The 56,530-nt window shown below is 65.9% G+C and carries 52 protein-coding genes (2 of these 52 only partly in view); 32 read left to right on the forward strand and 20 right to left on the reverse strand.

Features of this window, described 5'->3' with window-relative positions:
- The 3 genes from ACGTN6_RS04085 to ACGTN6_RS04095 form a co-directional block, all read left to right on the forward strand.
- Window positions 1-1,031, forward strand: partial view of a Gfo/Idh/MocA family protein gene (locus ACGTN6_RS04085; RefSeq protein WP_394589987.1) — the 3' portion only. Its footprint begins 94 nt before the window's first position; 1,031 of the gene's 1,125 nt are visible here — the last part of the coding sequence; the start codon falls outside the window, past its left edge; it ends in the stop codon at window positions 1,029-1,031.
- Between the two features lie 192 nt (window positions 1,032-1,223).
- On the forward strand, window positions 1,224-2,981 hold the full coding sequence (locus ACGTN6_RS04090) for a formate--tetrahydrofolate ligase (protein WP_394589988.1): 1,758 nt from the start codon (window positions 1,224-1,226) through the stop codon (window positions 2,979-2,981).
- A gap of 186 nt (window positions 2,982-3,167) precedes the next feature.
- Entirely contained in the window at window positions 3,168-4,886 is a 1,719-nt protein-coding gene (locus ACGTN6_RS04095; RefSeq protein WP_394589989.1) for an EAL domain-containing protein, read from the forward strand.
- Between the two features lie 25 nt (window positions 4,887-4,911).
- Here the strand turns inward: ACGTN6_RS04095 and ACGTN6_RS04100 are convergent, their stop codons facing one another.
- The 3 genes from ACGTN6_RS04100 to flgA form a co-directional block, all read right to left on the reverse strand.
- The gene (locus ACGTN6_RS04100) at window positions 4,912-5,361 is read right to left on the reverse strand and encodes a flagella synthesis protein FlgN (protein ID WP_394589990.1); all 450 of its coding nucleotides are present in this window, start codon (window positions 5,359-5,361) and stop codon (window positions 4,912-4,914) included.
- Complete coding sequence (gene flgM, locus ACGTN6_RS04105) at window positions 5,358-5,651, reverse strand: flagellar biosynthesis anti-sigma factor FlgM (RefSeq protein ID WP_394589991.1); 294 nt, start codon at window positions 5,649-5,651, stop codon at window positions 5,358-5,360. Before flgM ends, ACGTN6_RS04100 begins: the two co-directional genes overlap by 4 nt.
- Window positions 5,652-5,746: 95 nt before the next feature.
- Window positions 5,747-6,421, reverse strand: coding sequence for a flagellar basal body P-ring formation chaperone FlgA (gene flgA, locus ACGTN6_RS04110; protein ID WP_394589993.1), 675 nt, complete (start codon window positions 6,419-6,421; stop codon window positions 5,747-5,749).
- Window positions 6,422-6,583: 162 nt separating this feature from the next.
- Here flgA and flgB point away from each other — a divergent pair, with 162 nt between their 5' ends.
- The 11 genes from flgB to flgL all read left to right on the forward strand — a co-directional run bounded on the left by flgB (window position 6,584) and on the right by flgL (window position 16,596).
- Window positions 6,584-6,997: a flagellar basal body rod protein FlgB gene (gene flgB / locus ACGTN6_RS04115; protein ID WP_394589994.1), complete on the forward strand. Its 414-nt coding sequence runs from the start codon at window positions 6,584-6,586 to the stop codon at window positions 6,995-6,997.
- Window positions 6,998-7,012: 15 nt separating this feature from the next.
- The gene (gene flgC / locus ACGTN6_RS04120) at window positions 7,013-7,420 is read left to right on the forward strand and encodes a flagellar basal body rod protein FlgC (protein WP_183386751.1); all 408 of its coding nucleotides are present in this window, start codon (window positions 7,013-7,015) and stop codon (window positions 7,418-7,420) included.
- Window positions 7,421-7,424: 4 nt separating this feature from the next.
- Complete coding sequence (locus tag ACGTN6_RS04125; protein WP_394589995.1) at window positions 7,425-8,129, forward strand: flagellar hook assembly protein FlgD; 705 nt, start codon at window positions 7,425-7,427, stop codon at window positions 8,127-8,129.
- Between the two features lie 71 nt (window positions 8,130-8,200).
- The gene (flgE, locus tag ACGTN6_RS04130; RefSeq protein ID WP_394589996.1) at window positions 8,201-9,502 is read left to right on the forward strand and encodes a flagellar hook protein FlgE; all 1,302 of its coding nucleotides are present in this window, start codon (window positions 8,201-8,203) and stop codon (window positions 9,500-9,502) included.
- Window positions 9,503-9,518: 16 nt separating this feature from the next.
- A complete protein-coding gene (locus tag ACGTN6_RS04135) occupies window positions 9,519-10,274 on the forward strand; it encodes a flagellar basal body rod protein FlgF (RefSeq protein ID WP_394589997.1) in 756 nt (251 codons plus the stop codon).
- A 26-nt stretch (window positions 10,275-10,300) separates the two neighbouring features.
- Window positions 10,301-11,083 (forward strand): flagellar basal-body rod protein FlgG, encoded by a 783-nt coding sequence (flgG, locus tag ACGTN6_RS04140; protein ID WP_183386755.1) that lies wholly within the window; start codon window positions 10,301-10,303, stop codon window positions 11,081-11,083.
- Window positions 11,084-11,111: 28 nt separating this feature from the next.
- Window positions 11,112-11,795, forward strand: a complete 684-nt coding sequence (locus tag ACGTN6_RS04145; RefSeq protein ID WP_394589998.1) for a flagellar basal body L-ring protein FlgH — start codon at window positions 11,112-11,114, stop codon at window positions 11,793-11,795.
- Window positions 11,796-11,919: 124 nt separating this feature from the next.
- On the forward strand, window positions 11,920-12,942 hold the full coding sequence (locus ACGTN6_RS04150; protein WP_394590116.1) for a flagellar basal body P-ring protein FlgI: 1,023 nt from the start codon (window positions 11,920-11,922) through the stop codon (window positions 12,940-12,942).
- Window positions 12,942-13,961 carry a flagellar assembly peptidoglycan hydrolase FlgJ gene (gene flgJ / locus ACGTN6_RS04155; RefSeq protein WP_394589999.1) on the forward strand — a complete coding sequence of 340 codons (1,020 nt, stop codon included), beginning with the start codon at window positions 12,942-12,944 and terminating at the stop codon, window positions 13,959-13,961. The genes ACGTN6_RS04150 and flgJ overlap by 1 nt, the downstream gene beginning before the upstream one ends.
- 82 nt (window positions 13,962-14,043) lie before the next feature.
- On the forward strand, window positions 14,044-15,687 hold the full coding sequence (flgK, locus tag ACGTN6_RS04160; RefSeq protein ID WP_394590000.1) for a flagellar hook-associated protein FlgK: 1,644 nt from the start codon (window positions 14,044-14,046) through the stop codon (window positions 15,685-15,687).
- Window positions 15,688-15,705: 18 nt separating this feature from the next.
- Complete coding sequence (gene flgL / locus ACGTN6_RS04165) at window positions 15,706-16,596, forward strand: flagellar hook-associated protein FlgL (RefSeq protein ID WP_394590001.1); 891 nt, start codon at window positions 15,706-15,708, stop codon at window positions 16,594-16,596.
- 184 nt (window positions 16,597-16,780) lie between these two features.
- On the opposite strand, the gene fliR is transcribed toward flgL, so the two are convergent.
- The 13 genes from fliR to fliF form a co-directional block, all read right to left on the reverse strand.
- Window positions 16,781-17,575, reverse strand: a complete 795-nt coding sequence (gene fliR / locus ACGTN6_RS04170) for a flagellar biosynthetic protein FliR (protein ID WP_394590002.1) — start codon at window positions 17,573-17,575, stop codon at window positions 16,781-16,783.
- Between the two features lie 6 nt (window positions 17,576-17,581).
- Entirely contained in the window at window positions 17,582-17,851 is a 270-nt protein-coding gene (gene fliQ / locus ACGTN6_RS04175) for a flagellar biosynthesis protein FliQ (protein WP_183386761.1), read from the reverse strand.
- A gap of 16 nt (window positions 17,852-17,867) precedes the next feature.
- A complete protein-coding gene (gene fliP, locus ACGTN6_RS04180) occupies window positions 17,868-18,620 on the reverse strand; it encodes a flagellar type III secretion system pore protein FliP (RefSeq protein WP_394590003.1) in 753 nt (250 codons plus the stop codon).
- Window positions 18,617-19,051 carry a flagellar biosynthetic protein FliO gene (gene fliO / locus ACGTN6_RS04185; protein WP_394590004.1) on the reverse strand — a complete coding sequence of 145 codons (435 nt, stop codon included), beginning with the start codon at window positions 19,049-19,051 and terminating at the stop codon, window positions 18,617-18,619. The genes fliP and fliO overlap by 4 nt, the downstream gene beginning before the upstream one ends.
- Entirely contained in the window at window positions 19,048-19,560 is a 513-nt protein-coding gene (fliN, locus tag ACGTN6_RS04190) for a flagellar motor switch protein FliN (RefSeq protein ID WP_394590005.1), read from the reverse strand. The genes fliO and fliN overlap by 4 nt, the downstream gene beginning before the upstream one ends.
- The gene (fliM, locus tag ACGTN6_RS04195) at window positions 19,553-20,596 is read right to left on the reverse strand and encodes a flagellar motor switch protein FliM (protein WP_394590006.1); all 1,044 of its coding nucleotides are present in this window, start codon (window positions 20,594-20,596) and stop codon (window positions 19,553-19,555) included. The genes fliN and fliM overlap by 8 nt, the downstream gene beginning before the upstream one ends.
- Before the next feature lie 19 nt (window positions 20,597-20,615).
- Window positions 20,616-21,098, reverse strand: coding sequence for a flagellar basal body-associated protein FliL (fliL, locus tag ACGTN6_RS04200; RefSeq protein ID WP_394590007.1), 483 nt, complete (start codon window positions 21,096-21,098; stop codon window positions 20,616-20,618).
- 240 nt (window positions 21,099-21,338) lie between these two features.
- Complete coding sequence (locus ACGTN6_RS04205; RefSeq protein ID WP_394590008.1) at window positions 21,339-22,733, reverse strand: flagellar hook-length control protein FliK; 1,395 nt, start codon at window positions 22,731-22,733, stop codon at window positions 21,339-21,341.
- 19 nt (window positions 22,734-22,752) lie between these two features.
- A complete protein-coding gene (gene fliJ, locus ACGTN6_RS04210) occupies window positions 22,753-23,208 on the reverse strand; it encodes a flagellar export protein FliJ (protein ID WP_394590009.1) in 456 nt (151 codons plus the stop codon).
- Window positions 23,205-24,599 carry a flagellar protein export ATPase FliI gene (fliI, locus tag ACGTN6_RS04215; RefSeq protein WP_394590011.1) on the reverse strand — a complete coding sequence of 465 codons (1,395 nt, stop codon included), beginning with the start codon at window positions 24,597-24,599 and terminating at the stop codon, window positions 23,205-23,207. Before fliI ends, fliJ begins: the two co-directional genes overlap by 4 nt.
- Window position 24,600: 1 nt before the next feature.
- A complete protein-coding gene (locus tag ACGTN6_RS04220; RefSeq protein ID WP_394590012.1) occupies window positions 24,601-25,371 on the reverse strand; it encodes a flagellar assembly protein FliH in 771 nt (256 codons plus the stop codon).
- Window positions 25,364-26,365, reverse strand: a complete 1,002-nt coding sequence (fliG, locus tag ACGTN6_RS04225) for a flagellar motor switch protein FliG (RefSeq protein WP_394590014.1) — start codon at window positions 26,363-26,365, stop codon at window positions 25,364-25,366. The genes ACGTN6_RS04220 and fliG overlap by 8 nt, the downstream gene beginning before the upstream one ends.
- Window positions 26,355-28,112 carry a flagellar basal-body MS-ring/collar protein FliF gene (gene fliF, locus ACGTN6_RS04230; protein ID WP_394590015.1) on the reverse strand — a complete coding sequence of 586 codons (1,758 nt, stop codon included), beginning with the start codon at window positions 28,110-28,112 and terminating at the stop codon, window positions 26,355-26,357. Before fliF ends, fliG begins: the two co-directional genes overlap by 11 nt.
- 248 nt (window positions 28,113-28,360) lie before the next feature.
- Here fliF and fliE point away from each other — a divergent pair, with 248 nt between their 5' ends.
- A complete protein-coding gene (gene fliE / locus ACGTN6_RS04235; RefSeq protein WP_394590016.1) occupies window positions 28,361-28,690 on the forward strand; it encodes a flagellar hook-basal body complex protein FliE in 330 nt (109 codons plus the stop codon).
- Between the two features lie 85 nt (window positions 28,691-28,775).
- Here the strand turns inward: fliE and ACGTN6_RS04240 are convergent, their stop codons facing one another.
- Complete coding sequence (locus tag ACGTN6_RS04240) at window positions 28,776-29,135, reverse strand: flagellar protein FlaG (RefSeq protein WP_394590017.1); 360 nt, start codon at window positions 29,133-29,135, stop codon at window positions 28,776-28,778.
- Between the two features lie 231 nt (window positions 29,136-29,366).
- Here ACGTN6_RS04240 and ACGTN6_RS04245 point away from each other — a divergent pair, with 231 nt between their 5' ends.
- The 4 genes from ACGTN6_RS04245 (at window position 29,367) to ACGTN6_RS04260 (ending at window position 35,386) form a co-directional block, all read left to right on the forward strand.
- A complete protein-coding gene (locus ACGTN6_RS04245; protein WP_394590018.1) occupies window positions 29,367-30,815 on the forward strand; it encodes a methyl-accepting chemotaxis protein in 1,449 nt (482 codons plus the stop codon).
- A complete protein-coding gene (locus ACGTN6_RS04250) occupies window positions 30,794-31,009 on the forward strand; it encodes a hypothetical protein (protein ID WP_394590020.1) in 216 nt (71 codons plus the stop codon). Before ACGTN6_RS04245 ends, ACGTN6_RS04250 begins: the two co-directional genes overlap by 22 nt.
- 10 nt (window positions 31,010-31,019) lie before the next feature.
- On the forward strand, window positions 31,020-32,789 hold the full coding sequence (locus tag ACGTN6_RS04255) for an EAL domain-containing protein (protein WP_394590021.1): 1,770 nt from the start codon (window positions 31,020-31,022) through the stop codon (window positions 32,787-32,789).
- Between the two features lie 125 nt (window positions 32,790-32,914).
- Window positions 32,915-35,386, forward strand: coding sequence for an EAL domain-containing protein (locus ACGTN6_RS04260; RefSeq protein WP_394590022.1), 2,472 nt, complete (start codon window positions 32,915-32,917; stop codon window positions 35,384-35,386).
- Here the strand turns inward: ACGTN6_RS04260 and ftsZ are convergent.
- Window positions 35,383-36,519 (reverse strand): cell division protein FtsZ, encoded by a 1,137-nt coding sequence (gene ftsZ, locus ACGTN6_RS04265; protein ID WP_394590023.1) that lies wholly within the window; start codon window positions 36,517-36,519, stop codon window positions 35,383-35,385. The genes ACGTN6_RS04260 and ftsZ overlap by 4 nt on opposite strands.
- A 215-nt stretch (window positions 36,520-36,734) precedes the next feature.
- Between ftsZ and ACGTN6_RS04270 the strand changes: the two genes are divergently transcribed.
- The gene (locus tag ACGTN6_RS04270; protein WP_394590025.1) at window positions 36,735-38,609 is read left to right on the forward strand and encodes a methyl-accepting chemotaxis protein; all 1,875 of its coding nucleotides are present in this window, start codon (window positions 36,735-36,737) and stop codon (window positions 38,607-38,609) included.
- Window positions 38,610-38,836: 227 nt separating this feature from the next.
- On the opposite strand, the gene ACGTN6_RS04275 is transcribed toward ACGTN6_RS04270, so the two are convergent.
- The gene (locus ACGTN6_RS04275; RefSeq protein WP_394590026.1) at window positions 38,837-39,478 is read right to left on the reverse strand and encodes a hypothetical protein; all 642 of its coding nucleotides are present in this window, start codon (window positions 39,476-39,478) and stop codon (window positions 38,837-38,839) included.
- A gap of 605 nt (window positions 39,479-40,083) precedes the next feature.
- Between ACGTN6_RS04275 and fliD the strand changes: the two genes are divergently transcribed.
- From fliD to ACGTN6_RS04300, 5 genes are all read left to right on the forward strand, one after another.
- Window positions 40,084-41,433 (forward strand): flagellar filament capping protein FliD, encoded by a 1,350-nt coding sequence (fliD, locus tag ACGTN6_RS04280; RefSeq protein ID WP_394590028.1) that lies wholly within the window; start codon window positions 40,084-40,086, stop codon window positions 41,431-41,433.
- A gap of 279 nt (window positions 41,434-41,712) precedes the next feature.
- On the forward strand, window positions 41,713-42,531 hold the full coding sequence (locus ACGTN6_RS04285) for a flagellin N-terminal helical domain-containing protein (RefSeq protein ID WP_394590029.1): 819 nt from the start codon (window positions 41,713-41,715) through the stop codon (window positions 42,529-42,531).
- A gap of 202 nt (window positions 42,532-42,733) precedes the next feature.
- Entirely contained in the window at window positions 42,734-47,116 is a 4,383-nt protein-coding gene (locus ACGTN6_RS04290; RefSeq protein ID WP_394590031.1) for an FkbM family methyltransferase, read from the forward strand.
- Window positions 47,113-47,994 (forward strand): sulfotransferase, encoded by an 882-nt coding sequence (locus tag ACGTN6_RS04295; RefSeq protein ID WP_394590032.1) that lies wholly within the window; start codon window positions 47,113-47,115, stop codon window positions 47,992-47,994. Before ACGTN6_RS04290 ends, ACGTN6_RS04295 begins: the two co-directional genes overlap by 4 nt.
- Window positions 47,995-48,120: 126 nt before the next feature.
- The gene (locus tag ACGTN6_RS04300; RefSeq protein ID WP_394590033.1) at window positions 48,121-48,360 is read left to right on the forward strand and encodes a DUF2835 domain-containing protein; all 240 of its coding nucleotides are present in this window, start codon (window positions 48,121-48,123) and stop codon (window positions 48,358-48,360) included.
- A 19-nt stretch (window positions 48,361-48,379) separates the two neighbouring features.
- Here ACGTN6_RS04300 and ACGTN6_RS04305 read toward each other — a convergent pair whose 3' ends face one another.
- Entirely contained in the window at window positions 48,380-51,058 is a 2,679-nt protein-coding gene (locus ACGTN6_RS04305) for a bifunctional diguanylate cyclase/phosphodiesterase (protein WP_394590034.1), read from the reverse strand.
- Between the two features lie 207 nt (window positions 51,059-51,265).
- Here ACGTN6_RS04305 and ACGTN6_RS04310 point away from each other — a divergent pair, with 207 nt between their 5' ends.
- From ACGTN6_RS04310 to flhC, 7 genes are all read left to right on the forward strand, one after another.
- On the forward strand, window positions 51,266-52,972 hold the full coding sequence (locus ACGTN6_RS04310; protein WP_394590035.1) for a PilZ domain-containing protein: 1,707 nt from the start codon (window positions 51,266-51,268) through the stop codon (window positions 52,970-52,972).
- A gap of 236 nt (window positions 52,973-53,208) precedes the next feature.
- Window positions 53,209-53,613 (forward strand): flagellar export chaperone FliS, encoded by a 405-nt coding sequence (gene fliS, locus ACGTN6_RS04315; protein ID WP_394590036.1) that lies wholly within the window; start codon window positions 53,209-53,211, stop codon window positions 53,611-53,613.
- A 1-nt stretch (window position 53,614) separates the two neighbouring features.
- The gene (gene fliT, locus ACGTN6_RS04320; protein WP_394590037.1) at window positions 53,615-54,007 is read left to right on the forward strand and encodes a flagellar protein FliT; all 393 of its coding nucleotides are present in this window, start codon (window positions 53,615-53,617) and stop codon (window positions 54,005-54,007) included.
- Window positions 54,004-55,287: a flagellar hook-length control protein FliK gene (gene fliK, locus ACGTN6_RS04325; RefSeq protein WP_394590038.1), complete on the forward strand. Its 1,284-nt coding sequence runs from the start codon at window positions 54,004-54,006 to the stop codon at window positions 55,285-55,287. The genes fliT and fliK overlap by 4 nt, the downstream gene beginning before the upstream one ends.
- Window positions 55,284-55,565: an EscU/YscU/HrcU family type III secretion system export apparatus switch protein gene (locus ACGTN6_RS04330; RefSeq protein ID WP_394590039.1), complete on the forward strand. Its 282-nt coding sequence runs from the start codon at window positions 55,284-55,286 to the stop codon at window positions 55,563-55,565. The genes fliK and ACGTN6_RS04330 overlap by 4 nt, the downstream gene beginning before the upstream one ends.
- Window positions 55,566-55,875: 310 nt before the next feature.
- A complete protein-coding gene (gene flhD / locus ACGTN6_RS04335; RefSeq protein ID WP_394590040.1) occupies window positions 55,876-56,208 on the forward strand; it encodes a flagellar transcriptional regulator FlhD in 333 nt (110 codons plus the stop codon).
- Window positions 56,198-56,530, forward strand: the 5' portion of a protein-coding gene (flhC, locus tag ACGTN6_RS04340; protein ID WP_394590041.1) for a flagellar transcriptional regulator FlhC. 237 nt of this gene lie beyond the right edge of the window; only the first 333 of its 570 coding nucleotides appear in the window; its start codon is at window positions 56,198-56,200; its stop codon lies beyond the right edge, outside the window. The genes flhD and flhC overlap by 11 nt, the downstream gene beginning before the upstream one ends.

Here is a 56,530-nt window from a genome sequence, read left to right on the forward strand (position 1 = left end):
CAGCCCTCCCGGTCTGCGATCTGCTGGCCGAGGTCGATGACGAACAGGCCGTTCGAAAGGCGCGGGAACTGGGCTTCGCCCGCGCTACCGGTGATTGGAGGACCTTAGTCAAGGATCCGGATGTGGATGTGGTCGATATCTGCGCGCCCAATTTCCTGCACAAGGAGATGGCCTTGGCCGCCATCGCGGCGGGCAAGCATGTCTACACCGAAAAACCGCTGGCTCTTTCGGCCGACGATGCCCGGGAGATGGTAGAGGCCGCCGAGCAGGCCGGCGTCAGGACCCTCGTGGGCTTCAACTATATCCGCAATTCGGCCACCCAACTGGCCCGAGAGATTATCGACAGCGGTGAAATCGGCGAGCTGATTCACTTTCGAGGCCGCCACAACGAGGACTACCTAGCCGACCCGGCCAAGCCCCTCGATTGGCACACGCGCCGTGGCACCGCCGGGGCGGGGGCCCTGGGCGATGTGGGTTCGCATATCCTCAATATGGCGGAATATCTCACCGGGCAACGCATCCAGGAGGTCTTCGGTCAGTTGCAGACGGTGATTCCAAAGCGCCCATTGGCGGACGGCAGCGGCGGTCTTGGTGACGTGGAAAACGACGATCAGGCTCAGGCGCTACTGCGCTTCGACGGCGGCTTGATTGGCAATATCGAGACCTCGCGGGTGGCCACCGGGCGCAAGATGGGCCTGGCTTACACCGTCACCGGTACCAAGGGAAGCATCGTCTTCGACCAGGAGCGCATGAGTGAGCTTCAGCTCTACCAGCGCGAGGGGCCCGAGGGCCGCCAGGGGTTTCGCACGCTGTTGATGGGCCCCGAGCATCCGGATTATGCGGCCTTCAGTCCTGCTCCCGGTCATGGTCTTGGTTACAACGATCAGAAGATCATCGAGGTGCGCGACCTGATCGAGGGCATCGTTTCCGGCAAGCCCCTCTATCCGGATTTCCGTGAAGCCTGGCGAGTCAATCGAATGATCGACGCCATTGAAGCCTCTCATGCACAGGGAGGCTGGGTTCCCGTCTAGCGCCTTGCTGCCTGCTGCCCTCTCGCATGACACGGGCATGGTCATGGTGGTGCATGTCAGCGGATGTCCGTTTCGACTATGCCAGCGTCGTAACCGGAATGCCGTACTCCCCCGAGGCGTTCCACGCTTTCCAGGAAGGCGTGGACTCAGGACGAAGGCGCCGCCGGCGGCGGTGCCTCGCGGGAGGGCGAGATGACCGACTACATGCCGTGGCGCGACGACGAACCCCTGGCGCAGGAATCCGTGTCGCTGGAGGCGGCGCCCCCTCCCGATTGGCCGGCTCCCGGTTCGCCGGATATCGTCATCGCGCGGGCGGTCGCGCCCCGGCCCATCGCCGAAGTGGCGGCACGGCTCGGCATCGAGGCCTCGCAGCTGCTGCCTTTCGGCCACGACAAGGCCAAGCTTCCCCACGCCTTCACCGATGGCCTGGCCGAGCGCTCTCGGGGCAAGCTGGTGCTGGTGACGGCCATCACCCCGACGCCCGCCGGCGAGGGCAAGACCACCACCACCGTAGGGCTCGGCGACGGGCTGACCCGGCTCGGTCATCGTGCCGCCATCTGCCTGCGCGAGCCCTCGCTGGGGCCCTGTTTCGGTATGAAGGGCGGCGCCGCCGGCGGCGGCCGCTCGCAGGTGATTCCCATGGAGGACATCAACCTGCACTTCACCGGCGACTTCCATGCCATCACCAGCGCCCACAACCTGCTGGCCGCGTTGATCGACAATCATCTCCACTGGGGCAACGAGCTGAATCTCGACCCCGAGCGCATCACCTGGAAGCGGGCGATGGACATGAACGACCGGGCCCTGCGCCACCTGACCGTCGGCCAGGGTGGGCAGGGCGTGCCGCGCAGCGACGGCTTCGACATTACCGCGGCGTCCGAGATCATGGCGATCCTGTGCCTGGCCCGGGATCTTGCCGACCTGCAGCGGCGCCTCGGCGAGATCGTGGTGGCGCGCACCCGTGACGGGGCGCCGGTCCTCGCGCGAGACCTCAAGGCCGATGGCGCCATGGCGGCGCTGCTCAAGCAGGCCCTGGCCCCCAACCTGGTGCAGACCCTCGAACATACCCCGGCCTTTGTCCACGGCGGGCCCTTCGCCAACATCGCCCATGGCTGCAACTCGGTGATGGCCACCCGCTCGGCGCTGGCCCTGGCCGACGTGGTCGTCACCGAGGCCGGCTTCGGCGCCGATCTGGGCGCCGAGAAGTTCTTCAACATCAAGTGTCGCCAGGCCGGCCTGGCGCCCAGCGCCGTGGTGGTCGTCGCCACCCTGCGCGCCCTCAAGATGCACGGCGGCGTGGCCCGCGAGGCCCTGGGCGCGCCCGACCCCGAGGCGGTGCGACGAGGCGCCGCCAACCTCGCTCGCCACGTCGAGAACCTGCGCGGCTTCGGCGTACCGCTGATGGTAGCGGTCAACCAGTTCGATCAGGATTCGGCCGAGGAACACGCCGTGCTGCGCGAGGCCTGCGACGCCCTGGGCGTGGAGATGGCGGTGAGCAGCCACTGGCGGGACGGCTCGGCCGGCAGCGAGGCGCTGGCCGAGCGAGTGGCGGCCTTGCTCGACGCGCCGGCGCCCGAGCCGACCCTGACCTATGCCGACGATGCCGGGTTGGTGGACAAGGTGCGAGCGATCGCCACTCGCCTCTATGGCGCCTCGGACATCAGCCTGGAAGATCGGGCTCGCCGCCAGCTGGAGGAGTACGAGGCGCTGGGGTACGGCCACCTGCCGGTATGCATCGCCAAGACGCAATACAGCTTTGCCGCTGATCCCGAGATGAACGGCCTGGCCACCGGTCATGTGCTGCCGATTCGCGAGGCTGAGCTGGCCGCCGGGGCTGGCTTCGTGGTGGTGCTGTGCGGGGCCATCATGCGCATGCCTGGCATGCCGCGCCGTCCGGCCAGCGCCGGCATGCGGCTGGACGAGGCTGGAGAGATCGAAGGGCTTTCCTGACGTTAACTGCCGCTCAATTTAATTAGATCGCCTGATACACTGTGCCTGAGAGAACCGATCCGCTGCTTTGCCGTGCCGCACGATGCCGTGGGCAGAAAGGGGGAGCTGCTGTGCGGTTTGCACTCAAGAATGTCCTGATCCGGCCGACATCCGGAGTTCAGGCACAGACGCTTCGAGGCGGCAGCGATGACGGGCAGCGGCAGGGAACCACCAGGCAACCAGGGCGAACGGCCGCCGACGTCGGCGGTGCGTTATTTGCCGGCGGTACTGTCGCGGCTCGCCGTTGAGCATGCCCCAGTGGGGTTGGTGCTGGTGGATGACCAAGGGCTGATCCGCTGGGCTAGTGCAGGGTTTCGGCGTTTGCTCGACCGGCACGATGAGGCCCTGGAAGGGCACTCGATCGAGGATCTGTTCGATTGTCCTGACTTTCTGGCTCCCCGGCGTGATGTCCTGGCGTCACTGGATAGGGGATGGCAGCAGGTGCGTCTCGCGAGTCGGGAGCCAGGCCAGGATCTGGGGCGTTTGGTGTTGGTGTCCGTCTCAGCGGTCGAGCCCGAAGCAGGGAACGCCCTGCGCCTGTTGAGCGTTATCGACCCCCGGGAGGCCCCTGAGAAGGTCGCGGCGGCATCGGAAGCGCCCCCCTATCTGGCCAGCGTCTGGCGATTCGAGGATCGCCTGCGCCATGCCCTGGAACGTGCCGACCGGTTGCAGGGGCAGGTCGGCCTGCTGATGCTGCGCCTGGAACGTCCGGTGGCCTCGGCCGCGGCGGATGACGACGAGCTGGGTGGACGCGTCGGGCGGCGCCTGGCCTACACGCTGCGACGCGAAGACAGCCTCGCCAAGCTGGCGCCCGGCTGCTGGGGAGTATTGATCGAGCCGCCGCTGTCGCCCGAGGGACTGCAGACCGCGGCGCTGCGCTGCCTCGAAGCGATGGAAGCGCCGGTGTTGGTCGACGAACGGGCGCTCCTGCCTAGCCTGTCCATCGGCATTGCGATCCATCCCGAGGACGGCGAAACGCCGGAACAGCTGCTGGCCAGCGCCGAATCGGCCTTGAGGCGTGCCGGCCCGTCGCGCTATGCCTTCTTCGACGACGGCCTGCGGCGGCGCCTTGCCGCGTCGCTGGATTTCCGCCAGCAGCTTCAGGCCGCGCTGCTGGAGCCCGAGTCGCATTTCCAGCTGCTGTTCCAGCCCCAGCTCGAGCTGCGCAGTGGCCGCTGCGTGGGCCTGGAGGCCCTGGTGCGTTGGCGCCATCCGCGCGACGGCCTGCTGACGCCCGAGCACTTCCTGCCGACGGTGGCCGAGCTTGGTCAGCAGGTACGCCTGGACCGTTGGGTCATCACCGAGGCGATCGCTCAGCGGGCCGCCTGGCGGGCTGCCGGTTCGCGACTGGCCGAGCTCGGTGTGGCGGTCAATGCGCATGTCGATCTGCTCGACCAGGCGGTGTTCGACCGGCGTCCGCTGGATGTCTTCCTTCGACAGCAGGGCCTCGAGCCGGGATGGCTGTGCCTCGAACTGGCCCAGCAGGGTCTGATCGATCGCGCCGGGCCCCAGGCTCACCTGCTGCGCCGGCTGCAGCGGCTTGGCGTCGGGTTGGCGATCAACGATATCGGCACGGGGCCCCTGGACTTGCTCAACCTGACGAGCCTGCCGGTGTCCCGGGTCAAGCTGAGTCCGGTGCTGCTGGATTCCCTCGATGCTCTCGAAGTGGGGAACGCCCTCGAGGCGCTGCTGCGCTGCCTCGAGGTGCTGTGCCTGGAGAGCGTGCTGGTCGGCGTCGAGACGGCGCCTCAGCTGGAGGCGGCCCGGCGGCTGGGGGTGACCCTGGTTCAGGGGCGCCTGTTGGGAGCGCCGCAATCGGCAGAAGCGCTGGAAGCCTGGTGGGCGGCTCGCGCCGCCTCGGGTTGATCAGGCTCGGGGCTTGCTTGGCTGGTCAGGCGCGGGCGTCGAGGCGCCGTGGCTGGAGGCCGGTACGGCCGTCGGCGGCGTAGACGTCAGGATCGGCGAGGCGGTGAATGTAGTCGAGCATCTGCTGGTTGTGGCGCATGCGTAGCTCGAGCAGGCGCCCGTTGCGCTCGTTGAGGCGCGCGATGTGCCGAGCCTTGTCCAGCATGGCATGCCAACCCTCGTGACAGCCCGCATCCTCGGCCGCCCGGCGCGCGCCTTCGACGCCTTCGGGATAGCCCAACTGGCGCTGGACCCGGGCGCGCAGCGTCTCGGTGTCTTCCAGCGCCTGCTGGAGGCCGGCCTTGTCGGCGGCCAGTTCGTTGAGTCGCCGGCCATCGATGTCGCCAGCGACCAGCAGTGCCTGCTCATCCTCTAGCAGGCCGCTCAGGTCGTTCAGGCGACTGATCTGATCGTCGAGCAGGCGTTGCAGGCTCACTCGGTGTCGCCTCCATCGGCCAACAGGTCCTGGACGCTGGCGATCAGGCCGTCGGCAATGCGTTCCGGATTGATCTCCAGACGTCCCTCGCGAATGGCCTCGCGCAGCTCGGCGACCCGCGCGGTATCGATATCGTGGCTGGCGTCGGTGCCGGCCTGACGAAGGTGCGTCATGGTCGCCGATTCCGGCGCGTCCTGGCCCGCCGCCGGCGGTGCGTCCTGGGACTTGCGGGCCGGGTCGCGTGGCTCGACCTGTCCGGGGCGCAGGGGGTGATGATTGTCGACTTTCACGGTGAATAGCCTCGTGAGCGGTGCGTTACCCGAGCTATCGGCGGATGGAGGCATAACTTTAATCCCCCGGCGGGGCCGACTTCCAGCCTGACGTCCTAGCCGTCCACGGCGAGCCGGCGCGGGCCAATGACCCTCGCCTCGAGGATGCGGCGATCGTCCAACCGTACCCGGATGCGTTCGCCGCGCCCGCCCGGCGAAAGGGCCTCGGCCTGGCGCGTAACGCGAAAGCCCTGCCCCCCGGCTACCAGGGTGACCCGGTCGCCGCGGTGCACCAGCCTCGGGGCCTGCAGCTGATAGGCCTGGATCACCCGCCCCGCGGCCAGCGGTCGCCGCGCCACCTGGCCGATGATGTGTTCCGCTTCGCGCAGTGCCTGTCGGGGCAGGCGATTGAGCTCGCCGCGGCGTTCCACCAGGTCATGGCGAGTGAGCCGCTCGCCGGCGGCGATCTGCCGAGCGGTTTCCAGGTAGCGGCCGATCACCGCCACCTCGGCCTGCAGGTAGCGCGTCCGGCGTCCTTCCTCTCCGCAATGTACCCCTACCGAGAGTCGACCGAGCGGAGGCCGCGATGCGTCTGGCAGGAAGGGCTCCGGCTGCCGGCAGGTCGGAAACTGGGCGGCGGGGGGATAAAGCGTCACCTGCACCTCGTCGCCCAGCGGTGCGGCCTCGGTTTCCAGGAAGGCACGCACCCGCTCTAGCATGGCCGTATCGGCGGCCTGGCCCTGGGGCGCGACCAGTATCAGCAGCAAGGCAAGCAGCAGCGATCGGGACATGGGCTCGCTCGGCGGTTTGGGGTCCTCGCTGCAGTCTAGCGCCCGCATCCGATGGGAAGGCGGTGAAATGGCCGACCTATCGTCGGCTGTTCGGCCCTTTGGGATGACACCACCCTGGCTATTCTCCAACGTCGACGAATTTCCTTTTCCGGAGCGCACCGGATGATCGACCAGCTCGAAGCCGCCTTCAACTTCCACCAGCAGGCCCTGAGCCTGCGGCACGAACGCCAGAAGGTCCTGGCCAGCAACATCGCCAACGCCGATACCCCCGGCTACAAGGCCCGTGACATGGACTTTTCCGGTGAGCTCGCCAAGGCGGTCCGCCACGGCCAGGTCGCATCGGGAGGGCTGCACCTGTCCCGCACCGACGCCGGTCATCTGGCCGGCAAGGCCCCGGCGTCGCCGGACCGAGAACTGCTCTATCGGGTGCCGGAGCAGCCGAGCCTCGATGGCAATACCGTCGACATGGATCGCGAACGCGTCGCCTTCGCGGACAATTCGGTGCGCTACCAGGCGTCGCTGAATTTCCTCACCAGTCGTATCCAGGGCCTCAAGAAGGCCATGCAACCCGAATAAGCCAGGAGCGGATCCATGTCGATGTTTTCCGTGTTCGATATCTCCGGCTCGGCGATGAGCGCCCAGTCGCAACGCATGAACGTCACCGCCAGCAACCTGGCCAACGCCGATAGCGTGGCCGGTCCCGACGGCGAGGCCTATCGCGCCAAGCAGGTGATGTTCGAGAGCCGTGCCGCCTCCCGCGACGGTATCGGCGGCGTCGGGGTTCGCGAGGTGGTCGAGGACCCGTCGGCGCTTCGCAAGGAGTACCGCCCCGAGCATCCGCTGGCCGACGAGCAGGGTTACGTGAACATGCCCAACGTCGATCCCGTGGCGGAGATGGCCAACATGATCTCCGCTTCCCGTTCCTATCAGGCCAACGTCGAGGTCATGAACACCAACAAGCAGTTGATGCTCAAGACCCTGACCCTGGGCGAGGGCTGATCCCATGGCGACGACCATCGATTCCGGCGTGCTGAACGCGCTCAATAGCGGCGCCAAGGGCGCTTCCGGCGCCGCGCTGAGCGCCGGCCAGTCGGACGAACTGCGCAACAATTTCATGACGATGCTGGTGACGCAGCTGCAGAACCAGGACCCGCTGAGCCCGATGAAGAACGAGGAGATGACCTCGCAGCTGGCCCAGATCAATACCGTCAGCGGCATCGAGGAGCTCAACGAGTCCCTGTCGGCGATCACGGACCAGATCGATGCCGGCCAGACGCTCCAGGCCACCAGCCTGATCGGCCAGGGGGTGCTGGTGCCCGGCAATCGCGTGCTGCTCGACAAGAGTGATGAGGGCGATGTGACCACTACCCCGCTGGGCATCGAACTCTCGGCCCCGGCCGATGAGGTCATCGTGACGGTCACCAACGGCTCCGGCGAGGTCATCAACCGCTATGAGCTGGGCGCCCAGGACGCCGGCGTGCAGTCCTTCAACTGGGATGGCCAGACCAGCGGCGGCGAGACCGCGGCCGATGGCGCCTACCAGTTCCGCGTCGAGGCGACCCGGGACGACAAGCCGGTGACGGTCGATGCCCTCAACTATGCCGTGGTCAACCGTGTCACACCGCCCACCGAGGGCGGTGAGGTGCAGCTCGACCTCGGCGCCGTCTACGGCCAGGTGGGGCTCGCCGATATCAAGCAGATTCTGTGATGCGCCGGGGCCGGTTCGATGGGCGGGTCGGCTCACCACATTTCATGATGCGATAACGCAGGGATAACGACATGGGTTTCTCACAAGCGCTCAGCGGCCTGAATGCCGCCTCCTCCAGCCTCGACGTGCTGGGCAACAATATCGCCAACTCCCAGACCGTGGGCTACAAGGGCTCCAGCGCCCAGTTCGCCGACGTCTTCGCCGGCAGCACCGGCCTGGGTACCAAGGTCTCCAACGTCCTGCAGGACTTCAGCGACGGCAATATCGAGAACACCGGGCGCAATCTCGACCTGGCGATCAGCGGCGAGGGCTTCTATCGCTTCCAGCAGGAAGGCGAGGTGGTCTACTCACGCAACGGCCAGCTCACCATGACCGCCGACGGTTTTCTGGAGAATGCCCAGGGCGCGCGGGTCATGGGCTACGGGCTGAGCGATGCCAACGATCCCTTCTCTCAGGTAGTGGCCGGTGGCCAGCCTGTGCCTCTGAACGTGCCGTCCGCAGACATGCCGGCCCTTGCGACTGGTACCAGCACCGGCGATAACCCGGGCGTCCAGGCGGTCTATAACCTCGATGCGAGCATCGACGAGACGGATGCCAGTAAGCTGAACACGGCTCAGGTGTTCACCGATGCGACCCAGGCCACCTCGGCAGAAGTGAGCTATCACTACTCCAATTCCTATACCGTCTACGACTCCCTGGGCACTGCGCATAACGTCACCGCCTATTTTACCAAGACCGGGGCGAATGCCTGGGACGTCACGACGGCCATCAATGGCGTGGCCGGTAGCGTCGATGCCGCAGGTGCGGTCCAGTCGCAGGGAACCCTGACCTTCAATGCCGATGGCACCCTGGCTGACGATACTCCCATCAACCTGGCCTATGACAACGCCAACGATGGGACGGCCCAGATCGCGACGGGGGCGGACAACCTGAACTTCGATTTCGACCTGGCGGGGACCACCCAGTTTTCCAACGACTCCACCAATACGTCCCTGACCCAGGATGGCTATACCTCGGGGGCCCTGGTGGGCATCACCATCGAAGACGATGGCACCGTGATGCGCAATTACACCAACGAGCAGTCGGTGGCGGCGGGGCAGATCGTGCTGGCCAACTTCCGCAACCCGGAAGGGCTCGAGGCGGTGGGCGATAACGCCTGGAAGGCGACCGGTGCTTCCGGACAGGAGCTGGTGGGCGAAGCAGGTACCGGCATGCTGGGGGCTATCAACTCCGGCGCCATCGAGACCTCCAATGTGGATCTGGCCAAGCAGCTGGTGGACATGATCGTCACCCAGCGCGCCTACCAGGCCAACTCCCAGACCATCTCGACCCAGGACGAGGTCCTGCAGGCCGCCATCAACCTGAGCCGCTAAGCCCGGGAGCTGACGCATGGATCGCATTCTCTATACCGCCATGAGCGGCGCGCGGCAGAGCATGGAGCAGCAGGCGGTGGTCAGCCACAACCTGGCCAACGCCTCCACCAGCGGCTTCCGTGCCCAGCTGGAGGCCATGCGCGCGGTGCCGGTGCAGGGCGACGGGCGCCTGGACACCCGGGCCTCGGTCGCCGCCACCACGCCCGGCGCCGACTTCTCGCCGGGCCCCATGAATCGCACCGGTCGAACCCTGGACGTGGCGATGCAGGGCGATGCCTGGCTCGCCGTCCAGGCCCCCGACGGCAGCGAGGCCTATACCCGTCGTGGCGATCTCCAGGTCGACGGGGACGGCCTGCTGCGCAGTGCCGGTCGTCCGGTGATCGGCGAAGGCGGCCCTATCCAGGTGCCACTGGGCGCCGAGCTGTCGATGGGCAGCGACGGCACGCTCAGCGCCATCGCGCCGGGGCAGAATGCCGATGCCCTGGTCACGGTGGGCCGCCTCAAGCTGGTCACGCCCGGCGAAGGGGGGCTCACGCGCGGCGAGGATGGCCTGTTCCGTGGCCCCGTCAATCAGGATGGCGTTCCCGGCGCACTGCCCGCCAATGAGGACGCGACGCTCGTCAGCGGGGCCCTGGAGGGCAGCAACGTCAACCCGGTGGACGCCATGGTGTCGATGATCGACGTGGCGCGTCGCTACGAGATGCAGACCAAGGTCATGAGCACCGTCGACGAGAATGCGCAGCGGGCCGATCGCCTGCTGTCCATGAGCTGAGCCGTCGCCAACACGAGGAATTTCCGATGATCAAGTCACTATGGACGGCCAAGACCGGGCTGGAATCCCAGCAGACGCAGCTGGACGTCATTTCCAACAACCTGGCCAACGTCAACACCAACGGCTTCAAGCAGTCCCGGGCGGTATTCGAGGATCTGCTGTACCAGAACCTGCGTCAGCCCGGCGCCCAGAACAATGCCCAGGACCGGCTGCCGTCGGGCATGCAGGTCGGTACCGGGGTGCGCCCGGTGGCCACCGAGCGGCTGCATACCCAGGGCGGGCTCGAGGAGACCGGCAACAGCCGCGATCTGGCGATCGAGGGCAAGGGCTTCTTCCAGGTGCTGATGCCGGACGGCACCACCTCCTATACCCGCGACGGCAGCTTCCAGCTCGACGCCAACGGCCAGATGGTCACCGCCAACGGCTATCCGATGGAGCCGGCGATCATCATCCCGCGCAACGCCCTCTCGGTGCATATCGGCGAGGACGGCATCGTGTCGGTGAAGGTGCCGGGCGACAGCGAACAGCAGGAGGTCGGGCAGATCACCCTCTCGAGCTTCGTCAACCCCGCCGGCCTTGAGAGCCTGGGCGGCAACCTGTATGCCGAGACGACCTCCTCCGGGCCGCGCAACGAGGACATCCCGGGCATGAACGGCACCGGAACGGTGCTGCAGAACTACGTCGAGACCTCCAACGTCAACGTGGTCAAGGAAATGGTCAGCATGATCCAGACCCAGCGCGCCTACGAGATCAACAGCAAGGCCGTGAAGACCAGCGACGAGATGCTGGCGCGCCTGGCCCAGCTGTGAACACGATGATGGACCGGAGAGTGATGGCATGAGTGGGGCGAGCCTGGCCAGGACATGGCGCTGGCTGCTGGTGGGCGCACTGGTGGTGCTGGGAGGCTGCGCGCAGATTCCCCATGCCTCGGTGGTCGGCGAGCAGGAGAGGATCGATATTCCCGAGCGACCGATGGCCCGTGCCAACGGCGCCATCTACCAGCCCCGCAGCGGCTATCAGCCGCTGTTCGAGGATCGCCGTCCGCGCATGCGGGGCGACATCCTGACCATCGTGCTGGACGAGCAGGTCAGCGCCAGCAAGAACTCCCAGTCCAATGCCGATCGCAGCGGCTCCTCCAACCTGGAGCTCGCCCAGCTGCCGGATGCCCTCGATACCCTGGCCGAGTATGGGTTCGACGTCTCCGGCGAGAGCGACTTCGAGGGCGGAGGCGGCTCGCAGGCCAACAACTCCTTCACCGGCACCATCACGGTGACGGTGGTGGACGTGATGGGCAACGGCAATCTGCGGGTGCGCGGCGAGAAGCAGATCGCCATCAACCAGGGCACCGAGTTCATCCGCTTCGGCGGGGTCGTCAATCCGCGAGACATCACCGGCGAGAACACCGTGCCTTCCACCTCGGTGGCCGATGCGCGCATCGAGTACGTCGGCGACGGCTATATCAACGAGGCGCAGCACATGGGCTGGCTGCAGCGGTTCTTCCTCAACGTTTCGCCCTTCTGAGGTGAGTGGCATGATGACCGGCACCCGACGCGCGTGCGGCGCATTTTCCTGGCTGGCCAGTGGGCTGGCGCTGTTCCTGTTGGCACTGGTCGCCTTGCCGGCCCAAGCCGAACGGCTGCGTGACATGGCCAGCTTCGCCGGCGTGCGCGACAACGCCCTGGTCGGCTATGGCCTGGTGGTCGGGCTCGACGGCACCGGCGACCGCACCACCCAGGCGCCCTTCACCGGCCAGAGCCTGACCAACATGCTGTCCCAACTGGGCATCACCGTGCCGCCCGGCACCAACATGCAGCTGCGCAACGTGGCGGCGGTGATGGTCACCGCCGAGATGCCGCCCTTCGCCCGGCCGGGCCAGAACCTCGACGTGGTGGTGTCCTCGGTGGGCAACGCCGACAGCCTGCGCGGCGGCACCCTGCTGATGACCCCGCTCAAGGGGGCCGATGGTGCGACCTATGCGTTGGCCCAGGGCAACCTGCTGGTGGCCGGCGCCAGCGCGTCGGGCGGCGGCTCCAGCGTGCAGGTCAACCAACAGAGCGGTGGGCGGATCGCCAACGGCGCCACCGTCGAGCGCGGCGTGCCACTCGACCTGGGTGCCAACGGCGGGCTGCTCGAGCTGCAGCTGCAGACGGACGATTTCGGCACCGCCCAGCGCGCCGTCAGCGCCATCAACCAGGAGTTTGGCCGCGTGGTGGCCTCGGCGCGCAACGCCCGGGTCATCACCCTCGACGGTCCCCGTGACGCCAACGCCCGAGTCAATTTCATGGCGCGCATCGAGAACGTCCAGGTCACGCCTACCGAGGAGCCCGCCAAGGTGGTGCTCAACTCGCGCACCGGTTCCATCGTGCTCAATGGCCAGGTGACCCTGCATCGGGCGGCGGTGGCACAGGGCAACCTGTCGATCGTCATCGACAGCACTTTCGGCGTCAGCCAGCCCAATCCCTTCACCGACGGCGACACCGTGGTGGTGCAGGACACCCAGGTCAGCATCCAGCAGCAGCCGGGCACCCTCAAGGTCGTCGAAGGCGCCGACCTGCTCGAAGTGGTGGATGCGCTCAACTCGCTGGGCGCCACCCCGAATGACCTGATGTCGATCCTCGAGGCCCTCAAGGAAGCGGGCTCGCTGCGCGCCGAGCTGGAGATCATCTGATGAGCCTGGACACTCCCGGAGGCATGAGCGGCCAGTTCGCCCTGGATATCCAGAGCCTCGAGCGCCTCAAGCACACCGCTAGCAGAGCGCCTGGCCAGGGGCTCGAGGGGGCGGCCAAGCAGTTCGAAGCGCTGTTCGTGCAGATGATGATGAAGAGCATGCGCGATGCCGTGCCGTCATCGGGGCTGCTCGACAGCCGCCAGGGCGACTTTTATCAGGAGCTGCTCGACAAGCAGTGGTCGCAGACCGTCGCCGAGCGTGGCGTGGGGCTGGCCGATCAGCTGGTCTCGCAGCTCCAGGGATCGCTTGGCGAGCGCCAGGCCTCGGGCGGCGGTCAGGATATCGAGGCGCTGATCGCCGGTATCCCGCGCGGCACGCCGCGTCCGCTGACGGATGCCTTGCGCTCGGATGCCGACGCGGAGGCGCCGGATGAGGCTGCCGCCGCGACCGGTTTCCTGGAAGAGCTACAGACAGTGGTCGCCGACGCATCGCCGGAGAAGGTCGCATCCGTCGAGGTTTCGCGCCCGGATCATGTCCAGGCCTTCGTGTCGCGGCTTGCCGCCCCGGCCCATGAGGCCAGCCGGGCCTCCGGCGTGCCCGCCGAACTGATCCTGGCCCAGGCGGCGCTGGAGACCGGCTGGGGGCGTCGCGAGATCGCCACGGCCGACGGCGGTAACAGCCATAACCTGTTCGGCATCAAGGCCGGCAGCCGCTGGCAGGGCGAGACCACCGAGATCCTGACCCACGAGGTCATCGACGGCCGGCGCCAGGCGGTGCGCGACCGCTTCCGCGTCTACGGCTCCTTCGCAGAGGCCTTCACCGACTATGCCCGGCTGATCGGCGACAACCCGCGCTATGCCGGCGTCACGGCGGCGGTGACGCCCGATCAGGCGGCGCGTGCCCTGCAGCGCGGCGGCTACGCCACCGACCCGGCCTACGCCGACAAGCTGATCGCGGTGATGGATACCCTGGGGCCGCTGGCCGGAGGCGACATGCTGGCCCGAGCCGGTACGCCCTGAGCGAGGGATTCGTCGGGGCGATGGCCTCAAGTTCGGCCCGGCGTGGCCGATAGCCTGATAATCGGCATAAGGGAATACCGTCATGAGCATCTTCTCCACGGGCCTCAGCGGCCTCAACGCCGCCCAGAATGCCCTGGCCACCACCAGCAACAACATCAGCAACCTCTACACGCCGGGCTACAACCGCGAAGTGACCATGCTCGGCGAGAGCAGCACCGGCAATGGCGGTGTCCAGGTCAACGATATCCAGCGTCAGTTCAATCGCTATATCGCCGACCAGCTGAATGACGCCACCAGCAAGACCAGCGCGCTGGAAACCTACGGCACCCAGGTGGAGCAGATCGACAACCTGCTGGCCGACGAGGCCGCCGGGCTCTCGCCGCTGATGCAGGACTTCTTCTCCTCGATGGAGGACCTGACCAGCGCGCCCTCCGACCCGGCCGCCCGCCAGGGCGTGCTCGGATCGGCGGATACCCTGAGCGCCCAGTTCCGCTCCTTCGACGGCTACCTGCAGGACATGCAGAACGGCATCAACGGCCAGATCGAGGACGAGGTCACCCAGATCAACAACACCACCGAGCAGCTGGGCTCGATCAATCGCGAGATCGCCCTGGCACGTGCCAAGCAGGGCGAGGCGCCCAATGCGCTGCTCAACCAGCGCGATCAGCTGGTCCACGAGCTCAGCGAGCGCATGGACCTGCGGCTCAACATCCAGGACGGCAAGTCCTACAACGTCAGCCTGCCCAATGGCCAGCCGTTGGTGATGGGCGATCGCAGCTTCAAGCTGGAAGCCATGGCCTCGCCGGAAGATCCTCAGCGCACCGTGGTCGGCTATCCGGACTCCAGCGGCAACGTCCGAGCCCTGGATGAGGACGCCATCAGCGGCGGGACTCTGGGCGGGCTGATGGACTTCCGAGCCGAGACCCTGGACAAGACCCAGAACCAGATCGGCCAGATGGCGGTCTCGCTGGCGGTGGCGGTCAATCGACAGCATGCCGAAGGCGTCGACCTGAACGGCGACGCGGGTGGCGAGTTCTTCAGTATCGGTGAGCCGCGGGCCTTCTCGGCCGAGCGCAACACGGGCACCGCCGAGATCGCCGGGGCGGCCTTCGATGCCGACAGCATCGATCAGCTCAAGGCCACCGACTATACGGTACGCGTCACCGACGCCGCGGCGCCGGCCTTCGAGGTGGTGCGCGAGGACACCGGGGCCGTACTGGAGGCCGCCGACGTCGACTATGCCGGCGGCGAGCTGAGCTTCGGCGGCCTGACCCTGAGCTTCGACGCCCCCGCCGGCCTGGCCGACAACGATCGCTTCGTGGTCCAGCCGGTGCGCCATGCGGCGGCCGACTTGAGGACGGCCATTGCCGACACCGACAAGATTGCCGCGGCGGGAGCCGGCGGAGAGGCCGGCAACAACGAGAATGCCCTGGCCATGCAGGACCTGCAGCAGGAGAGCGTCGTCGGTGGCTCGGCGTCGCTCAGCGAGGCCTACGCCTCGATGGTCAGCGACGTCGGCAACCGCACAAATATCGTCCAGGTCAACTTGGAGGCCCAGCAGGGGCTCAGCGAGCAGCTGGAAGCCGTCCAGCAGTCCGAATCCGGGGTCAACCTGGACGAGGAGGCGGCCAACCTGATCCGCTACCAGCAGTACTACCAGGCCAACGCCAAGGTCATCGATACCGCGACCTCGGTGCTCGACACCGTGCTCGGCCTGCGCGGTTGATAGGGAGAGTCTCACGAGATGCGCATCAGTACCCTCACCATCTTCAATCAGAGCGTCGGCTCGCTCAATCAGCAGCAGGCCAAGTTCAACGACGTCAGCCAGCAGATCGCCAGCGGCCGTCGGGTGATCAGTCCGTCCGACGATCCCCAGGCGGCGGCTCGGGCCGTGGGCGTCAGCCAGTCGCTGGCCATCACCGAGCAGTACACCGACTCGCGAATCAGCGCGCGAACAGCGCTCGAGCAATCGGAGAGCGTGCTCAATAGCGTCAGCGACTCGATCACCAGCGCCAAGACGCTGCTGATCCAGGGTTCCAGCGACACGCTCAATGAGGCGGATCGTCAGTCCGTGGCCTTCGAGCTGAGAGGGGTCTACGACACTCTGCTCGGCCAGGCCAACGCCGCCGATGGTAATGGCAACTATCTGTTCGGCGGCTACAAGGACGATGAGGAGCCCTTCGTCCAGAGCGGTGGCACCGTCACCTATGAGGGGGATGACAAGGTGCGCGAGCAGCGCATCGATGCCTCGCGGTTGATGCCGGTGGGCGCCAGCGGTGGTGAGATCTTCGGCGCCGCTGGCGACGATGCCGCGCTCTTCTCCACGCTGGAGTCGGCGATCGGTAAGCTGGAGTCTGGCAGCGGCGATCTGGGTGCCGAGATGGACAGTCTGGACGACCATCTGGATACCGTCCTGACGGAGCGGGCTTCCATGGGCGCGAGGCTCAACGAGCTGGACGTGGTGGATGGCGTCAGCGCCAACCGTACGCTCAACTACGAGAAGACCCAGTCCGACCTGGTCGATCTTGACTACGTTGAGGCGATCTCCGAATACAGCCTGCGTCAGGTCGGCCTGCAGGCCTCCCAGCAGACCTTTGCCAACATGAAGGGCATGTCGCTTTTCCAGTACCTCTGATATCCCGAGCCCTGCCGGTCATGGTCTATCCCGGCCATGACCCCTTGTCCCGCCCTGTCGCATCCCGCCAGGGCGGTTTTGTGTGTCGATGATTCTGGCGACGGGCGACGGGCGACGGGCGACGGGCGACGGGCGACGGGCGACGGGCGACGGGCGACGGGCGACGGGCGACGGGCGACGGAAGTTAGCCGGTCAGCGGAGCCAGGGTGTCGATAAAGCCCCTCAGAAAGGCCAGACCCTGGCCGAACAGCCGCTCGAGGAAGCGGTCCAGGTCGGTCATCAGCACCATCAGCAGTGCCACGCCCATGGTCAACTGTGCGGGAAAGCCGATGCTGAAGATGGTCAACTGAGGCGCCGAGCGATTGAGGATGCCAAGCGACAGATTGATGATCATCAGCGCCGCCACCAGCGGCAAGGCCAGCAGCATGCCCGATGAAAAGATGGTGCCGCCGTAGCGGGCCAGCATCTCGAAGGCGGCGGGATCGTAGCGTCCCAGGCCAATGGGCAGGGTCTGGAAGCTCGAGGCGAGGATCTCGATCACCACCAGATGGCCGTTGAAGGCCAGGAACATCAGCAGCGTGATCATGTAGAGGATTCTCGACAGCACCATCATGTTGGTGCCGCTCGAGGGGTCGAAGAAGGTGGCGAAGGCCAGCCCCATCTTCAAGCCGATGAACTCCCCGGCGGCCTGGACCACCACCAGGGTCACGCGCATCACCAGCCCCATGGCGGCGCCGATCAGCAGCTGCTCGACGATGATGCCGAAGCCCGCCCAGGACATCAGCGGCACCTCCGGCATGGCCGGCAGTACCGGCGCCATCACCACCGTAAGCGCTCCAGCCAGGCCGATCTTGGCCTGGCGTGGCACGCTGGAGTGTCCCCAGATCGGTGAGGTCATCATCAGCCCGGTGATGCGACAGAACGGCCACAGGAAGGCGATCAGCCAGCCATGCAGCTGAGCGAAGGTGATCTCGACCATCGGCGGCTACATCACCAGGTTGGGAATATTGCTGAACAGCTCGCGGGTGAAGGTGGTGATCAGGTTCAGCAGCCAGGGGCCGGCAAGAACCAGCACGGCGAACACCGCCAGGATCTTGGGGATGAACGACAGGGTCATCTCGTTGATCTGGGTGGCGGCCTGGAACAGGCTGACCAGCAGGCCGGTGAACAGCGCGGTCAGCAGCAGCGGGCCGGCCAGCAGCAGCGTCACCCGCATGCCCTGGTAGGCGATGGTCATTACCGTTTCGGGGGTCATGGCAGTCTCCGGGCGCTCACAGGTAGAAGCTTTCCGCCAGCGAGCCGATGATCAGCTGCCAGCCGTCGACCAGCACGAACAGCATCAGCTTGAAGGGCAGCGAGATGGTGATCGGCGGCACCATCATCATCCCCAGGCCCATCAGGGTGCTGGCCACCACCAGGTCGATGATCAGGAAGGGGATGAAGATGGTGAAACCGATCTGGAAGGCGGTCTTCAGCTCGCTGGTCACGAAGGAAGGCACCAGCACCCTGAGCGGCACGTCCTCCGGCCCTTGAAGCGGGCCGATATCGGCCAGGCGTGCGAACAGCGCCAGGTCCGACTCCCGGGTCTGGGCCAGCATGAATTCCCGGAACGGGCCCTGGGCCTGGGTCAGGAACTCGGGGAAGGCGATGTTGCCGTTGGACAGCGGTACCCAGGCCTGGTCGTACACCTCGCCGAACACCGGCGCCATGATGAAGAAGGTCAGGAACAGCGCCAGGCCCAGCAGGATCTGGTTGGGCGGCGTGGCCTGGGTGCCCATGGCGGTGCGCAGCAGGCTGAGCACGATGATGATGCGGGTGAAACTGGTCATCATCAGCAGCGCCGCCGGCAGGAAGGCCAGCGAGCTGAGCAGCAGCAGGGTCTGCAGCGACAGCGACCAGCGCTGGCCGCCATCCTCCATGGGCTGGCTGACCAGGCCGGGAATCTGCTGGGCCAGCGCCAGGCCGGGCAACAGCAGCAGCGCCAGCGCCAGCCAGCGGGCGTGGCGGGAGGTGAGCGACGTCATGAACGCTCCCGGCCGTTGCGACTCAGGCCGGCGTTATGGCGCAGCGCCTGGGCGAAGCGGGTGGCGAAGCCTTCGTCCGGGGACACCGGCGATTCGGCATCGGGGGCCGATGACTCGGGGGCGGGCATCTCATGCAGCTTGTTGACCTGGCCGCCGCCGACCCCCAGCACCAGCCAGGTCGACTCCACCTCGACGATCACCACCCGTTCGCGCTGGCCAATGCCGCTGCTGCCGATCAGCCGCGGGCGATGTCCCTGTCCGCGGCCGGCACCGCCGAGGCGTCGGAGCAGCAGGCTGCAGCCCAGGATCACCACCAGCACCAAGGCCAGTGCCGCGGCCGTCTTGCCGAGGGTGGCCATGCCCATCAGGGCTTCGCCGCCGGAGGCCAGGCCGTCGACAGCGGCGCTTGCGCTGGAGGCGGTCTCGCTCATCGGTTCAGCTTCTGGACCCGCTCGGAGGGCGTGATGATCTCGGTGATGCGGATGCCGTACTTGTCGTCCACCACCACCACCTCGCCCTGGGCGATCAGGTAGCCGTTGATCAGGATGTCCATGGGCTCGCCGGCCAGGCCCTCGAGCTCGATCACCGAGCCCTGCGCCAGTTCCAGCAGCTGCTTGATGGTCAGCTTGGTGCGCCCCAGCTCCACGGTCAGCTTGACCGGGATGTCCATGATCATCTCGAGATCGCGCGGCACCGGGCTGCCCTGGCTGTCCTGCAGCGGCCGGAAGACGCTCTCGCCGGCCGGCTGCGCCGGCGCGTCGTCAGCCTCTTCGCTCGCTGCCTCGTCGCCCTCGGCCGATTCGGAGGCGGCCTGTTCGGCCATGGCCGCCGCCCAGGGGTCCTCGTCCTCGTTGGGGGTCGCGTCGCCCTCCTGTTCGGACATGGCGGCCGCCCACTCGTCGTCGAGTTTCCGATCGTCGGGCTTGTTGGGATCAGTCATGCTTGGCTTCCTTGGGTTTCGGCTGGGCGGCCCTGACGAAGGCACTGGATGGCGCATGGCCTGCGGCATGGTCGAACAGGCGCAGCACCCTCAGGGCTCGCTGCTCGTGCTGGCTGCCGTATTCGCACTCCATCACCGGCACGCCGTCCACGCTGGCGTTCACCGTCGCGGGTAGCTCCAGCGGCAGCACATCGCCCGTCTTGAGGGCCAGCACCTGGGCGATGCGGGAGGGAATGTCGGCGAAATTGGCCACCAGCTCGACCTCGGACTGCCGAAGTTCGCCGGCCATGCGCTTCGACCAGGTGCCGTCCTGATCCTGATGACCGTCGTTGAGCGGATTGGTCAGCAGATCGCGCAGCGGTTCGATCATCGAGTAGGGCATGCAGATCTGGAAGCTGCTGGCCAGGTTGCCCACCTCGAGGTTGAAGCTGGTGTTGACCACGATCTCGTTGGGCGAGTTGGTGATGTTGGCGAACTTCGACTGCATCTCGCTGCGCAGGAAGCTGATCTCCAGCGGGTAGACCGACTTCCAGGATTCGCCGTAGGCGTCGATGGCCAGCTGCAGCAGGCGCTGGATGATGCGCTGCTCGGTGTTGGTGAACTCGCGGCCCTCGGACTTGGTCAGGAAACGACCGTCGCCGCCGAACAGGTTATCCACCACCATGAACACCAGGCTGGGGGGAAAGACGATCAGCGCCGAGCCCTTGAGCGGCTTCATGGCGATCATGTTGATGTTGGTGGGCACCGGCACGTTGCGCGAGAAATCGCTGTAGCTCTGGTACTTCACCGAGTCCACGGTGATGTCGGCGCTGCGCCGGATCAGGTTGAACAATCCCATTCGGAAATAGCGGGCGAAGCGCTCGTTGATCATGTCCAGGGCATGCAGGCGCTCGCGAATGATCCGGTGCTGGGAGGCCGGATCGAAGGGGCGTACCTGGGGCTGGCCGTCATTGCCGGCGCTGGGCTCGTCATCCCCGCTGACACCCTTGAGAAGGGCGTCGATCTCGTCCTGGGAGAGCAGATCGTCTTGGGACATGGGTGTCGCGACCCCGGGGTTATTGCACGATGAATTCGGTGAACAGCACTTCCTCGATGGCCAGCTCCGGCTGTGTCTCGCTCATCGGGGCCTCGAGGGTGGCCTTCACCTGTTCGGCGAGGCGCTGCTTGTCTTCGGGCGTGGACAGATCCGCGGCCTGCTGGCCGGACAGCAGCATCAGCAGGCGGCTGCGCACCTCCGGCATGTGCGCCGTCAACAGCGCCTGGCTCTGCTCATCGGGCACCTTGAGCGAGATGCCCGCATACAGCAGGCGTGAGCCGTAGTCGTCATCGGCCAGGTTGACGGTGAAGGGCGCGATCTCCACGAAGATCGGCTCCTGGTACACGGGCGTCGAGGGCTGCTGGGCAGCGACCTGCCCGTCGTCCTGCTGGTTGAAGGCCATGAACAGGGCCGCGGCCGCCGCCGAGGAGGCGAGTACGACCAGCACTACCAGCAGCCATAGCAGTTTCCGGGAGCCCGTACTGGATGTTGCCGTCGCCATTGCCTTTCCTATGCTGAGCTATCTGCCGATAGCGGTGGATTATGCCGCCCTAGAGGCCGTCACGATGATTCGAACAGGCCCGATGAACGGGCCTAACTCCGGTTTTTGCGGGCCATGAGCAGTCTGTCGGACTTAACGCTGATCTGCTGTGACATCCGGGCTTTTGGCCAATTTCATTCGATCGGACGCGTTACATAGCGGGCTATTCGCCTGGTCCGATCGGTCAAGTCTGACAGACGGTTAAGCGTAGAGATCGACCCGGCCGTCCAGCGGGATGTCCCGGCCTCTCGCCGAGTCGCTGACCTGGGGCGCCAACGCAGGCTCGTCGTCCTCGCTGCTGCTTGAGCCGCCGGTGCTGGCGAATTGCTGGCCGTCGGCGTCGCCCTGCCGTTGCTCGCCTACCGAGGTCTCGCCCAGGGCGATGCCCTGTTCGGCCAGGGCCTCACGCAGCTGGGGCAGCGCCTGCTCGAGGGTCTGGCGAACCTGGGCATGGGCCGAGAGGAAGTGCGCCTGGGCGCCCTGGTCGCCGACCTTGAGCGTGACCGACAGCGGCCCCAGCTCGGCCGGGTGCAGCTTCATCTCGATGTGCTGTTCGCCGCCGCCGCCGCCGCGGCCGAAGCGGATCAGCTGCTGGCCCAGCTGGCGGGGCCAGGCCGGGCTGTCGACCGGGGCGCTCAGGGTCGCCTGCTGCGGCGTGGCGGGGGCGCTGACATTGCCGGGCGGCGTCATCGAGGTTGCCTGGCCGCTGCCACTCAGCGGACCGGCCATGGGTGACGGATGATGACCCTGGCCACTGCCACTTTGAGGCTCGCGGCGTGCCGCCAGGGCCTCCAGCAGGGCCTGCGGTGAGGCCGCCGGCGCCGCTGTCGCGGTGCCTTGGCCGCCGGAGGCCTGTTGGGTAGCCTCGGCGCTGGCCAGCGCGGTAGCCGTAATGGCAGGTGCATCGATGCGGGCCTGGGCGGCCTGGAGCAGCGGATTGCTGGTTACGGGGGCGGAGGCATTGGCCGCCGCCTGCCCACCCGGCTGGGCGGCGGCGAGATCCAGGCTCGAGAGTGATGAGGGCGCGAGCGCAGCGGCTGAGGCCGGCAGGGCCGTCGCCGGTGTCGCGCCACGGCTCTCGAACAGCGGCTGACCCGCGCCCTGAATCAATGCCAGGCGTTGCATGACCATCTGCAGCTCGGCCGCCATCTCGGGGGACGCGGCCTCGTCGCCGCTGTCCATCGCGGGGTGGGCCTGCATGGCCTGCGACAGTGACACGCTGGACGCCCCGGACAGCAGGTTCTGGAGCCCTTCGGGGAGCGTGTTTTCCTCGGCGGTGGAGGACAGCAGTGCTTGCAGTCGCTGCGCTACCGCTTCGCTGTCATCGGCCCGTGACAGCAGGGCTTGCAGCTCGTCGGGGATGGCCTGGCCACTGTCTTCCAGGGCCGTGACGGCACGCCGCAGGGCCTCGAGCGATGCCTGCGGGGAAGCCTCCGTCGGGGTGCCCTGAACCTCCTCGGCACCGGTCGCCGACGACAGCGAGGCCAGCGCCTGGGCGAAGTCGGCGCCGGTGAGGGCGCCGGCGGCTCCCTCCTTCGCGCCCTTCGATGCCGAGGCCTGGGAAGACGTCGCGGCGAGTATCTGCTGAATATCCATGAGCCTTTTCCTCGCTGTCCTAGTAGCCGCTCGGCACGGTGTTCCGGCGCAGCCAGCGCTGTGTCACCAGCTCGTCGGTGTCGCGCTGTTCGCGACGCTGTTCGGCTCGCCGCTGGGCCTCGGCCCGGCGCTCGGCGAGCGTGTCGTAGGAGCTCAGGCGGCGCTGCTCCTGCTGCCAGTGGCGCTGGCTGTGAGCCACGCGGCGGCGCTGCTCCTCCAGGGCCTGGCGGGCGCGCACCAGGGCGTCGTCCAGCGAGGCCAGGAAGCGCTGGTAGTTGTGCATGCTGGCCGGATCGATGCCTTCGCGCAGCGCCACCTGCAGCTGGGCGGCGTATTCCGCCCGGTAGCGCTGCAGAGACTCCAGCTGGGCGATGATCTGGTCGACGCTGCGGCGATCGCCGGCGAGTCTCTGGCCGGCCAGGTCGCGGGCCTCGCGGGCCAGCTCGGTGAGGTTGTCCAGTGCGGTGCGGCTCATGACTTGCCTCCAAGGGCGCCGACGAGTGCCTGGCGCGAGGCATCGAGGTCGGCGCACTCTCCGATGCCTTGTTGCAGGAAGCCTTCCAGGGCCGGGTAGCGATTCACCGCCTCGTCAAGGTGGGGATCGTGGCCCGGGTGGTAGGCGCCCACGCTGATCAGGTCGCGATTGCGCTGATAGCGCGAGAACAGGCTCTTGAAGCGGCGAGCCTGATCGAGTTGGGGGGCATCGACGATGGCGGTCATCGCGCGACTGATCGAGGCCTCGATGTCGATGGCCGGATAGTGGCCGGCCTCGGCCAGGGTGCGCGACAGCACCACGTGCCCGTCGAGAATGGCGCGTGCCGAGTCGGCGATCGGGTCCTGCTGATCGTCGCCCTCGGTGAGCACAGTGTAGAAGGCGGTGATCGAGCCGCCGCCGCGCTCGGCATTGCCGGCGCGTTCCACCAGGCCCGGCAGCTTGGCGAACACCGAGGGCGGATAGCCCTTGGTGGCCGGCGGCTCGCCGATGGCCAGGGCGATCTCGCGCTGGGCCATGGCGTAGCGGGTCAGCGAGTCCATGATCAGCAGCACGTTCTTGCCCTGATCGCGGAAGCCCTCGGCCAGCCGGGTGGCGTAGGCCGCGCCCTGCAGGCGCTGCAGTGGCGAGGTGTCGGCCGGCGCCGCCACCACCACGGCGCGGCGCCGGCCCTCGGCGCCGAGGATGTTGTCGATGAAGTCCTGGACCTCGCGGCCACGCTCGCCGATCAGCCCCACCACGATGACGTCGGCCCGGGTATAGCGCGCCATCATGCCGAGCAGCACCGACTTGCCGACGCCCGAGCCGGCGAACAGCCCCATGCGCTGGCCACGGCCGACGCTGAGCAGGGCGTTGATGGCGCGAATGCCGACATCGATCTGGGTGTCGATAGGCGCCCGGGACAGCGGATTGAGCGGCGGTGTGGCCAGCGGTGCCCGGGGCGCCTCGTCCAGCGGGCCCTGGCCGTCCAGCGGAGTGCCGTTGCCATCGACCACTCGCCCCAGCAGGCGCTCGCCGAGCGGAAAGCGACGGGCGGCATCGCCGGCCCCGTCGCCCAGCGGCAAGACCCGGGCGCCGGGACGCAGGCCACTGATCTCGGCCAGCGGCATCAGGAACAGCCGCTCTCCGTCGAAGCCCACCACCTCGGCCTCGGCGAAGCGCTGCCCCGGCCGACCCTGGTCATCGGGTAGTTCGATGCGGCAGGCGTTGCCGAGTGCCACCTGCAGGCCCACCACTTCGATCACCAGCCCGGTAGCGCGCACTACCCGGCCGCTGGCACGGCTGACCGGCAGCGGCTCGATACGGCGGCGCACGCCCTGCAGGGCACGCTGCCAGCCGGCCTGGTGACGATTGGTGAGCATGCCGTCGGTCATCTCAGTCCTCGTCGGTGGAAGACGTCGGCGGCTGGCGCCGACGCACCTGGTCCTGGATCGCCTGCCAGCGGGTCTCCCAGGTCGCGTCCAGCTCGCCGCGGGCGCTGGTCACTCGGCAGCCACTGCGGGTCAGCTGGTTGTCGGGCTGCAGTTGCCAGCCGGCGGCCTCCAGCTCCTCGCCGAGGTGCTTGGTGACCAGGCGATGATCGAGGGGATGCAGCCACAGGCGCTGCTGGCCGATTAGCGGCGGCTCGCTGTGCAACAGGGCGCGAATCAGCTCCAGCACCTGGCGCGGGCGCGCCTTGAGGGCTTCGCCGGCGAGCTGGCGACCGGTGGCCAGGGCCAGTTCGACCAGGTCTTCGGCCACGGCCTCGTCGAGGCTTGCCAGCGCCTCGTCGAAGTGCCGGGCCAGCGGCACCAGCGGCGCCAGGGTCTCCTCGGTACGCTGCTCGAGCTCCTCCCGAGCCTGGCGGCGGCCCTCCTCGAGCCCCTGAGCCAGCCCCTCGGCGTGGCCATCCTCGCGGCCCTCGCGCAGACCCTGCTCATAGGCCTCGCGATGGGCTTGTTGGCGCAGCGCATCGAGGGCTTGCTGCTGACGGCGTGCCTCCTGCTGGCGAGCCTGCTTGGCGGCCTCCTCGGGCGCGGGCGATGCGTCGGGCTCGTCGCGCCGCTCGGGCGTGCGCAGCTCGCCCATGCGCCAGCGGCGCCAGGGCTTGTCGGCACCGGCGTGGCGGTCGGCATCGGGGTCAGACATGGCACCAGGATCAGACATAGGTGTCGTCTCCGCCGCTCAGCACCACCTCGCCGGCGTCGGCCAGGCGGCGCACCACCTGCAGGATCGCCTTCTGCTCGGCCTCCACCTGGGAAACGCGGATCGGTCCGCGGGCGTCCATGTCCTCGCGCAGCAGGTCGGCGGCGCGCTGGGACATGTTGCGCAGGAACTTGTCCATGAGCGCCTCGTGGGACCCCTTGAGTGCCACCACCAGCGAGTTGGTGTCGATCTCCTTGAGCACCAGCTGGATGCTGCGGTCGTCGAGATCGATCATGTTCTCGAACAGGAACATCTCGTCGATGATCTTCTGGGCCAGGTCCTCGCTGTGCGAGCGCACCGTCTCGATGGCGGCCTCTTCCTGGTGGGTGTTCATCAGGTTGAGGATCTCGGCCGCGGTGCGCGCGCCGCCCATCTTGCTGCGCTTGAGATTCTGGCCGTCGAGCATGCTGGTCAGCACCTCGGTGAGCTCCTGCAGCGCCGCCGGCTGCACGCCGCTGAAGGTGGCGATACGCAGCACCACGTCGTTGCGCAGCTTGTCGTCGAACATCTCCAGCACGTCGGCGGCCTGGTGGCGCTCGAGGTGAATCAGGATGGTGGCGATGATCTGCGGATGCTCGTCGCGGATCAGCTCGGCCACCATCGAGGCTTCCATCAGGTTGAGAGCGTCGATGCCCGAGCTGGTGCCCGAGGTCTCCATGACGTCCTCGATCAGGCTCGAGGCGCGCTCGCTGCCCAGCGCCTTGGTCAGCACCGAGCGGATGTGGTCGCTGGAGTTGAGGTTCAGGGCGATGAACTCTTCGGTCTCGGTGTTGAAGTCATGCAGCACCTGGCGCATCTCCTCGTGGGAGACCTGGCTCATCGTGGCCATCTCGATGCTCAGCTGCTGCACCTCCTTGGCCGACATGTGCTTGAAGACCTCGGCGGCGCTGTCCTCGTCCAGCGCCAGCAGCAGGATGGCACTGCGCCGCAGGCCGGTCATCGCTTTACTCGTCATGTTTGCTCATCCAGCCGCGGACGATCATGGCCACCATGCGTGGATCCTCCTGGGCCATTTCCCGCAGGTCGTTGAGGTTCTGTTCGTAGGCGGTTGCCCGGCGCTTGCGACGCCGCGGAGAGCCTTCGCCGTCCTCCGCTTCGCCGTCGGCCCCGGCTTCGCCGTCGACGTCGTCACGCTCGTCGTCGTCATCGCCGACTCGGGCCTGGAAGCCCGGTGCCGGCGGTGCGGCGGCCGGCAGCGGCCGTTCGGTGTAGCGACGGATGAAGGGCCGCAGGATAAGCAGGTAGAGCAGCAGCAAGGCGATGCCCACCAGCAGGTAGCGTCCCAGGGTGAAGGCGAGCTGCTGAACGTCCGGGCGCTGCCACCAGTCCGGCTCGTTGGCCGCCGAGTCGTCCTTGGCGAAGGGGCTGTTGACCACCGCCACCTGGTCGCCGCGGGCCTCGGAGAAGCCCATGGCCTGACGTACCAGGCGCTCGATCTGGGCCATCTCCTCGTCATCGAGCGGAGTGGGCGCGAGTTCGCCGGTCGCTTCGTCGAGGGCCTCGCGGTAGTTGACCACCACGGCCGCCGAGAGGCGTTCCACGCGCCCACGGCGGTGCTGGACGTGCGATACCTGGCGGTCGACCTCGTAGTTGATCACGTCGTCGCGGCTCATCCACCGGTCGGCATTGGTCGCGGCGCCGTCGCCCGCGGCGTCCTGGTCCTGCGCATCCTGTCCCTGGGCCGCGTCGCCGGTGCCCTCGTCGATCGGGGAGGGCGCCGCGCCGGGCGGGGTGTTGCTCAGCGCGCCGGGGATGCCGCTGGCCAGGTCGCCGGCGCCGTTGAGGTCGAGGCTGGTCTGGCGGCTGCGCACCGCCGCCTCTTTGGGCGGCTGGTTGGGGCCGTAGCTCTCCGAGGTTTCCTCGCGCTGGGAGAAGTCGAGTTCGGCGGTGACCTGGGCCTCGATGTTCCGGCGGCCGAGAATCGGCGCCAGGATGGTCTCGATGCGCCGCCGGTAGGCGCGCTCCACCTCGGCGACGTAGTCCAGCTGGGTGCCGTCGAGGCCCAGGCCGCCGCCGTCGGGGGTGGAGAGCAGTTGGCCTCCCTGGTCGACCACGGTGACCGCCTCGGCGGGCAGGTCGGGTACGCTGCTGGAGACCATGTGCACGATGGAATTGACCTGCCCTTCGCCGAGGGTGCGACCGGGGTGCAGGGTCAGCACCACCGAGGCCTTGGCCGGCTCGCGACGGCGCACGAACACCGAGTCCTTGGCCAGCGCCAAGTGGACGCGAGCTCCGGCGACCGGCCCCAGCGATTCCATGGAGCGGGCCAGCTCGCCCTCGAGGCCGCGCTGGTAGTTGACCTGCTCGGCGAACTGGCTGATCCCGAAAGCCTGGTTCTCCATCAGCTCCAGGCCGACGTTACCGCCCTCGGGCAGGCCCTGCGCCGCCAGCTGCAGGCGCAGGGTGTGGACCTGCTCGGCGGGCACCAGCAGGGCCTGTCCGCCCTGGCTGAAGCGGTAGGGCACATTACGGCTGTCCAGCTCGCCGATGATGCTCCCACCGTCGGCCTCGCTGAGGTTGCTGTAGAGCACTCGGTAGTCGGGGCTGCGCGCCCACAGCAGCAGCGCGACCGCCACGGCGATCACGGCGGCGCCGACGATCAGCAGGGCGATCAGGGGGCTGCCGCGCAGTTGCTGGGTCAGCTGCGACAAGGAGAACGACTGGGCCCTTGTGTTGCCGGTGGCGGAGGCGCCACTGCTCATGCGAGCCTCCCGGCAGCTGCAACGCCGGGGCCCGCGGAACTAGAAGAAGGCATCGACTGCTTCCCGTCAATCGCGGTTCGCCGCCCCGAGGCCAGGGCGGAACTGTGATGACGGACATTATCCGCAGGGGCTGTCACGCCAAAGGTGAGAAAAGCCGGTTTTTTGCTCGGCAATTGGCCGCATGGCAGGCACGGCGGCACTGCTAGCCTTGGCAGCCATCCTTACCTTTATTCTTGCAGAGGTGTTTGATGAGCTCTCCCGCCCTCGCGTCGGCACTGGCGCAGATGCAGTCGCTGGCCACCCAGGCCGGCGGCGATGCCGCCAGTGGCCAGCGGGTCGACACGGCCGTGGGCAACGGCGGCTTTGCCGGCGAGCTGCAGGCTTCCATCCAGCGCATCAACGAGCTCAAGCTCCAGGCCGGTGACAGTATGCAGGCCTTCCAGTCCGGCGAACCCGGCGTCGAACTCGACGACGTCATGGTCGACATGCAGAAGGCCAGCGTGGCGTCCGAGATGGGCGTTCAGGTGCGCAATCGCCTGGTGACGGCCTACAAGGACGTGATGAACATGCAAGTCTAGGCAATGTTCGAAAAGTGTCTGCGCTCGGCTATACGACGTTAAACATCAGCTCGTGCGCTCGCCAACTTTTCAGACAATGCCTCTATCACGCCTTCAGGTTGATCAGCCGGCCCTGCAGCTCCTCCAGGTGCTCGGCGATGCGCAGTACCTCCTCGGCGGGGATCTGGCGGATCAGCTCGCCGGTCTGGCGATCCACCAGTCGGGTCACCATGCGTGTGGTGGCCTCGTCGAGTTCGAACTGCACGCCGTAGGGGCGCATGACCTCGTTGATCTTCTGTACCGGGGCGATCAGCTCGCCATGCTGCGGCGGCGCTTCGCGGCTTGCCTGGTCCGCGCTACCGGGCAGCCAGGTGGAAAGCATTGCTTCCACGCGTCGCTGCGGTGAGAGGCCGTCGGTGGGCGATGTTACTTGGCCGGTGCCGATCTCGTTCACGGAAGTGCTCATGGGCGTTTTCCTGTTGTTCTCATGAAGGTCCGTCTCGGGACGGGATATCGGCCGCCATCGCAGCGTCTTGAGTGACCGCTTGTCTTCTCTTGTCTCTCCTCTGTCGTATGGCGCTCTTACCGTGCGCATGGCGTTCGCGCCGTGCCGCCTGCCACTGGAATGTCATAAAACGCTGATATAACGCCGCCCTGACTCCCGGCGTTTGTCTTTCATCAGCGACAGGACTTCCCCATGCGGCTTCTCGATCGAATGACCATACGGCTCAGCTGGTTCCTGGTGCTGGTCGCCTTTGGCGCGATCATCCTGGGTACCGGCGCCCTGGGCCTCTATGCCAATCATCATGGGCGTAGCGCCTTCGAGAGCCTGCGCGAGGTCCAGGTGGCGCAGTCCCGGGCGCTCAACCAGGCCTATATCGCGACGCTTCGGGCCCAGGTGGCCATGGACCGCGCTGCTCACCTGGTGAGGGTCCCCTCCTTCGATCGCCCCGGGCCGGTCATCGAGCAGGCCCAGGCCGACATGGCCGAGGCCAAGGCGGCCTTCGAACGCTTCCAGGCCATTCCCGTCGCGCCAGCCCAGCAGGAAGCGATGGATGCCCTGGTGTCGCGCTTTCAGTCGCTCTTCAGCACGGGGCTTTCGCTGCAGCTGATGCTGCTCGAGGAGGGCGATGCGGGAGGCTACGACTCCGGCAAGTCCCGCGTCAGCGGCATGAGCCAGGACTTCATGGACAGCGCCGACGCCTTCTTCGCCACTTCCGTCGAGCGCAGCGATGGCCTGGCCGAACGCTTCTCGGCCGTGGCCGGCTGGCTCAATCTGGCCTTGGTGGCGGCCCTGGCCGGGGCGCTGGCGATCGTGCTGGTGGTGATCTGGGGCGTGCGGGCCAACGTGCTCAGGCCGCTGGCGCACATCATCGAACATTTCCGGCGCATCGCCGACGGCGACCTGGGGACGCCGGTCACCTCTCGGGGGAGTAACGAGATCGGTCAGCTCTATCGCGAGCTCGAGGGCATGCGCGAGGCGCTGGCGGCCACCGTGGAGCGGGTGCGCGACGGCAGCGACCGGGTGCGCGACAGCGCCGCCATCATGAGCGAGGGCAACCAGGAGCTGGCGGCACGCACTCAGCAGCAGGCGGCCTCCCTGGAGCAGACCGCCTCCAGCCTCGACGAGATGACGGCCTCGGTGGCCGACAACAGCGGCCATGTTCGCGAGGCCAACGAACTGGCCGACCAGGCCACCGGCAAGGCCCGACAGGGCAGTGAGGTGGTCACGGCCTTCGTCGATACCATGGGCGAGATCCATGAGCGCTCCGGCCGCATCGGCGAGATCGTCGGCCTGATCGACGACATCGCCTTCCAGACCAACCTGCTGGCGCTCAACGCCTCGGTGGAGGCGGCGCGGGCTGGCGAGCACGGCCGCGGCTTCGCGGTGGTGGCCGGCGAGGTGCGCTCCCTGGCCGGCCGCAGCGCCCAGGCCGCCCGGGAGATCCGCGAGCTGATCGAGGCCTCGCGGGCCAGCGTGGAACGCGGCAACGGCCTGTCACGGCGCGCCAGCGACGACATGGCTGCCATCGTCGCCGCCATTCAGGGGGGGGCGAGCGCATCGATCAGATCGCCCACGCCTCCGACGAGCAGCACCGCGGCCTCGAGCAGGTCAACCAGGCCATGCATCAGATGGGCAGCGTGACCCAGCGCAATACCGCCATGGTGGAGCGAGCCAACCACACGGCGGCGGCGCTGGAGGAAGAGGCCGAGCGCATGCGCATGTTCACCGCGCGTTTCGCCCTGGCCGATCGGACGGCGCTCGAGGCGGCGCCGGCCGAGTCGCCCGATGCTCGAGAGGACGACGATGTCCGGGCGCTCGAGGCCCTGCCCGCCTGAGGTGCGCGATATGCCTGACGCCACTGTGGCGCCTCGTCGGGAGGCCGACGTCATGATCGATCACGAGACGCGTGAGCTGGCACGCATCCTGGACGAAGCGCGCATCACGCCGCTGTTCCAGCCGATCGTCGATGCCGGCTGCCAGGGCATCTTCGGCTACGAGGCGCTGGCCCGGGGCCCTTCGGATTCCCCGCTGCACTCACCGCTGACGCTGTTCGATACCGCACGGCACAGCGGCCGCCTGGTGGAGCTTGACCTGCTGTGTCGGCGCCTGGCCATCGAGGCCTTCGCCCGGCTGGGGCTGCCGGGGCGGCTGTTCCTCAATGTCATGCCGACCTCGCTGCTGGAGCAAGACTTCCGGGAGGGCCTGACTCGCACCTTCCTGGACGGCGTGGGGCTGTCGCCGGAGCGGGTGGTGATCGAGCTCACCGAGCATCTGCCGATCCACGACTATGCGCTGATGCGCCAGGCGGTGGACCATTATCGGCGCATGGGCTTCCAGGTGGCGCTCGACGACCTGGGGGCCGGCTACTCCAGCCTGCGCCATTGGGCCGAGCTGCGGCCCGATTTCGTCAAGATGGATCGGCATTTCGTGCAGGACATCGACCGCGACCCGGGCAAGGGGCAGTTTCTGGGCTCGCTGCTCGAGGTGTCGAGGAGCCTCGGCTGTCGCGTTATCGCCGAGGGCATCGAGACCGCCGGCGAGCAGCGCTGCCTGTGGAGCATGAACTGTACCCTGATGCAGGGCCACCATTTTGCCCGCCCGGCCGCGGACCCGCCGCGTAGCCTCGACCCGCCCGTGCCGGTGCCGCCGGCGATGTCCGGCAGCTTCGGCACCAATGCTTCGATGCTGTGTCGTCACCTGGCGCCGGTGATGCAGGGAACCCTGGTGCCCGAGGTGGTGGAGCGCTTCCGCTGCGAGCCAGAGCTGCGTTGCCTGGCGGTGCTGGATGACGACCATCGGCCGGTGGGGCTGGTGCGTCAGCACCAGTTCCTGGGCGTGTTCACCAACCCGTTCAGCCATGCGCTGCATGCCCGTCGGGCGATTGATTCATTGATGGACCGGCGCATGCTGGTGGCCGAGGCATCCATGCCATTGGAGACGCTCAGCCAGCGGATCACCAGTTCGCCCAAGGGGAGTCGCGACGACTTCGTCATCGTCGACGACGCGGGGCGCTACCGGGGCATGGGGCAGGTCATCGACCTGCTGCGTGAGATCACCGCCCTGCAGGTGCGCAGCGCCCGCCAGGCCAATCCCCTCACCGGCCTGCCGGGCAACCAGGTGATCAACGATACCCTGGCCGCCCGCCTGGCCCAGGCCGATCCCTTCGTTGCAGTCTACGTCGATCTGGACCATTTCAAGGCCTACAACGATGCCTACGGCTATGCCCGTGGCGATCAGGTGATCCTGGCCCTGGGGCACATGCTGGAGGAGGAGTGCGCCGACGATGGCTTCGTCGGTCACGTGGGGGGCGACGACTTCATGCTGGTGCTTCCGGAGGCGCCGGCCAGGCGTCGCTGCGAGGCGATCCTCGCGCGCTTCGCCCGTTTCATTCCCAGCTTCTACTCTGAGACGGATCGCCGGGCCGGTGGCTTCTCGGGGCGCGATCGTCAGGGCGAGGCGATGTTCGTCCCCCTGATGACGCTGTCGCTGGCCTATCACGCGGTCGCGCCCGGTGCCGGGCGCACGGCCATGGATATCGCCAACGTGCTGGCCGAACTGAAGGGGCAGGCCAAGCGGCAGGCAGGCAACAGTCTATTCATTGATCGGCGTCAATAGGTGGCCGGTAGGCGCTTCCGCCTCGGCTGTGCTGGATATTAGAGTGGGCTGTTTTACCCTGAGACGGTGCATGGATGGACTCGGATCAGTCGCACGACCCCCACGACCTTCCCATCGAACGCATCATGCGGACCGGGCTGCTGAGCTGTGGTCCGGACACGCCGCTGTGCGACGCCGCCGCACGCATGGGGCGCCGCCGGTGCGGGGCCATTCTGGTGGTCGAGGAGGGCCGCCCGCTCGGCATCTGGACCGAGCACGACAGCCTGGCGCTCGACTTCGATGATCCGGCCGCGGCGCGTCGCCCGATCGCCGAGGCCATGAGTCGGCCGGTGGCGATGATCGATCGGCAGGCTTCGGTGGGCGAGGCGGCCATGCGCTTCGCCGCGCAGGGCTGTCGCCACCTGCTGGTGGTAGATGGCCAGGGCGGTTACCTGGGCATGGTGTCCCAGAGCGACGTGGCGCTGAACCAGGGCCTAGAGCCCTATCTGCGCTTGCGTGAGGTGCGGGCCGCCATGCAGCGTTCGCCGCTGCTGCTACCGGGGGCACTGGGCCTGGCCGAGGCGGCCCGGCGAATGCGCGGCGCCGGTGCCGACGCCGCCGTGGTGGAGGACGATACCAAGGGGCTTGGCATCCTCACCGAACGTGACCTGGTGCGTTTCGTCGCCCATCATCCCGGCGCTGTGAGCGTCGGCGAGCTGGCCAGCCGACCGCTGTTGACCATCGGCGCCGATGAACCGCTGATCCGCGCTCGCGAGGTGCTGGTCAGCCAGGGCGTTCGCCATCTGGCGGTCACCGATCAGGCCGGCACGGTCACCGGCCTGCTGGGCTTCCGTGACATCCTGGCCGGTGCCGAACACGGCTATCTGCGGGATCTTCGCGAGGCGCTCGAGGCGCGCGACCAGGCCCTGGCAAGGTCCCGGGAGAGCCTGCAGCTGGCCGAACGGGTCATCGATGCCTCCCTGGAGGGCATCATCATCACCGATCCCCAGACCCGCATCGAGTTCGTCAATCCAGCCTTCACCCACATGACCGGCTATGGCCTCGAGGAAGTGGTGGGGCATACGCCGGCGGTGCTGTCCTCCGGCCGCCACGATGCCGCCTTCTATCGCGACATGTGGCAGACGCTTCAGGAGAGTGGCTTCTGGCGCGGCGAGATCTGGAACCGCCGCAAGAGCGGCGAACTCTACCTGGAGCTGCTGACCATCTCGGCGATCCACGACGAGCAGGGCGAGGTCAGCCACTATGCGGCGCTGTTCACCGATATCACCCACATCCGCGAGAACGAGGAGCGGGTACGCCGTCTTGCCTACTATGACCCGCTGACCGGCCTGCCCAATCGGCGCCTGCTCGACGATCGGCTGGCGCTCGCCATTCGACATGCCCACCGTCAGGATCGGCGCCTGGCGGTGCTGTTCCTCGATCTGGACCATTTCAAGCAGGTCAACGACTCTCTGGGCCACGCGCTGGGTGACGAACTGCTGGTCAAGCTCACCGAGCGCCTGGTCCATCACCTGCGTGAGGACGACACCCTGGCCAGGTTGGGGGGCGATGAGTTCATCGCCCTGCTGCCCGAAGTGGTCGAGATCGACGGGGTGACTCGAGTGGCGCGCCGGCTGATCGATGCGGCCAGCGCGACCTTCGACCTGGGCGGACGCCGCATCCGGGTCGGCTGCAGCCTGGGTATCAGCGTCTATCCGGACGACGGCGACGAGCCCGAGGTGCTGGTCCAGCGGGCGGATGCCGCCATGTATCGCGCCAAGGAAGAGGGGCGGAACACCTACCGGCTCTATCGTGCCGACATGCATGCCCGGGACCATCGTGACCTGGCGCTGGAAACCGCGCTGCGCAACACCGCCGAGACCGGCGAGGGGCTCGCCGTTCATTACCAGCCATTGATCGACCGCGACAGCGGCGAGGTGCGCGGCGCCGAGGCACTGCTGCGCTGGGCCAGCCCCGAGCTGGGGGTCGTCTCGCCGGGCGATTTCATCCCCTTGGCCGAGCGCTCCGGGCTTATCCTGCCGCTGGGCCGCCGCCTGATGACGCTGGTGGCCGGCCAGCTACGGGCATGGCGGAAGGCCGGGCTGGCGCCGCCGCCGGTCGCGATCAACCTCTCGGCGCGACAGTTCTGGCAGCAAGACCTGGTGGACGAGGTGCGCCGGCTCTATGCCGACTTCGATCTGCCGCCGGGCCAGATCGGCTTCGAGCTCACCGAGAGCACCCTGCTCGACCGGCACCAGCGGGCCGCCGCCACCCTGGAGGCGCTGCGCGAACTGGGCTGTAACCTCGCCATCGATGACTTCGGCACCGGCTATTCCTCGCTGAGCTATCTCCAGGAACTGCCGGTGACGACCATCAAGCTCGACCGCAGCTTCATTCGCGGGCTCGGACAATCCCGGGGCAGCGTCGCCATCCTCGCCGCCGTGACCGGGCTGGCCCGCGAGCTTGGTCTGAGGGTGGTGGCCGAGGGCGTGGAAACCGAGGATCAGCTCGAGGCGCTCAAGGCCTATCACGTTTGCCTGATCCAGGGCTTTCTCACCGGTCGGCCGGTGGCGGCGGACACTTTCCGAGAACGCTACCTGGTTCGCCCGCCGCGCTAGCGCTTGAGGCGATTCAGGAAGTCTCCTAGATCCAGCAGCTCGTCGGCCGGTGCTTCGGCCCCGGGGCGAGTCGCTGGCTCGGCACGTGGGCGAGCCGGTGTCTCGGTATCCGCACGAGGCGGCGCGCTAGGGGCCTGGCTGGCGGGCGCGAGGCGTGTCTTCTCGCTGCCCTTGGCGACCTCCAGGCCGGTGGCAACGATCGAGATCCTCAGTCGGCCCTCCAGCGCAGGATCCAGGGCGGTGCCGACCACCAGCATGGCGTCCTCGTCGGCAAAAGCGGCCACCTGGCGGCCGACCTCGTCGAAGTCGGCGAGGCTCAGGTCTGCCCCGGCGGTGATGCTGACCAGCACGCCTGCCGCCTCGGCCAGGTCGGTGGCCTCCAGCAGCGGATGTTCCACCGCCGCCTGCACCGCCTGGGCGGCGCGGTCCTCTCCCATACCCTCGCCGGTGCCGATGCGCGCCCGCCCGGGGCGTCGCATCACCGCGGCCACGTCGGCGAAGTCGATGTTGATCATGCCTGGCCGGGTGATGACGTCGGCGATGCCAATCACGGCCTCGCGCAGCACGTCGTTGACCGCGGCGAAGGCCCGCATCATTGAGGTCCCGGCGCCGAGCGTCGGCAGCAGGCGGTCGTTGGGTACCACCACCAGGCAGTCCACCCGGCCATCCAGGGCCTCGATGGCGGCCTGGGCGGCGTGACGACGTCGTGTTCCCTCGAAGCCGAAGGGCCGCGTCACCACGGCCACGGTCAGGATGTCCATCTCGCGGGCCAGGTCGGCGACCTCCAGGGTGGCGCCGCTGCCGGTGCCGCCGCCCATGCCGGCCATCAGGAACATCAAGTCGGCGCCGGCCAGCCGGGCGCGCAGGGCATCGCGGCTCTCCTCGGCGGCCCGACGCCCGGCCTCGGGATCGGCCCCGGCCCCAAGACCGCGGGTGACGCCGCCGCCGATGGGCAACGCCACGTCTTGGGGCAGGGCATCGAGGGCCTGGCGGTCGGTGTTCACGGCGACGGCATCGATGCCGTCCAGGGCCGTGGTCTCGAGCAGGTGGCGGATGGCGTTACCGCCACCGCCACCGACGCCAACCACCTTGAGGGCGGCGGGATATTCCTGGAGAAGCTGTGGGTCGCTCATGCGTCCTGTCATGGGATCGGTGAAGGGGAATCCTGTCCTTCCCCATCATCGGCCAAATGGGGCCTTTCTTGAAAGCCGTCTCATCCCGCCGCCGCCGGTGGCAACGCCTTGGCGTGGTTCAAGTTTCCGAGCGACGCGCCGATAGGGGATTCAGCCGGCGCCTGGCACCCGGGGGCCGTGCCACAAGAACCACCTCCCCACCCATGAGAGAGACGATGCTGACCTCCCTGCGATTGCGAATCCTGATCGCCACCCTGGTGGTGATCGCCGTGGCGTTGATCATCAACGGCGCGGCCAGCTACTTCACCGTGAGAGCCCACAATGACGACCAGATCGCCCAGCAGCTCGATTCTGTTGCGCGAGGCAATGCGCTGGCCATCGAGGAATGGGTCTCGGCTCGTACCCACATGATCGAAGCGGCCCGGGAGCCGGTTCAGGGCGATGGGATGGAACAGGCGCTGGTCCAGTTGGCCGAGTCCGGCGGTTTCCTGTCGGCCTACCTGGGCAAGCCCGATGGTAATCACATCTCTTCCGATGGCTGGGTGCCGCCCGATGACTACGACCCTCGTCAACGTAGCTGGTATCGTGCCGCCACCGAGCAGGAACAGACCATCGTGTCGTTGCCTTACGTGGATGCCAATACCGGCAGCGTGGTGGTGACCATCGCCACACCGGTGATGCGCAATGGCCGGCTGTTCGGTGTGATCGGTGGCGACGTGAGAATCGACAAGCTGATCGAGCAGGTCGGATCGATTCGCCCGACACCCTCGAGCTTCGCCTTCCTGAGCAGCGGAGGGGAAACCCTGATCGCGCATCCCGACAGCGAGCTGACCCTGGAGCCCCTGACGCGGGTCAGCGAGGGGCTGACGCCGTCACTCGTTCAGCGTCTGGGAGACGAGGCTGGCAGCTGGGAGGCCATCGCCGTCGACGACGCCGAGAAGCGGCTCGCCGTGACGCCCATCGCCGGCACCGACTGGGAGCTGGGCGTAGCCCTCGACGAATACGAGGCGACCGCCGGGCTGCGTGGGATGATGAGCGCCTCGGCGATTACCCTGGTGCTGGTGGCCCTGGGCGCCGCGGTGATCCTGGGGGCGCTGCTCAAGGTCGCCTTCCGCCGGCTGCTGGCCACTCGCGACGCCATGGAAAGCGTGGCCAGCGGCCAGGCCGACCTGACCCGCCGCCTGCCCGAGGACGGCAACGACGAGGTCACGCAGCTGGCCAACGCCTTCAATCGCTTCGTCTCGCGCATGGAGTCGGTGATGCTGACCATCCGCGACAGCAGCGAATCGGTGCACGTGGCCGCCACCGAGATCGCCCAGGGTGGCCAGGACCTGTCGCGGCGCACCGAGAACGCCGCTTCCAGCCTGCAGCAGACCTCCGCCTCCATGGAGGAGATCACCAGCACCGTGGAGCACACCGCGGACTCCTCGCGGCAGGCCAACGGCCTGGCGGAGTCGGCCAGTGAGGTAGCGCGCCGCGGCGGCGAGGCGGTGGGCCAGGTGGTGAAGACCATGGACGGCATCACCGAGTCCTCGCGGCAGATCGCCGAGATCGTCACCATGATGGACAGCATCGCCTTCCAGACCAACCTGCTGGCGCTCAACGCCTCGGTAGAGGCGGCTCGGGCCGGCGAGCAGGGCCGCGGCTTCGCGGTGGTGGCTGGCGAGGTGCGCCAGCTGGCCAGCCGCAGCGCCGAGGCGGCCAAGCAGATCAAGGCACTGATCGACACCTCGGCGACCCGCACCGAGGAGGGTGCGGCCCAGGTGCGCGCCGCCGGCGAGACCATGGAGGAACTGGTGGCCAGCGTGACCCGGGTGGCCGACGTGCTGGGCGAGATCACCGCCGCCACCGGCGAACAGAGCGACGGCATCGGCCAGGTCAACGTGGCGGTCTCCGAGCTCGACCGCATGACCCAGCAGAACGCCGCCCTAGTGGAAGAGTCGACCACCGCCGCCGAGCAGCTCAAGGACCAGGCCGACCGACTGGCCGAGGCCGTGGGCGGCTTTACCCTCAGCCAGCGCGACACCGCGGCCCTGGGCGGCGGCACCTCGCGCCCGGCGCTGCCGAACCGCGAGGCGGAGTTTGTCTGAGCCGTCTTGCCCAGGCAGTGACCTCATCCCCAGGCGATGACCTCATCGACGGAGCCCGGCCATGTGCCGGGCTTTGTCGTGATGGGGAGGTGTCTCGGTTTGACTCGCCAGCGTGCTGACAGGCATGTCGACAATACGAGCGGTGAAGCGCGTCTTGCCCCATACGCTGCAGGAGGCGGCCTCGGGCGTGCTGGATGACCTGGACGTGTGACGGCCGCCCACGCTCCTCAAATGGCCTTGAGTTCGACAACGATCACTCGGAAAGCGGCTCCTGAGACCCTTTCCTGATGCCGATTGATGAAGGGAGTCAAAGGGTCACTGGCATGCACCGAGCCTTGGATGCCTTCCAAGTCCGCCAGGGTGCTTCGCAGCCGCTCGATGTCTTGCTCATCGCCAGCGGCGGTACCGCGGCACTTGCGAGTGAAAACCAGATAGTTGGTCTTGAGTCGTTCGGTACCGGCATGCCGGCACACGGCGGCGAGACGCCGTAGATCGTGGGACAGGGCTTCCAGCTTGCCGCCGCGCTTGAACTCCAGCACATGAGCCGGGCGGTTTCGCTTGCCGGTGCGCAACACCAGATCGAAACGTCCATCGGGCCGGAGGTCCGGATCTTTACCAAGCTCTTCGGAAGCGGAATGCCAAAGGTCGGAGTCCTCGAAGGTTTGCTTGACCTGGGGCTCCAGCCGGTAGCCGAAATTGCGGAAATGGCGAGCGAAATGGTCGGCCACCCGCACAGCCATGAAGTATTCCGGCATTCGGTTCAACGAGGTTTGCGACTGTTCGGCGGCATCCAGGTGGGCATCTTGCAGAGCCTGGAAAATGGCTTCCAGACGGTTGTTCGGTGAGGACTTGAGGCGTGGTGCGTCCATGCAGTCTCCGCTTTTGTACGTGGGGAGTGTCGTCGAGCAGGCAGATGCACTCTGCGTGAGTGAATTGCAAAGGCTGTATCGGCATTTACGAATTAAACTGAAGCCCGACACGGTCTGGAGCCATCGTGCGGAGGCCCCTTTCTCGCGATGTATCGTCGAGTCGAGAACTTGCTGAGCGCCTCTATGCCGAAGCGGAGGCCGAACTGGCTGAGAGCTACGGGGAGCGTATCGCCACCTGGGTGACAGACGTTTTGTCACCCGTGATGGAAGGCCTCGATCAAGTGGCCCAGTGGCAGCCCCCTCTCGAGAGCTGCCAGAGTCGGCGGCGTGCCAGACCGTGCGGCTGGCGCTGTACCCGCTATGGCAAAGGCCATTCTGGGCAGAGGAAGCCATCGCCATGCAAGGAGGAGATGCGGCGCTGCACCACCAGGTCTAGGGCTGGAGGATGTCGACTCATGGCGAGAGTGATCATCGTCGGCCGGCCATGGGCGCCGTCCGCGGCTGGCCCTCTATGTCGAGAGACGATAGATTGTTGCTAAAGATTCTCGTGTAGCGGCCGATAAGCCTTGGCAGAATCGTTCAGTCGCTCATGGAGGGGTAATGTCATGGCTAGCATTTCAGCACTCGGCGTTGGGTCCGGTCTCGATCTCAATGGCCTGCTCGATCAGCTGCGCTCGGCCGAACAGCAGAAGCTTGTGCCGATCTCGGAGCAGAGAACGGAAGAGAAGGCCAAGATTTCGGCCTATGGCAGGCTGCAATCCGGCCTCGAGAAGCTGCAGGGCGCGATCGACAAGCTCAACGACGCCTCGACCTTCACCAACCTTACGGCGAATGTACAGGGCGAGGGCATGACGGCCACCGTCGGCGAGGATGCCAGTGCGGGAAGCTATGAGATCACCGTGAATCAGACGGCGCGGGCCGGCAGCCTGGCCAGTGAGGGCGTGAGTGACCCTGGCGCTGAACTGGTCGGCGCGGGCGGCGACGAACTGACCCTCACGTTCGGTGATGGCAGCACCAGCGGCCCCATTAGCCTGGCGGAGGGCGCCTCCCTGCAGGACATCCGCGATGCCATCAACGCGGATGATACGGCCGGCGTCGATGCTTCCATCATCAACGATGGAACCAGCTCGCGTCTGGTGCTCAGCTCGCGGGAGAGCGGTGCCGATGCGGGTATCGAGAGCATGTCCTTTGCCAGTGGAACTCTGGCCGGTGATGCCAGCACGAAGCAGGCCGGTCGTGATGCCTCGCTCGATATCAACGGCATCGCCATCACCAGTACCAGCAATACCGTGGAGGATGCCATCCAAGGCGTGACACTGGAGCTGGAGCCCTCGTCTGCCGGTGAGACCATGGGCCTGGTGGTCGAGCCGGATACCGAGTCGCTCAAGGAGTCGGTGCAGAAGTTCGTGTCGGCCTACAACGAGATGAAGTCCTCCGTTGGGCGTATGACAGAGGCTACGGGCGACGTGGAAACCGCTGGCGAGCTGGTGGGTGATCGCACGGTGCGCGCTATCCAGTCTCAGCTCAGTCGCGACCTGACCAATCCTGTCAGCGGTGGCGACCTGGAGATCATGTCGGCCGTGGGGATCTCCCTTAACGAGAAAGGGCGTCTGGAGCTGGACGAGGACAAGCTGGACGAGGTGATCGCCGACAATCCACAGGGGTTGCAGGACTTCTTCGCCGGCACGACAGAGGAGGGCGGCTTCGCCGGCCGCCTGGCGGGCAGCCTCGACAACATGCTCGATAGTGAGGGGAGGATCCAGAGCGCCATCGATACTGCCGAGAGCCAGGTCGGGCGTCTCGAGGACCGTTTCGATCGCACCGAACAGCGGATAGAGCGCACCGTGGAGCGCTATCGCAGCCAGTTCAGCCAACTGGATGGCATGATTGCCCAGATGAATTCCACCAGCGCCTATCTCTCCCAGCAGCTGAGTATGCTCAACCAGCAGAGTTGATGTGGATGTTGCTCGCTTGAGAACGCGTCGCCCCGGGCATCGTCACGATGCCCGGGGCGACGCGTTTGGGGCGGTTGTGGACGCCGTTCGCACATAAGCGACCTTCCTTGCAGAAAACCAAAAAAATGCTTGCCGCGCCCTAAAGTTTCTTGGTGAGACACCGTTATAGGGAGTAACGGCCAACGGCGCCGTTGTGGCAGGGCCCAATGTCGGGCCGTCAATCAGTCCCGAAACGGGCCTCCGCCGCTGGAGCCCTCAACAGCTAGGAAGGTAATCACCATGTCCGTGATCAATACCAACATCACTTCTCTGATCGGCCAGAACAACCTGAGCAACTCTCAGGAGATGCTGGCCAAGGCGCAGGAGCGCCTCTCCTCCGGCATGCGTATCAACAGTGCCGCCGACGATGCTGCTGGCCAAGCCATCGCCAACCGCATGAGCGCCCAGATCACCGGTATGAGCCAGGCCAGCCGTAACGCCAACGACGGCATCTCCCTGGTGCAGACCATGGAAGGTGGCCTCGACCAGATCAGCGACAACCTGCAGCGTATCCGTGAGCTTGCAGTGCAGGGTGCCAACGACACCAACACCGCGGCTGACCGCTCTTCCATCCAGCTGGAGATCGATGAGCGAGTCGCCGAGATCACTCGTGTCGCCGAGTCCACCAAGTTCAACGGCACCGAGCTGCTGAGCAACTCTGCCACCCTGAGCATGCAGATCGGTGCCAACACGGCTGCCGCCGACCAGATCGACGTCGATACCGTGACCATGACGGCAAGCGACCTGAGTGTGAACTCCCTGAGCGTGGATTCCTTCTCCAACGCTCAGGCGGCCGTCACCTCCGTCGACTCCGCCCTGCAGCAGATCGACGACCAGCGCGCGACCCTGGGTGCGACCCTCAACCGTTTCGACTCCGTGGTCCAGAATCTCGAGAGCAACAGCACCAATCTGACCGAGGCGCGCTCTCGCATCGAGGACGCCGACTACGCAGAGGAGGTGTCCAACATGACCAAGGCCAATATCCTCCAGCAGGCCGGTACCTCCATGCTGGCCCAGGCCAACCAGACGCCGCAGAGCGTGTTGTCCCTGCTGGGCTAAGCATCGCCCGGTATCACGGCCTGACGCCGTGGACACAAGAGGCCGGCCCTTCGGGGCCGGCCTCTTTGCGTTTCAGGGCCTAAAGCCGCGGAAAAGTAGCTTCTCTCGAGGGGTATTCGGCCGAGTGGCCGTGGCATGCCGTCGCTATCGTGGTCAGCATCCCGCGAGACCCTTCGAAATCGACCGGCAAGGTGGTGTGCCCATGGCCAGGAAAAAGACAAGTCGTCCATTGAACAACCAACGTCCACAGGCCTTGCATGGCCTGAAGCAGGCCGATGCGAAGGCCTTCGAGTCGGCCTTCTCTCGCGGGGACTACCCTCGTGCCCTCGAGGTGGCCGCGGCCCTGGTGCAGCGTTCGCCGGATTCTCCCCAAGCACATGAATGGCATGCCAATGCCTTGGGAAGGCTGGAGCGGCTGGATGAGGCCGTCGATGCGATGCAGCGAGCGGTCGAACTCGTCAAGGAGCCAAGCGCCGATCATCGGCTGAAGCTGGCGCAGTACCAGGTGTTGGCGGGGAAGGCCGCTCAAGCCGTGGAGGTGCTGGAGAGCGTCGTCTCGGATGAGCCCGAGAATGTCGTGGCCCTGGCCTGGCTGAGTCGTGCTTACCATCAACTTGGTCAGAATAGCCGTGGCCTGGAGGTCAATGACCGCCTCATGTCGTTGGATGACCGCCATGAGGAAGGACTGCTATGGCGCTCTAGAATCCTTGATCAGCTTTCCAGGCACGACGAGACGATGGACACGCTTTGGAAGCTTCAAGAAGTCAATCCGAGGCGGGTCGGGGTGCATAATCATATCGCTTCGCTCTTCACCAAAGAGGGCGACTATGATGCGGCGAAAAAACATTTTGTTAGGGAAGTCGAACTGGACCCGGCCAATGGCAAGGTACACTCGAATCTCTGGATGACATCCCACTACGATCCAGTGTACAGCGGCGATGATCTCTTTCGGATGGCCGTCGACTGGGATAGGCAGTTCGGCGAGCGTTCGTCACTAGGACGGGCCTCCACGACGCGCGATGCCGGCAAGCGGCTGCGTGTCGGTCTGCTGTCGGGCGGGTTCCGGACGCACCCGGTCGGGCAGATGATTCTTCCGGCCCTGCAGAACCTGTCTGCCGATCAGTTCGAGCTGATGTTCTACAGTTCTAACCAGTACATCGACAAGCTGACCCAGTCCATCCAGTTGCTGGCGCACAGTTGGCAGTCCATCGAAGGGTTGAGTGATGGCCAGCTAGATCAGAAGATTCGCTACGACGAGATCGACATCCTGATCGATCTCAACGGCGCCGGAGACGGGAGTCGGTATCGTACGTTAACACGTGAGCCCGCTCCTCTGATCGTCAAGTGGGTTGGAGGCCTAGTCGATACCACTGGGCTCGAGAGTGTCGATTATCTGCTGAGCGATCACATCGAAACTCCCGAGGGCGTCGATGATCGCTACACGGAAAAGTTGATCCGTCTGCCCGACGACTATATCTGCTACCACATTCCTCGCCATGCGCCCGACTGCAACGGGCTGCCCGCCCTGGCCAACGGCTATGTCACCTTCGGCTGCCTGAACAACCCCGCCAAGCTGTCGGCTCCCCTGCTCGCAGAATGGGCGACCCTGCTCAAGGAAGTTCCTGGCAGCAAGCTGCTGCTGCGAGGGATCCAGTTCGAAAGCGAGCGTTTCCGTGACAAGATCACGGCCACCTTCACCGGACATGGTGTCAGTGAAGACCGGCTCCTGTTGGAGGGTCCTGCCAAGCACGCAGAGTTTCTGGAGACTTACCAGCGCATCGATATCGCGCTGGATACCTGGCCGTACTCCGGTGGCCTGACGACCTGTGAATCGCTGCTGATGGGCGTGCCCGTCGTCACGCGGACGGGGCCGACCTTCGCCGGTCGCCATAGCGCCACCCACCTGGCCAATGCCGGGCTGCCCGAGCTGGTCACCGATAGCTGGGAGGACTTCCGCGCGCGGGCGAAGGAGCTGGCAAATGATCTACCCAACTTGGCGTATATTCGCGCCGCCCTTCGCACCATTCTGCTGGATTCGCCCATTTGCGACGGGCCGCGCTTCGCCCGCCATCTGACTACTGCGCTGCGAGCTATCTGGCAGCGTCACTGTGAAGGAAAAGTGCCGGAGGCCCTGAGTTTCGGCAAGAGCGGTGCGGCGCAGTTTGCCGATGAGGAGGCGCCGATCAAGCTGGCCCTGGCACCTTCGAGCCAGGGGTTCGACTGGGAGCTCGAGACCCCCATCCTCGCCGTGGACAACGGCGCTGTTCTGGCCTCAAGGCCCGATGCGCGTGAGCTGCTAGGCAGTGGCCGGGTCGTCATGCTGAGCTTCGACCCGGCCGGCAGGATGGCGACGGTGGACCATCTCGCCCAGTACGGTGAGATTCAGCACTTTCCCTATACGGCGCTGGGCGATGGCCGTCCTGTGACGCTTCATCTTGGTGATGGGCTGGAGTCCAGCACGCTGCCGCCTCTCGAAGATGTCGAGAGTATAGAGACTCATGAGATACCGACGGTGGCACTCGACGGAATCGAGGGGCTGCCTAACATCGATTTCCTCGCTCTGGATGCGAGCCACGATAGCCTGGGTATCATCGAGAATGCAGCACTTGCATTGCAGAATACGTTGGCGATTCAAGTCAGGTTGGCGTTTCAACCAGTGCTGAAGCGGCAGCCGGACTTTGCGCGCGTCTGCCCTCTCCTCGAAAGTTATGGTTTCCGTTTCTATTGTTTTATCAGCGAGAATAAAGTCAGCCACTTCCCTGACGATGTGTCCGTCAGAGATCGCCAAGCCTCTGAGCTGCATGCATCGGAAGCCCTATTCGTACCTGACCAGGCGCGTATGAAAGGGCTGATTTCAGAGGAACGTCTCAAGCTCGCTTTCCTTATGCATTCCCTGGCGGGAGTGAGAGATCTAGCGTATGCGCTACTTGAAGATCTGGGAGAGGGCGCTTCTGCCTCTTATTTGAAAGAGGAGAAGCTACTGGATGCTTCGGCAAGTAGGGGGTGGGCGCCTGAAAATGCCAGCGGCGACATTCAAACACTCATGTGCCATATTGAGCAGGCGCCGTTGGCTACTATGGAATCGAACCATTCGTTGCCTGGCCACCTAGTTGTATCTCTGACCTCGCATAAGGCTAGATTCGATAACTTGCATCTTACTCTTCGCAGCTTGATATATCAGGAAATGCGTCCAGACAGTCTAATCCTGTGGATCGCCGAGGAAGAGCGGGTTGAGCTTCCAGAGGCTGTTCGGGAGCTGGAACAATATGGCTTGATCATCAGGTTCTGTCAGGACCTCAAGTCTTACAAAAAAATCATCCCGGCGCTTGCCGAGTTTCCGGGAAGTTTTATTGTGACGGCTGATGACGATATCTTCTATGAGCCTGGCTGGCTGAAGGGTCTGGTTGAGAGTTGGGATGGAAATTATAAAAACATTGTGGCGCACCGTGCCCATAAGATGAAGCTAGATTCGCAAGGCATGCCCATCGCCTATCGGGATTGGAAATGGGAGGTCGGAAGTGACGAGGTCGCCGATGGTCTGATCATGCCTACCGGCTGTGGTGGTGTCCTGTATCCCCCTGGAGTCTTCCATGAGGACGTTACTAATAGCGAGCGTTTCATGGAACTCTGTCCTGATGCCGATGATATTTGGCTATATTGGATGGCCTCGAAAGCGGGTGCCAAATCAAAGCGGGCATCGTATGATCTTAATTTAATCGAATGGCCAGATGAGGAAGATCGAGGACTCTGGCACTCTAATGTCGGAGGTGGGGGCAACGATCGGAGTATCAGCAGGCTGCTGAGTTTCTACGGCCCCGTCTGGGGTGGGGAAGGAGCAATTGTTCAGCATGACTTCTCTTTTCCTTATAGAGGAGAGATGGTTCATTTCGCTCTTCCCAATCAAGAAGATCATATACAGAATCTGATTCGATATAATAAAGGTTTCTATGAGTCGGCGATGCTGGAGGATATTCGTGAAAGATTTTCCGGTGGTGCGGTCTTTGATGTCGGAGCTAATATTGGCAATCACTCCATTTTCTTTGCAAGGTTCTGTGGTGCCGAAAAGGTCGTATCTTTCGAGCCTCATCCAGAGACATTCGAAACGCTGTTAAAGAATGTAGAGGTCAATGGCATCGCTTCCAAGGTCGTTTGCTACAATGCCGGTCTCTCCGATGTTCCAGGGGCCGCCGAGCTGTCATTTTATGATGCAAGGAATATAGGAATGGCGAGCCTCCGTAAGAATCAGGGAGGTGATATTCGTCTTCTCGATGCCGACTCGGTGGCGGCAAAGGAAGGGGTGAAAGTCGGCGTCATGAAGATTGACGTAGAGGGTATGGAAATGAGCGTCCTGAAGGGGGCTCATCGCATCCTGTCACAGGATCGGCCTGTGTTGTATGTCGAGGCGGCCAAGCAAGATGCTTTTGAAGAGATAAAGGCTTGTCTGGAAGTTTATGGATATGCCCCAGAGGGAAGGTTTAATGCGACGGCTACCTATTTGTTCGTTTGCTCTGGTGTCTTTCGAGAAGACAGGGTAAGCATCTCTTCGGATTGCCCTGTCTTCAGTGCTTTTGGGGAGGAGTTATGAGCAAGATACCGCAGGTAAACCTGAATATGAACCCCGTCGTCTTTGTTACGGGGTGTCATCGTTCGGGGACGAGTGCTCTGGCGAAGCTGTTGAGTTATAGTCCAAGTGTCAATTGGTTGGGCTGGGAGATGAATTACGAGTTTGAGAATTTTATCCATCTCGACGAGGCGGGTTCTTCTGTGGGGCGAGTGGAACGGTCGGTAAGGTTTGGTGAGATGCTGGCCAAATATCGGGCCCTTTCTATCATTAATGATGGAGGAAGTGCCAGTGATGTGGCTAGAAATGATTTCCTCTATCTGATCAAGTCTCCCAATCTTCTTGATAAGGTAGAAGAGCTCTCAAGGGTTGCGGGGCGCCTGATTCCTGTTGTGGTGATAAGGGAAGTCTATTCCTACGTTGCCAGCATGAAGAAGCATCTGGAGAAGATGGGGCGTCAACGTAAAAGTGGGATGAGGTGGAGTGAGGAGAAAGATACCTGGGAGATAGTGAAAGATATCAGTCTGCATGCGAAATGTGAACGGTCTTTTCCAGGTGGGAATGTTTATTATATTGCCAAGTCTTGGTTGAAAAGGAACTATAATGCGGTATCCCGCCTTGGTGATTCGGCGATTTATGTCAGCTTTGAGAGTCTGATGTCGGATCATGCTAGTGTTTTCGAAGATGTGTGCGCCAAAGTCGGTCTTGGGCGGGAGTCTATCGGCATGCCGGGCGATTTGTTAGAGGCCGATACTGTCTATAACTATGTCGGTTCCAGTGACCCCTTGAAGTCGTGGGAAACCGAACTTTCTGCCGAGGAGAAGCGACAGGTTGAAAAGGCTTGTCGGGACATGGCGCTCATGTTTTCAGCCGTCGAGGAGAAAAGGGCTTCAGGGGTATGACGTGCTTTTCTCCTGGGCAGCGCAGATGTATGTTGGCCCGGTGAATGACGCAGCATGGCATGACAGCAAGCAGCGCTGAACAAAGATCTTGCTAAGAGAGTGCCTTCTGAGTGACGGTTTACTACCATGCCCACCATCGACATTACCCTCGATCTCACCCCCGACGCCTGCCTGGCCCACTACGAAGGCCGGGCTGGCGTCGTGCATACCCGCAGCCTGGACGGGCGCAGCGTGGCCTTCCCTGCCGAGGCGCTGCGCCGGGTGGTGACGCGCGACGGCGTGCATGGCGTCTTTCGCCTGACCTTCTCCGCGGAGGGGCGCTTCGAGAGGATTCAGAGACTCTCGATGGCGCCCCGGCCCCGCTGATATCTTTCCGCATGGTTGACTACTGGGAGCCCATGGCACTGCCCCAGGTCGCCGCGAAGTCGGCGGGTGGCAGGGGGCGGCCGAAGTGGAAGCCCTGGGCCTGGTCGCAGCCCAGCCGGGCCAGTTTGCGGGCCTGTTCCGGGGTCTCCACGCCTTCGGCAACGGTCTGCATGCCGAGGCTGCGGGCCATGGCAATGATGGTTTCCACGATGGCGTGGTCGTGTGGGCCGTCGAGCATCTCGCGCACGAAGGACAGGTCGATCTTGAGGGTATCGGCGGCGAAGCGGCGCAGGTAGGCCAGCGACGAGTAGCCGGTGCCGAAGTCGTCGATCGACAGCGTGTAGCCGGCGTCGCGCAGCGAGCGGGTGATCTCGATGGCCTGCTCGGCGTCGTGCATGACGTCGCTTTCCGTCAGCTCCAGGTCGATGGCCGAGGCCGGGGTGTGGCGGGTCAGGCTGGCGATGCGCCGCACCAGGTCGGGATCGGCGAACTGCTGGGCCGAGACGTTGATCGACAGCCGGCCCGGCAGCGCCATGCCGTCGCGCCGCCAGGCGGCCAGCTGGTGGGCGGCTTCCTCGAGCACCCAGTCTCCCAGCAGGCGAATTAGCCCGCGCTCCTCGGCCAGTGGGATGAACTCCCCGGGGCTGATCCAGCCCCATTCCTCGTCGTGCCAGCGACATAGCGCCTCGGCCCCTACCAGCCTGCCGGTGGCGAGGTCGAACTTGGGTTGATAGTGCAGCGCGAGCCGGCGCTCACCGATGGCGCAATGGAGGCGCTCGGTCATCTGCTGTCGGCGCTGCAGCGCCTGGGTCATGGTGGCATCGAAGGGACAGGTGCCGTCGGTGTGCTGCTTGGCGTGATAGAGAGCGATGCTGGCGAACTTGAACAGATCCTCAGAAGAGACGGCGTCTCGCGGATACTGGGCGGTGCCGATGCTGACTGTCAGCGAGAAGCGATGCTGGTCGAGATTGAAGGGGCGGCCCACTGAGCGGCGCATGCGTGTCAGGCATTCCTCTACCGTGGTGGCCGTGGCCCGAGGTACGAGCAGGGCGAACTCGTCGTTGGAGAGTCGGGCCAGAGTCTCGTGCGGCGCCAGGGCTCGCCGCAGGCGCGCGGCGAGGGCAGCGAGCAGCCTGTCGCCGACCCTATAGCCATGGGTGTCGTTGATCTCCTTGAAGCGGCGTATGTCGAGCAATAGCAGTGCCAACGGCGTCTGCTCGCGTTCGGCGGCTTGTCGCTGGCGGTTCAGGTCCTCCATGAAGCGGATGCGGTTGGGCAGGCCGGTGGTGCCGTCGGTATAGGCCAGCTGGTGCATGCGTTGATGATCGCCGCGGCGTTCCAGTTCGGCGGCGGCGCCGTTGGAGAGAATGCGCAGCACCGAGGTAGCGAAGGCGTCCGTTTCCGGCGGTTGGCGGTACATCACCATGAGCAGCCCGATGGGTTTGCCCTGGGCGTCGTCCAGCCGGCGGCCGATCCAGGCGCGGGTGTCCGCCGGGAAGCCCGGCAAGCCGGGGGCTCTGGCCTGTCGCTGCATGATTTCCTGCTCGTCGAGCAGCGCCGCAACGGGCGTGCCGGCCAGGGCTGCGCGGTAGCGTTCCAGGGGGCGGCCATCGACCAGGGCGCTGACCAGGTTCATGCTGGGCTCGGCGGGGTGGCCGGGCGTGGCCTCGCGGTTGGCGCCGGCGACGGGCTCCAGTAGGGCGACGAACCCGGCATCGGCCTCGAGAAGGCGGGTGAGGGTGCTCACCAGCTGATGGAAATAGTCGTCTCCGGTCCGGCTACTCACGGCCGCGGCCACCTGAGTGACGGCCTCCTGCACGCGCTGCGCCTCCTGCTGCTCGGTAACGTCGGTGATGAAGCCCTCCAGGCAGTCCACTCGGCCCGTCGCATCGAAGATGGCCTGGCCCTGTTCCCACATCCAGCGCAGGTGGCCGTCGGCGGTCTGTAGGCGGTAGACGACGCGGAAGGGCTCGCGACGGGCGACGGCCTCCTGCACCGCGTCGTCGACGCGTTGGCGGTCGTCCGGGTGGATGAGTTCGACGTAGCTGACCCGTCGGTTGTGGGTGAGGGCCTCGGGGGGATGGCCGGTCAGCTCGGCGGCCCCCTGGCTGACCAGCAGCATGGTCCAGTTGGCGTCGTTGAGGCAGCGGTAGGCCATGCCGGGCAGGTGGTTGAGCAGGGTCTCCAGTCGGCGCTCGCTGGCCCGCAGGGCATGCTCGGCCTCCCGCCGGCCCAGTTCGGCGCCGGCCTGGATGGCGGCGATGCGCAGCAGCTCGTGCTCCTGATCGCTGGGCGCCATGGGACGGTTGGCCAGCACGGCCAGCAGCCCCAGGAGGTCGCCGTCCACGGTGAGCAGCGGCAGGCCCAGATAGCTCTCGGCGCCGAGCTCCTGGAGCATGACATCCTGGGGAAATCGCGCCTGGACGTCACGGGGATGCAGGCAGGCCTGCTGATAGGTGACCGCCTCGCAGGGGGTGCCGGCCAGCGGATACTGAATATTCGGCCGGTGGTGACCCCGCGACCAGACGGCCAGTGTATGGGCCTCGCCCTCGCAGACCCGGGCGATCAGCACATGATCGGTCGCCAGCAGTTGGGCCAGCCGTTCCACCAGGGTATCGAAGAAGTTAACGGCACCACTGTGGCCGAGCCCTTCGGCGAGTCGCCGGAAGGCCTCTTCGGCGGTGATCCGAGCGGGCATCGATACGGTCTCCCTTGCCAGTGGCGTTGTTGTTCTAGGGCCGTCGCGAGCGGCGGCAGATCGACAGATTGCGGGGAGAGGCCGCCGCACGGCAAGGCCTGACAGGCAAATGCCGCGAGCGGGAGGCTCGGGTATCAAGTTGTGCCGATGCCAGCCGATAGCGTTTGGATACGCTTTATCAACCGCAACAACCCGAGAGGCCAAGGCATGGCGCAGGATGGTTACACCCGGGTGGAGAGCCCCGTCGAGATCGAGGCCTTGCTCGAGGCGTTGAGCGAGCCGGGTGGCGCCTCCCTGCAGCTGGGCGAGGGCAGCGAGCCGCTGCCGGTGTTGCTGGCCGAACAGCGGGTCGGCGAGGAACTTGCGCTGGATATCAGCGCGATCCGCGAGGTCGCCGGCGAGCTCCAGCGGGGCAAGTCGTTCCGACTGCTGGGCCAGGCACAGGGCAAGATGGTGCGCACCCCCGAGCTCGCCATGCAGGAGTGCCGGCAGCAGGATGGCCGGCTGGTCTGCCGCTGCCCCTATCCCTACCACCTGGAAGTGCTGCAGCGCCGCGAGACCTTTCGTGCCCGCCTCAGGCTGGGCATGGAGGTCGGGGCCATCCTGCGCGACGGAGAAGGCAAGCGCGTGCAGGGCGACCTCAAGGACCTGTCGCTCGAGGGCTGTCGGCTGGAACTGCCGCTGTCGGCCTCGAGCCTGCTGGCCGAGTCGCCGCTGCCGCTGGATATCGAACTGTGCTTTCCCGACGGCACCCGCTGCGCCTTGCGTGGCAAGGCGCGTCATCGTCGCGTGGATACCGAGCGACAGGCGGTCATGGCAGGCTTCCGCTTCTCGGGCAACGGCCCCGAGCAGGAGCGCAAGCTGTGGTACCTGGTGCGTGAGATCGAGCAGGAAGCGGCACGCCATGTGGAAGGCGGCGAGGCCTCACGGCTGCCGTCGTTGCTGTTCCAGGGCGCTGCTGCTTCCGGCCCGGAGGTAGGGCGGCGCAGCATGAAGGCCTACGCCACGCCGATGGCCAGGCGCCTCTCGCGCATCGCCGGCTATCTGGACGCCCAGATGCTGGAGCTCAGGGATGGCAACGAGGTGGATGGCGTGCAGCTCTCGCGGCATGCCGATCGCCTGTTGCGGCTTCACGAGGAGGATCGTGAGGCGCTGCTGTTCGCCAGTCACTGCCTGCACGACGAATCGTGGCTGGTCGGGCACGGGCTGGGGATGGCCGTGCATCTGCTCGACCTGGTGGGACGGGTCTCCGTGCCGCAGGAGCTGCGCAAGGCGCTGGTGGCCTGCGCCATGGTGCATGACCTGGGCAAGTCACTGTTGCCGGATGACGTATGGCAACGGGCGAGCCCGGAGGAGGCATGGCCCGCTGAGTTGCCCGAGCATGTCGCTCGTCTGGAGAAGCGCATGGAGGGCTGCCAATGGCTGTCTTCCGCGGTGTTCGGCTCGGTGGTGCGGCGGGTCAACGAGCGCCTGGATGGCAGCGGCTATCCGGCCGGGCTCGGCGGCGAGGCGCTCGGCGAACTGGAGCGTGCGGCGGCGGTGGTCGATGTCGTGGATACCCTGCGCCGTCCGCTCGGCGGGCGTCCGGCCTGGCCGGTGGGGGCCATCTATCGTTATCTGCTCGACCATGACCAGGCCTTCGATCAGCGCTGGGTCAAGCGCTACATCCGCCGCTTCGGCCTCTTTCCCGTAGGCTCGCTGGTGCGCTTCGACGGCGGTCGGCTGGCCTGGGTGCAGGGCGTCGATGACCAGGGCCGGCCCGCGCGGGTGCAGCTCACCGAATCCACCGACCCGCCCGGCGAGGCGCTGGGCGAAGTGCTGCTCGGCGAGGTCGTTCAGCGCCTCGGCGAGCCGCTCGAGGAAGTGCGGGTCGGCCCTAAAGTGGAGTCGGAAACCGCCGATAGCCAGAAATAGTTCGCTTGGCGAAGTGTGTTTGCCTGACCCGTGGAAGCAGGATCTTGTCAGACTGGTGAGCCTCACGCCGTCAGGCAGGGCGGTGGCTTGAAGATGCCTCGCTGCAGGCAGTGTGCCGGGGATATCGATGTATAGCGCCGATACGACGCTCAGGTTCAAGGTATGGGCTCTGACTCGACGGTGGGATACGTCCCGGGCGAGGTATATCGTCCATTGATCTAAGGAGTGGCAGAACCATGGCGGCGATGAAAGGCGCGAGTGCCTATGCGAGGGTGGGGGTCGAGAGCGGTGTGATCTCTGCCAGCCCCCATCAGTTGATCGTGATGCTGTTCGATGGCGCCAAGGCGTCCATCCGGGCAGCGCGCATTCATATTGAAGCCGGCAATATCACCGAGAAGGGCAAGTCGATCTCCAAGGCCCTGGAGATCGTCAACGGTGGTCTGGCGGCGGCCTTGGACGCCGAGCGCGGCGGCGAGGTGGCGCAGAATCTGGGCTCGCTCTACGACTACATCGCCCGGCTGCTGCTGTCGGCCAACCGTCACAACGAGGTGGCCAAGCTCGACGAGGCCGAGCGGCTGCTGGACGACATCGCCTCGGCCTGGCGCGAGATCGACCCCCAGGCCCAGGCCGCGGGAGGCTGACATGACGGACACCCCCGAGGCCTCGCAGGAAGCCGTGATCGCCGGCTACCAGGCCCTGCTGGCACGCAGCGAGCGCATGCTGGCCCTGGCGCGTGAGGCCGACTGGTCGGCGCTGGTGGACCAGGAAGCCGACTACGTCCAGCAGGTGGAACGCATCGCTGAACTGGACGCCCGGCATGCCCTGGAGAGGGAAGCCCAGAACCGCAAGGCCGAGCTGCTGGAGCGGATTCTCGAGAACGATCTGGAGGTGCGTCGCCATCTCATGCAGCGTCGCGATGAGCTGGGTGAGCTGATCGGCACCTCACGTCGACAGCGGGACCTGCAGCGCGCCTACGGCAACGCCGGGGCGCAGGTATTCAAGGCGGCCTCCCGCTTCGGCCAGGGCCCGATGTGAGCGGCATCACGCCCCTGATCGATACCCTCCTGCACCAGGTGTTGGGTAAGCGGGTCGACGTGCCCGCGCCCAAACCACTCAACCAGCCGATCAAGCCCACGGCGCCTTCCGAGGCGCTGAAGGCCGTACACAGCGATTCGCGGCTCGACGCCCGGGCGCCTGCTCCCAAGGCCGGCGAGGCGGCCAAGGGGGCCTCCCGTGGCGCCCCTGCCCAGGCACCGGCCTCCCCGTCCCCGGGTGCTCCGCTCTCTGCCTTGACCCACTTCAGCGCCACGGCGCGCACCATCGCCGATCTGCTGGTGCGCTTTCCCGCGCCGACCTCGGCGGTCTCGCCCACCGCGCCCCTTATGTCTCCCGATGCTACGGCAGCCCCCGAGCAGCTCGCCCAGCGTCTGGCGGGCAGTATCCGCGACAGCGGGCTCTTCTACGAGGCCCATCTGGCGCGCTGGTACAAGGGCGAGCTGTCGCGTCAGCAGCTCGATCGAGAGCCCCAGATGCTCAAGACCCTGCGCTTCGTGCCATTGCTCCAGGCCTCCACCTCACTGTCGGGGGAAGGGCGGGCGACCGAGGCCACGAGTCTCCTGGCTGCGCGGGTGCGTGCGGCCATGCCGCCCGTGCCCATGTTGCCCCAGGCGGGTGCGTCGTCGCGGTCGGGCGTTGAGCCGTCCGGTCCGCTTGCGCCGAATGCTGGCGCCCTGCGCTTGACGGCCATACCGGCAACGCCCGTCACGCCGCCGCCCGCCACGACGCCGTCCCCCATGCAGGCAACGACGATGTCGGTCTCCTCGACGGAGGTGGGGTCGCCCTCGAGCGCGTCTGCCAGCCAGTCGCCATCCGCCGCCACGCTGCCGATCGATGGCCGGCGCGATGCCGTTCCCGAGAGCCTGCAGCACTTGGTGCGCCACCAGCTGGAGATGCTGGCCACGCCCAACCTGCGCTGGGAGGGCGATGTCTGGTCGGGGTTGTTCATGGCCCTGGTGATCCAGCTGCCTCAGGGGCGTCGCGAGGGCCAGCCGGGCGACGACGGGGCATCGGGCGAGCGGCGCAACGAGTCACAGGGGTGGCGCTCCGAACTAGACCTGGAAGTGGCTGGCCTGGGGCCCATGAAGGTCTCGCTGTGGATGCGCGACGCCAGGTTGGACATCGACCTGCGCGTGAACGAGGAGGCGGCGCGTTCTCGGCTCGAAGCTGGCCTGGAGGTGCTGCGTCGTCGCCTGGCGGGGCATGGTTTCGATGATGTGCGGCTGCGGCTGGACGCGGCCTCCGGGGAGGTGCCATGAACGACTCGGATCGCCAGTCCCGGCGTCAGGCGGTGGCCTTGGCCTATCAGGAGGCCGAGGGAGCGCCGCGAGTGGTAGCCCAAGGCTATGGTGAGCTGGCTGAGCGCATCGTCGAGGAAGCGCGGCGACAGGGCGTCTTCGTGCACGATGCCCCCGAGCTGGTGGGCCTGCTGATGCAGCTCGACCTGGACGAGGAAATCCCGCCGCGGCTCTATCAGGTGATCGCCGAGCTGTTGGTCTGGGTGCGTGAGATGGCGGGGGAGTCTGGTCAGCCCTAAAGCGCCAGGGAGGTCATTCTCAAGCATCATTATTGTAAGGAAATGTTAAAATCTAAGAATAATTTGCTGCTCTCACGACACCCTAAGAAGATGTTTTGTGGGAGCCTTTTTTAGCAAATTGATATGGATCAAGGTCGTCGCGTTGCCAGCGTTGGCAACGGTGCATTGAAAAAAGGGCGACCCTGGGGACAATGCTACACAAATGACAACAAACGTCGGTATGTTGTGCATTTCGTGGCACAGGGGCTTCCCCTAAACGAGCACGGCGATAGACCGTGACGCAGGAATATGCCAATAAAAGCAGGGAATTATGAAAACCAATCCGCACGTCGACGAGATTCGGGAAATGAATCTCGCCTATCTGTTGCTCGCTCAACGGTTGCTGAACGACGACCGGGTCGAGGCCATGTTCCGCCTCAAGATCGATGAGGAAATGGCCGATCTCCTGACTTCGTTGAATGCCCAGCAGCTGGCACGCCTGGCCAATACCAACCAGCTGCTATGCCATCTGGGCTGCGAGGGGGCCGACCAGCTGCGTCAGGTGGTCGACAACCCTCGTGACCAGGGGCTCGCCCATTTCCACTCTTCGTTGCTGATGGCCTCGCGCTCCATGCTGTCGAAGGGAGGCGATCATGTCGGCTAAAAGCCTGCTGGACGAGCTGCAGCAGGTGCAGCTCGCCATCGACCTGATTGAACTGGGGGCTCGCCTCCAGGTGCTGGAAACCGAGACCGACCTTAGCCGCGCCCGGCTGATTCGGTTGTTCAAGGAAGTGCGTGGCATGTCGCCGCCCAAGGGCATGCTGCCGTTCTCCACTGACTGGTTCATCACCTGGATGCCCAACATCCATTCGTCGCTGTTCTATAACGTCTTCCGGCGCTTGCTCGAGGACCATGACTGCGGGCGCATGGAGGCCTTCATCAAGGCCTATCGCCTCTACCTGGAACAGGTGGAGATCGACGGCGCC

The organism is Halomonas sp. B23F22_20, from assembly GCF_043496985.1.
Lineage (GTDB): Bacteria > Pseudomonadota > Gammaproteobacteria > Pseudomonadales > Halomonadaceae > Halomonas.

Coding starts and splice junctions, on each gene's coding strand:
- ACGTN6_RS04090 (WP_394589988.1), top strand. CDS start 1,224: ATGACCGACTACATGCCGTGGCGCGACGACGAACCCCTGGCGCAGGAA.
- ACGTN6_RS04095 (WP_394589989.1), top strand. CDS start 3,168: ATGACGGGCAGCGGCAGGGAACCACCAGGCAACCAGGGCGAACGGCCG.
- flgA (WP_394589993.1), bottom strand. CDS start 6,421: ATGTCCCGATCGCTGCTGCTTGCCTTGCTGCTGATACTGGTCGCGCCC.
- flgB (WP_394589994.1), top strand. CDS start 6,584: ATGATCGACCAGCTCGAAGCCGCCTTCAACTTCCACCAGCAGGCCCTG.
- flgC (WP_183386751.1), top strand. CDS start 7,013: ATGTCGATGTTTTCCGTGTTCGATATCTCCGGCTCGGCGATGAGCGCC.
- ACGTN6_RS04125 (WP_394589995.1), top strand. CDS start 7,425: ATGGCGACGACCATCGATTCCGGCGTGCTGAACGCGCTCAATAGCGGC.
- flgE (WP_394589996.1), top strand. CDS start 8,201: ATGGGTTTCTCACAAGCGCTCAGCGGCCTGAATGCCGCCTCCTCCAGC.
- ACGTN6_RS04135 (WP_394589997.1), top strand. CDS start 9,519: ATGGATCGCATTCTCTATACCGCCATGAGCGGCGCGCGGCAGAGCATG.
- flgG (WP_183386755.1), top strand. CDS start 10,301: ATGATCAAGTCACTATGGACGGCCAAGACCGGGCTGGAATCCCAGCAG.
- ACGTN6_RS04145 (WP_394589998.1), top strand. CDS start 11,112: ATGAGTGGGGCGAGCCTGGCCAGGACATGGCGCTGGCTGCTGGTGGGC.
- ACGTN6_RS04150 (WP_394590116.1), top strand. CDS start 11,920: ATGGCCAGCTTCGCCGGCGTGCGCGACAACGCCCTGGTCGGCTATGGC.
- flgJ (WP_394589999.1), top strand. CDS start 12,942: ATGAGCCTGGACACTCCCGGAGGCATGAGCGGCCAGTTCGCCCTGGAT.
- flgK (WP_394590000.1), top strand. CDS start 14,044: ATGAGCATCTTCTCCACGGGCCTCAGCGGCCTCAACGCCGCCCAGAAT.
- flgL (WP_394590001.1), top strand. CDS start 15,706: ATGCGCATCAGTACCCTCACCATCTTCAATCAGAGCGTCGGCTCGCTC.
- fliR (WP_394590002.1), bottom strand. CDS start 17,575: ATGGTCGAGATCACCTTCGCTCAGCTGCATGGCTGGCTGATCGCCTTC.
- fliQ (WP_183386761.1), bottom strand. CDS start 17,851: ATGACCCCCGAAACGGTAATGACCATCGCCTACCAGGGCATGCGGGTG.
- fliP (WP_394590003.1), bottom strand. CDS start 18,620: ATGACGTCGCTCACCTCCCGCCACGCCCGCTGGCTGGCGCTGGCGCTG.
- fliO (WP_394590004.1), bottom strand. CDS start 19,051: ATGAGCGAGACCGCCTCCAGCGCAAGCGCCGCTGTCGACGGCCTGGCC.
- fliN (WP_394590005.1), bottom strand. CDS start 19,560: ATGACTGATCCCAACAAGCCCGACGATCGGAAACTCGACGACGAGTGG.
- fliM (WP_394590006.1), bottom strand. CDS start 20,596: ATGTCCCAAGACGATCTGCTCTCCCAGGACGAGATCGACGCCCTTCTC.
- fliL (WP_394590007.1), bottom strand. CDS start 21,098: ATGGCGACGGCAACATCCAGTACGGGCTCCCGGAAACTGCTATGGCTG.
- ACGTN6_RS04205 (WP_394590008.1), bottom strand. CDS start 22,733: ATGGATATTCAGCAGATACTCGCCGCGACGTCTTCCCAGGCCTCGGCA.
- fliJ (WP_394590009.1), bottom strand. CDS start 23,208: ATGAGCCGCACCGCACTGGACAACCTCACCGAGCTGGCCCGCGAGGCC.
- fliI (WP_394590011.1), bottom strand. CDS start 24,599: ATGACCGACGGCATGCTCACCAATCGTCACCAGGCCGGCTGGCAGCGT.
- ACGTN6_RS04220 (WP_394590012.1), bottom strand. CDS start 25,371: ATGTCTGATCCTGGTGCCATGTCTGACCCCGATGCCGACCGCCACGCC.
- fliG (WP_394590014.1), bottom strand. CDS start 26,365: ATGACGAGTAAAGCGATGACCGGCCTGCGGCGCAGTGCCATCCTGCTG.
- fliF (WP_394590015.1), bottom strand. CDS start 28,112: ATGAGCAGTGGCGCCTCCGCCACCGGCAACACAAGGGCCCAGTCGTTC.
- fliE (WP_394590016.1), top strand. CDS start 28,361: ATGAGCTCTCCCGCCCTCGCGTCGGCACTGGCGCAGATGCAGTCGCTG.
- ACGTN6_RS04240 (WP_394590017.1), bottom strand. CDS start 29,135: ATGAGCACTTCCGTGAACGAGATCGGCACCGGCCAAGTAACATCGCCC.
- ACGTN6_RS04245 (WP_394590018.1), top strand. CDS start 29,367: ATGCGGCTTCTCGATCGAATGACCATACGGCTCAGCTGGTTCCTGGTG.
- ACGTN6_RS04250 (WP_394590020.1), top strand. CDS start 30,794: ATGCATCAGATGGGCAGCGTGACCCAGCGCAATACCGCCATGGTGGAG.
- ACGTN6_RS04255 (WP_394590021.1), top strand. CDS start 31,020: ATGCCTGACGCCACTGTGGCGCCTCGTCGGGAGGCCGACGTCATGATC.
- ACGTN6_RS04260 (WP_394590022.1), top strand. CDS start 32,915: ATGCGGACCGGGCTGCTGAGCTGTGGTCCGGACACGCCGCTGTGCGAC.
- ftsZ (WP_394590023.1), bottom strand. CDS start 36,519: ATGAGCGACCCACAGCTTCTCCAGGAATATCCCGCCGCCCTCAAGGTG.
- ACGTN6_RS04270 (WP_394590025.1), top strand. CDS start 36,735: ATGCTGACCTCCCTGCGATTGCGAATCCTGATCGCCACCCTGGTGGTG.
- ACGTN6_RS04275 (WP_394590026.1), bottom strand. CDS start 39,478: ATGGACGCACCACGCCTCAAGTCCTCACCGAACAACCGTCTGGAAGCC.
- fliD (WP_394590028.1), top strand. CDS start 40,084: ATGGCTAGCATTTCAGCACTCGGCGTTGGGTCCGGTCTCGATCTCAAT.
- ACGTN6_RS04285 (WP_394590029.1), top strand. CDS start 41,713: ATGTCCGTGATCAATACCAACATCACTTCTCTGATCGGCCAGAACAAC.
- ACGTN6_RS04290 (WP_394590031.1), top strand. CDS start 42,734: ATGGCCAGGAAAAAGACAAGTCGTCCATTGAACAACCAACGTCCACAG.
- ACGTN6_RS04295 (WP_394590032.1), top strand. CDS start 47,113: ATGAGCAAGATACCGCAGGTAAACCTGAATATGAACCCCGTCGTCTTT.
- ACGTN6_RS04300 (WP_394590033.1), top strand. CDS start 48,121: ATGCCCACCATCGACATTACCCTCGATCTCACCCCCGACGCCTGCCTG.
- ACGTN6_RS04305 (WP_394590034.1), bottom strand. CDS start 51,058: ATGCCCGCTCGGATCACCGCCGAAGAGGCCTTCCGGCGACTCGCCGAA.
- ACGTN6_RS04310 (WP_394590035.1), top strand. CDS start 51,266: ATGGCGCAGGATGGTTACACCCGGGTGGAGAGCCCCGTCGAGATCGAG.
- fliS (WP_394590036.1), top strand. CDS start 53,209: ATGGCGGCGATGAAAGGCGCGAGTGCCTATGCGAGGGTGGGGGTCGAG.
- fliT (WP_394590037.1), top strand. CDS start 53,615: ATGACGGACACCCCCGAGGCCTCGCAGGAAGCCGTGATCGCCGGCTAC.
- ACGTN6_RS04330 (WP_394590039.1), top strand. CDS start 55,284: ATGAACGACTCGGATCGCCAGTCCCGGCGTCAGGCGGTGGCCTTGGCC.
- flhD (WP_394590040.1), top strand. CDS start 55,876: ATGAAAACCAATCCGCACGTCGACGAGATTCGGGAAATGAATCTCGCC.